We start from the raw sequence: 56,912 nt of genomic DNA on the forward strand, positions 1-56,912 counted from the left end.
GGGGCGGGACGATTTGCGCTGCAGACGCTCCATCTTGTCCTTGGCCTTGAGCTTCAAGGCCGGCAACGCCACGGGCTGCAAGCCCACCTCGGCCGCCAGGATGTCGATTTCACCCTGGGTCATTTCCCGCCAGCGGCCCATGGGCAAATCCGAGTTGAGGAACACCGGGCCAAAGCGCACACGCTTCAGGCGGCTGACCACCATGCCCTGCGACTCCCACAGGCGACGCACCTCACGGTTGCGGCCTTCCATCACCACGCAGTGGTACCAGTGGTTGAAGCCTTCGCCGCCTGGTGCCTTCTGGATGTCGGTGAACTTGGCGGGGCCGTCTTCGAGCATGACACCCGCCTTCAGGCGCTCGATCATCTCGTCATCCACTTCCCCACGTACGCGCACGGCATATTCGCGGTCCATTTCGTAGGACGGGTGCATCAGGCGGTTGGCCAGTTCACCGTCGGTGGTGAACAGCAGCAAGCCGGTGGTGTTGATGTCCAGACGGCCGATGTTGATCCAGCGACCTTCCTTGGGACGCGGCAGGCGATCGAACACGGTTGGGCGACCTTCCGGGTCATCGCGGGTGCAGATCTCGCCATCGGGCTTGTTGTACATGATCACCCGGCGCGTCGCCTCGGCCGCTTCTTCACGCTTGATCAGCTTGCCGTCGACGGCAATGGCGTCATGCAGGTCGACTCGCTGGCCAAGGGTGGCTGCAACGCCGTTGACCTTGATGCGGCCCTGGCTGATCCAGGCCTCGACGTCACGGCGCGAGCCCACGCCAATACGCGCGAGGACTTTCTGCAGCTTCTCGCCAACAGGTGGGGTGATCTGGGTATCTTGCAGGTCTTGCTCACTCATCTGGGCACCTCCCGGTGTAGGAATGAAAACAGGTTTCTGGCAACGAACGCGCCAAAAGGCCGCGCATCATACGTGGTTCGCCGCCTGAATGCATGGGAGGGTAGAAGCTTTTCCACCCTCTGCCACGACTTTCTGCCAGGCGGGCCCTGCTCGACGGCCTGGGCCATGGCCACAGCAGATCGAGTTGAGGCGATCAGGCCTGCTCGCTCGGCTCCCCCTCCAACGGCGTTTCGGCATCAGGGTCGTGCTGGAGCACATCGTCGAAATCGGTCTTGAGGCCCTGCTCCATGGCGTCGAGCTCCACGAGCAGGCTGCGAAAGCTGGTCTCGTCCTTGACCGGCTCAGCCTCCTCGTCCTCGCCCAGGCTGGCGTCGGCCAGGGCCTGCAGGTGCGCCGGTACCGGGGCATCGTCCGGGTCGAGCAAGGGCTCGGGTTCCATCTCGCGCAATTCGGCCAGCGCTGGCAGCTCATCCAGGCTGCGAAGGTTGAAATGGTCCAGGAATGCCTTGGTCGTGGCAAACAGAGCCGGCCGTCCGGGCACTTCCCGGTGGCCCACTACACGGATCCACTCGCGCTCGACCAACGTCTTGACGATGTTGCTATTGACCGCGACGCCACGCACGTCCTCGATTTCGCCACGGGTGATGGGCTGGCGGTAGGCAATCAGCGCCAGGGTCTCGAGCAGCGCCCGAGAATAGCGCTGCGGGCGCTCTTCCCACAGCCGGCCGACCCAAGGCGCGTAATCCTCGCGAATCTGCAGCCGATAACCGTTGGCCACCTCCTTGAGCTCGAACGCCCGACCGGCGCACGATTTGCCTAGCACTTCGAGTGCTCGCTTGAACGTCTTCGGCTCGGGCCGCTCGGGCTCCTCGAACAGCTCGTACAAGCGCTCAAGCGATTGAGGCTTGCCAGAGGCCAGCAGGAAGGCTTCGATCAACGGGGCCAGGTCGCGGGGGTCATTCAGGTTCATGGGCGTCTTCGGCAGGAGCAGGGCGTAACCGCACATGGATGGCGGCAAAGGCTTCATTTTGCACCAGTTCGACGAGGGTTTCCTTCACCAGCTCCAACACAGCCATGAACGTGACCACCACCCCCAGCTTGCCTTCATCGGGCGCGAACAGATCGATGAAGGGCACGAAACCACCGTCTTTCAAGCGTTCCAGCACCTGCCCCATGCGTTCCCGGGCCGACAGGGTCTCTCGGCTGATCTGGTGGCTTTCGAACAGGTCGTTGCGGCGCATCACTTCGGCCATGGACGCCAGCAGCTCCGGCAGGCTGACCTGCGGCAACAGCTTGCGTACCTTTGCCTGGGGCGCCTCCAGGCACGGCACGACCAGGTCACGACCGACCCTGGGCAACCCGTCCAGGCCTTCGGCGGCCGCCTTGAAGCGTTCATACTCCTGCAGACGTCGGATCAGCTCGGCGCGTGGGTCGCCCTCCTCCTCCTCGACCGTGACGCTGCGCGGCAGCAACATGCGCGACTTGATTTCGGCCAGCATGGCGGCCATCACCAAGTATTCGGCAGCCAGCTCAAGGCGCACGGTTTTCATCAACTCGACGTAGCCCATGTACTGGCGAGTGATTTCTGCCACCGGGATATCGAGGATATCGATGTTCTGCTTGCGAATCAGGTACAGCAGCAGGTCCAAAGGCCCTTCGAACGCTTCGAGAATGACCTCCAGGGCATCGGGGGGTATGTACAAGTCCAGCGGCAGCTCGGTCACGGCCTCGCCGTAGACCAGCGCGAGCTGCAACTGGCCTGGCAGCTCGGCCGGCTCGGCCGCTGCCTGGGCGAACGGCTCGGCGGTCACGCGTTGACCATGAACGGAGCAGGGTCGCCGCAGCCTTCGCGAATCAGTTCGGGTTCATCGCCTGACAGGTCGATGATGGTCGACGCCTTGAGGTCACCGTAGCCGCCATCGATGACCAGGTCGACATGGTGCTCCAGACGCTGGCGAATTTCGTAGGGGTCGGTCATGGGTTCGGCGTCGCCGGGCAGGATCAGGCTCACGCTCATCAAGGGCTCACCCAGCTCGGCAAGCAGTGCCAGGGTAATGGCATGGTCCGGCACGCGCAGGCCGATGGTGCGGCGTTTTTCATGCAACAACAGGCGCGGCACTTCGCGCGTGCCGTTGAGAATGAAGGTGTAGGGCCCCGGCACATGGGCCTTGAGCAGGCGGAAGGTGCCCGTATCGACCTTGGCGTACAAGCCCAACTGGGACATGTCGCAGCACATCAGGGTGAAATTGTGGGTCTTGTCCAGCCCGCGCAAACGGCGCACCCGCTCGATGGCCGACTTGTCACCGATCTGGCAACCCAGCGCATAGGCCGAGTCGGTGGGGTAGACCACTACCCCACCCTTGCGGATGATCTCGACCGCCTGGCGTATCAGTCGCGGCTGTGGGTTTTCCGGGTGAATCTGGAAAAATTGGCTCACGTCGTCGTCCTGTTCAAACCGGCAATGGCTGTTCATGGCTGAAACGGTGCCACACAGGTGGCAGGTCCTCGGGCAAAGGCCGATAGGCACCGATTTCGCCCCAGGTGCCGGGGCCGTGGAAGTCACTGCCGGCACTTGCCAGCAGCCCGAACTCACGGGTGAGGATGGACAGGGTGCCCACCTGCTCGGCCGGCATCATCCCATTGACCACTTCAAGCGCCTGCCCGCCTGCCTGAATATAGTCGGCAATCAGCCGCCTGCGCTTGCTGCGCGTCAGCTCGTAATGCATGGGATGCGCCAGGCTCACCCATGCGTTGGACTGGCGCAGGGTGGCAACGGTTTCCTCCAACGATGGCCAATGTTGCTTGACGTCACCGAGCTTGCCGGCACCGAGCCATTTGCGGAAGGCCTCGCCCCGGTCTTTGACGTGGCCGGCATGCACCAGGTAGTCGGCAAAATGTGGCCGGGCCGGGGCATTGCCACTGTCACCGAGCGCCTGCTGGATTTGCCGGGCACCTGCCAGCGTTCCTGGCATGCCCTTGGCTGCCAGGCGCTTGTCGATTTCCTCGGCACGCAACCAGCGGCCACGGTGCAGGGCCTCGATCGCCGCCAGCAAGGGCGGTGCATCTACGGGGAAGTTGTAACCGAGTATGTGGATGGTTGCGCCGCCCCAGGTACAGGACAGCTCGACGCCGCTGACCCATTGCATGCCGTGCTCGCGGCAGGCCTGGCGGGCTTCGGCCAGGCCTTCTAGGGTATCGTGGTCGGTGAGCGCCAGCGTACGCACCCCATGCTCGAAGGCCCGGGCGACCAGGACCGAAGGCGACAGGGCGCCGTCGGAGGCCGTGCTGTGACAGTGCAGATCAACATTCATGGAGTAGCGCTTTCGCTGGATTCGATGTTTGTTATTATGCCGTCACATCCCGGTTCTGGCTGCCATTGTGAAACAATTCATCGATTTCATCCCGCTGCTGCTGTTCTTCATCGTCTACAAACTGGACCCACGGCCCGTCGAGCTGGCCGGGCACAGCTTCGAATTCGGTGGTATCTACAGTGCCACTGCCATGCTGATCATCAGCTCGCTGGTGGTGTACGGCGCGTTGTTCCTGCGCCAGTGCAAGCTCGAGAAAGGCCAGTGGCTGACGCTGGTCGCCTGCCTGGTGTTTGGCGGCCTGACCCTGGCCTTTCACAGCGAAACCTTCCTCAAGTGGAAGGCGCCGGTGGTGAACTGGCTGTTCGCCCTGGCATTCGCCGGTAGCCACTTCATCGGCGACCGGGTACTGATCAAGCGCATCATGGGCCATGCGCTGACCTTGCCCGATGCCATCTGGGCCCGCCTGAACCTCGCCTGGATCGCGTTCTTTCTGTTCTGCGGCGCCGCCAACCTGTTCGTCGCCTTCACCTTCCCAGCGTTCTGGGTCGACTTCAAGGTGTTCGGCAGCCTGGGCATGACCGTGCTGTTCCTGGTGTCACAAGGGCTGTACCTGTCGCGCCACCTGCAAGATACCTCCTCTGCCTCCAAACCCAAGGACTGACATGCTCTACGCCATCATTGCCAGCGACGTCGCTAACTCCCTGGAAAAACGCCTGGCTGCGCGCCCGGCCCACATCGAGCGCCTTCAGCAGCTCAAGGCAGAAGGCCGGGTGGTACTGGCCGGCCCGCACCCGGCCATCGACAGCAACGACCCAGGCGAGGCAGGCTTCAGCGGCAGCCTGATCGTGGCCGAGTTCGATTCCCTGACCGCCGCCCAAGCCTGGGCCGATGCCGATCCCTACATCGCTGCCGGCGTCTACGACCAGGTCGTGGTCAAGCCCTTCAAGCAAGTGCTGCCTTGAAACACCTCGCCTAGAAGGCGTGCTTGGCATCGCCAGTTGGCAGCTGACCTCAAGACTGGGGTATCTTTCCGGCTGGCGGACCAACGCGGCGCCGTCAATGGTTGAATTGAGTGAGTCATGAGCGAGCTGTTACTGATTGATGACGACCAGGAGCTGTGCGAGCTGCTCAGCAGCTGGCTGACCCAGGAAGGGTTCACTGTGCGGGCCTGCCACGATGGCCAGGCTGCACGCCAGGCGTTGGCCGAACGTGCGCCAGCGGCCGTGGTACTGGATGTGATGCTGCCCGACGGTAGCGGTCTTGAACTGCTCAAGCGCCTGCGCAGCGAGCATGCCGACCTGCCCGTGGTGATGCTGTCGGCCCGCGGCGAGCCGCTGGACCGCATCCTGGGCCTTGAACTGGGCGCCGACGACTACCTGGCAAAGCCGTGCGACCCACGCGAGCTGACTGCGCGGCTGCGCGCCGTGTTGCGCCGCAGCCATCCAGCCCCGGCCACCAGCCAGCTGGAATTGGGCGACCTGGTCTACAGCCCTGCCCGCGGGGTGGCCAGCATCGACGGTCGCGAGCTGACCCTGACCCTGTCCGAGAGCCGCATTCTTGAAGCATTGCTGCGCCAACCGGGCGAGCCTCTGGAAAAACAGGCGCTGGCGCAGATCGGCCTTGGTCGCCGGCTGACGCTCTACGACCGCAGCCTGGACATGCACGTGAGCAACCTGCGCAAGAAGATCGGCCCGCACGCCGACGGCCGCCCCCGCATCATCGCCTTGCGCAGCCGCGGCTACTACTACTGCCTGTAGTACTTTCGTCAGTCTGATGCCAGGAAAGGGAACTGGCCTTTACGTTCCCTTTACCGTGCCCTGACCGCGCTTGACGATCATCTCCCTAGACTGTGCTCATCCGGTGATCGCCGGCCCATGACAGGAGAGACACCATGCGCAAGACCCTTACCGCCCTGCTGTTCGCCGCCGCACTGCCCACCGTTGCCATGGCCATGCCCGACGGCGGCCCGCGCCATGATGGCCCGCATCATCGCGGCGGCCCGGCCTTCCACGAACTGGACCTGAGCCGCGAACAGCGCGACCAGATCGGCAAGCTGATGGGCGATCAGATGAAGCAGCGCCACGACATCACCGAGCGTTACCTTGGCAAGCTGCCGGCGGCCGATCAGAAAGCCATGAAAGAAGAGATGCAGGCCAGCCGCGACAAGACCGACGCTGCGGTACGCAACCTGCTCAAGCCAGACCAGCAAAAGAAGTTCGACGAACTGCAAAAGGAACGCGCCGCCAAGAAAGCGGAGTGGCAGGAGTTCCAGGCCTGGAAAGCTGAAAAAGCCGGCAAGTCCCAGTAAGCTCCACTGTCAGCGCCCGCTGTGCGCCAGGTTCGCCTGGTGCACGGCGGGCTTTCATCGTTTGGGGAGGTCTACGTGCGTTCACTGTTCTGGCGCATCCTGGCCAGCTTCTGGCTCGCCATCGCTCTGGTAGCTGGGCTGTCGATATTGCTGGCGCACACGCTCAACCAGGACGCCTGGATTCTAAGCCGTCACCCGGGGCTGAACACGTTGGCCAGCCAATGGGCCAGGCACTACGAACAGGAAGGCCCGGACGCAGCGCAGCATTTTCTCGAAAGGCGCAAGGCGCGCTACAAGATCGACGTGCAAGTACTGGACGACAGCGGCGACGCTGTGGTGCCAGGCACCTTTCCCCGGCGCGCGGCTGCACTCGAAGCCAGGCAGCATAACGATGAGCGGCGCCTGCCGTGGCGCCGCCTGACCGAGGAATACACCAGCCCCGAGAGCAAGGCGTCCTACCTGCTGATCTACCGCATCCCTCACCCTGCCCTCGATGCCTGGCACCGCGAGAGCCTGCTCTGGCCGCTGAGCGCACTGGGCATCGCCCTGGTGGTGCTGACCCTGTTCAGCCTGTTCGTCACACTGTCCATTACCCGCCCCCTGAGCCGCTTGCGTGGCGCGGTGCACGACCTGGGGCAGAGTACCTACCAGCAGAACAGCCTGGCGCAACTGGCCGGCAGGCGCGACGAATTCGGCGTCCTGGCCAAGGATTTCAACAAGATGGGTGCTCGCTTGCAGAGCACCATCGCCAGCCAGCGCCAGTTGCTGCGCGATGTGTCCCACGAGCTGCGCTCTCCGCTGGCCCGTCTGCGCATCGCCCTGGCCCTGGCCGAACGTGCCGAGCCGCAGCAACGCCAGGCCTTGTGGCCGCGCCTGACCCGCGAATGCGATCGGCTGGAAGACCTGATCAGTGAGATTTTGACCCTGGCGCGCGTGGATGCCGACCAGGCCCATGCTGAAACGGTCGATCTCAACGCGCTACTGGGCAGCGTGCGCAAGGACGCGCAACTGACGGCACCCGAGCATGACGTGCGCCTCGAAGCGCAACCCGGGTTGACCTTGCAAGGTTGGCCGACCCTGATCGAGCGTGCGGTGGACAACCTGCTGCGCAATGCACTGCGCTTTACCCCCGCGGGTCAACCCGTGGAGCTGAGCGCCTGGCGCGAGGACGACGTGCTCAGGGTCTGCGTACGTGACCGAGGCCCCGGCGTGGCAGCTGAGCACCTGGCCCAGCTGGGCGAGCCGTTTTTCCGGGCGCCGGGGCAAAAAGCCCCTGGACACGGCCTTGGGCTGGCGATTGCCCGCAAGGCGGCAGAGCGCCACGGCGGCCGACTGATACTGGCAAACCATCCACAAGGCGGTTTTGTCGCAACCCTGGAGCTGCCGGTGGCAGAAGCACCTGGCAGCTAGCGCCACCACGCAGGTCTGCGCCAAGGCCAGCGGCTTGGGTCAAACGCGGCGGGCTGGGCGGTCAGTCGCCCCAGGCGCTGACGAAGTCGGCAGTGGCGAGCACAGGCGCCGTGCGAGGCTCGGTCATGGGCGTACCCACATACAGGAAGCCAAGCAGCTCCTCGTTTTCTGCCAAGCCCAGGCCTTCATGAACATGGGCATCGAAGGCCAGGTCTCCGGTACGCCATACGGCACCCACGCCCTGGGCGTGCGCGGCAATCAGTATGCCGTGGGCGGCGCACCCTGCTGCCAGTTGCTGCTCGAGCACTGGGACCTTGGGGTGCTGCTTGTGCAAATGGGCAATGACCACGATCAGCAAGGGCGCGCGTAGCGGCATGGCGCGGGCCTTGCTCAATGCCGCCTCACTGGCATCACCGCGCTTCTGAACCGCGCTGGCGAACAGTTCACCCAACCGCTCGCGTGCTTGGCCTTCGATGGTCAGAAAGCGCCACGGGCGTAGCTGACCGTGGTCCGGGGCCCGCAGCGCAGCCTGAAACAAGGCCTCACGCTGGGCATCGTTGGGCGCAGGGTCGGTCAGGCGCGGGACCGAAACCCGGTTGAGCAATGCGTCGAGAGCCTCCATCGGCTACCCTCCTGGAACATGAATGTGCGGCCATTCTCAAGGGCCCGGCCCCAGGCTGCAAGCCCGACCTCGTCCGAGACCTGCAGCATGAAGATGCAGCTTGGCCTTGAGCCTTTGCGCCCCACAGGTAGAATGGCGCCCTTCCGTTTCGAGCCCGAGCAGAACACATGGCGTTGCCGACCTTAAGGATCATTGGTTTCATCATCGGCATCTTCCTCATCACCCTCGCCGTGGGCATGGCTGTCCCCATGGCTACCTTGGTGATTTTCGAACGCACCAGCGACCTGCCGTCCTTTCTCTGGTCGAGCCTGATCACCTTCGTGGCGGGCCTGCTGCTGGTAGTGCCCGGCAGGCCGGAGCACGTGCATTTGCGTCCGCGTGACATGTACCTGCTGACGGTGTGTTCCTGGGTGGTGGTGTGCGTATTCGCTGCCCTGCCCTTTCTGCTTACGCAGCACATCAGCTACACCGATGCGTTTTTCGAAAGCATGTCGGGCATCACCGCCACTGGCGCTACCGTACTCAGCGGCCTGGACAGCATGTCGCCCGGCATCCTGATGTGGCGCTCGATGCTGCACTGGCTGGGCGGCATCGGCTTCATCGCCATGGCGGTGGCCATTCTTCCCCTGTTGCGCATCGGCGGCATGAGGCTGTTCCAGACCGAATCCTCGGACCGCTCCGAGAAGGTGATGCCGCGCTCGCACATGGTCGCCAAGTCCATCGTCGGGGTCTATGTCGGGTTTTCCATTTTCGGTGCCCTGGCGTTCTGGTGGGCCGGCATGAGCCCGTTCGATGCGATCAACCACGCCATGTCGGCGATCTCCACCGGCGGGTTCTCAACGTCCGACCAGTCCCTGGCCAAATGGGACATGCCCGCCGTGCACTGGGTGGCCGTGGTGGTGATGATCCTCGGCAGCCTGCCGTTCACCTTGTACGTGGCCACGTTGCGCGGCAACCGCGGGGCCCTGATACGTGATCAACAGGTGCAAGGCTTGCTGGGCATGCTGGTCGCGACCTGGGTGATACTGGGCACCTGGTACTGGTACACCACCAACCTGCACTGGCTCGATGCCTTGCGTCACGTCGCACTGAACGTGACCTCGGTCGTGACCACCACAGGGTTTGCGTTGGGTGACTACAGCCTGTGGGGCAATTTTTCGTTGATGCTGTTCTTCTACCTGGGATTCGTGGGCGGGTGCTCCGGCTCGACGGCCGGCGGCATCAAGATATTCCGGTTCCAGGTGGCCTACATCCTGCTCAAGGCCAACCTCAACCAGTTGATCCACCCCCGGGCGGTGATCAAGCAGAAGTACAACGGGCATCGCCTCGACGAAGAAATCGTACGCTCCATCCTCACGTTTTCCTTCTTCTTCGCCATCACCATCTGCGTGATGGCATTGCTGCTGTCATTGCTGGGGGTCGACTGGATGACCGCCCTTACCGGCGCGGCCGGGACGGTGTCCGGTGTGGGCCCCGGCCTTGGCGAAGTGATCGGGCCGTCCGGCAACTACGCCAAACTGCCCGACGCTGCAAAGTGGATCCTGGCCGGCGGCATGCTGCTGGGCCGGCTGGAAATCATCACCGTGCTGGTGTTGTGCATGCCGGCTTTCTGGCGTCACTGACGGCGTCGAGATCGGTGCCCAGGCGAGCCCGGTACTCGCTGGGTGTGACGCCAAACCAACGGCGAAAGGCCCGGTAGAAGTTGCTGGGGTCGGCGAAGCCAAGCAGGTAGGCGGTTTCCAGCAAGGTCATGTTGGGCTGGGCCAGGTACTGTTCGGCCAATTCGCGCCGGGTATCGTCAAGTAACGCCTGGAAGCTGGTGCCCTCATCCTGCAGCCGGCGCTGCAAGGTGCGCTGGGACAGGTGCAGTGCCTGTGCCAGGGTTTCACGCTTGGGCTCGCCCTGGGGCAGGATGCGGCACAGCACCTGACGCACCCGATGGGTCACCCGGCTCTCCGAGAAACGTGCCAGGTACTCACCGGCGAACCGATCGTGCAACACGGCCATGGCTTCGTTGGCCGTGGGCAGGGGTGCCTCCATGTCAGCCCGCTCGAACACCAGAGCATCGTGGGGGGCATTGAAGATCAACGGGGAATGAAAGGCTACCTTGTAGGGTTCCAGGTGCTTGGGCGGTGGCCCCTGTATCAGTACCCGCCGCGGCTGCACTGGCCGGCCGCTAAGCCATTTGCACAAGGACAGCGCACAGGCCAGCGACGCCTCGGCACTGTGCCGGGTGGGCGGCAAGTGGTCGCCGTGCACGGTCAGGATCAGCGAATAGCCTTCAGGGGTGAGGATGAAGCTCAAGTCAGAACTCTCGGCAATGATGCGCTGATAGCGCACCAGCCGTGCGAAGCCTTCGGCCAGGGTACGGCTGGACATCAGCGCGTAGCCCACCACATGAAAGGATGCAGGCCTGACCACGCGCGCCATGTTCAGGCCTATTGCTTCATTGCCCGACAGCTCAACCGCCAGTTGCCAGAGCCGGGTCATGGCGTCTTGGGGGAAGCGCGCATCCGGATCATCGAGAGCAGCGAAGTCCAGCCCCAGCTGCTTGAACATGGCCTGGCAATCGAGCCCTTCGAGCTCCAGCGCCTTGACGATCCCAGATGCCCAGCTGGCGGAGGTGGTTCTTTCGCTCATGGCACGCTTCTTATGCTGACCGCTCCTGCGGTGAACCCCAAGGATACTCAATTGGCGCCTATTGTCACTGGTACGCCTCGTCAGTGACTCTAGACTCGAATCAGGCTCCACGCCGTGTCTATCATTCGCCAGTCAACCTTCCGGAGCAGTGTCATGGACCGCACAGCGCAATTCCGAACCTTCGCCGAGTTCTATCCCTACTACCTCAGTGAGCACAGCAATCCCACGTGCCGCCGTCTGCACTTCGTGGGCACCAGCCTGGTCATTGCCCTGCTGGCCTATGCCATTGGTAGCGGCAAGTGGATGCTGCTGCTCGCCGTGCCCGTGGTCGGCTACGGCCTGGCCTGGGTCGGTCATTTCTTTTTCGAGAAGAATCGGCCAGCGACCTTTACCTATCCCTTCTACAGCCTGCTGGGGGATTTTGCGATGTTCAGGGACGTGCTACTGGGCAAGGTGCGCCTCTGACGCCAAAGGGCCAGACTGCCCGCGGTATCGACACGGCCAGGGCGGTCAGCGATCGTTGTGACCCAGGTCGCGCTGTGGATCGATCTGATCGCGTATGCGCTGCTTGAGCACCTTCGCTTCGGGGAAGCCGCCATCGGCCTTGCGCTCCCACACCTGCACGCCATCGCACGTGATGCGAAAGACGCCGCCGCTGCCCGGCTGCAAGGCCACCTGCCCCAGGTCCTGGCCAAACGTACTGAGTAGCTCCTGGGCCAGCCAGCCGGCACGCAACAGCCACTGGCACTGGGTGCAATAGGTGATGATGATTTCAGGCTTTGGCTCGGTCATGTGATACCCCTTGCAATCGATGGATCAGGGCTTTTCGAGGTTGCCCAGAATCTTGGCATGGACCCGCATGCAGACCTCAAGGTCTGCTTCGTCGACACCTGTGAAAAGCTCGATGCGTAGCTGATTGGCGATGGTCTCGATCTGCTCGATCAGGGGCTTGGCCGGGGGGCACAGCACGATCTTCTTGGCCCGCCGGTCTTCGACAACGGCCTGGCGGCGCACCAGCCCCTGCCCTTCGAGGCTGTCGAGCAACCGCGCCAGGGTCGGGCCCTCGACGCCGACGCTCTGGGCCAGTTCGCGCTGGGTGGGCGCCTCCTCGAACCGCGCCAGGTGCAGCAGCACCAGCCACCGCGCCTGCGACAGATTGAGGCCGGCCAGGCGGCGATCAAGCTCGGCACGCCAACCACGGGACATCTGGGCAAGCTGCATGCCGAAGCGGTGTTGATTGTCGGTCAGGGGCATAAAGCGACTCGTTGAACAGTTCTAATTGTTAGGCAGCTAATCATGCGCGGCGCGACGAGGCAAGCCGTCCGGTCGCGCTGCTGCAGGGGAAACATGCGCTGGCATGACACGGATCAGCAAACCGCTTGGGGCAAGGCAGCGTGCATCGTTACAGCTCGAACTCTGCCGCCAAGGCGGCACGCACGCAGTGCAAGACGACGTCTGGCACACGTGATCCGAACAACGGCGCAATGGTGGAAACGGGTGGCAATTCGCCTTCGCCGTCGAGGAAGGCATCCTGGATCTCCGACAGAAGATCTTCCGGCAGGTCCAGCGCCTGTTCGAGGTTAAGCTCCTGACGCCCCAACGCCTCGGCCAGCAGGCTGTAGACATTCTTTTCCGTGCAGTCGAGCTGGCCGGCGATCTGCGCCGGCGTCATGCCGGCGCGGGCCAGGCTGACCAACTCATGACGCAAGTCCAGTACCACCTTCGGCGCCTCAGGGGTACCGCCACTGCCATTGAGCACTTCCAGGAAAGCCTGCCCGTAGCGTTCCAGCTTGCGGGCGCCAACACCGCTGACCTGCGCCATGTCGCTTAGGGTCACCGGCTGGCTGCGCAGCATCTCGAGCAAGGTGGAGTCCGGGAAGATGACGTAAGGCGGGACGCGGTGCTCTTCGGCAAGCTTGCGGCGCAAGGTGCGCAGCGCTTCCCACAATTCGCGTTCTTCTGCGCGCACCAACTGGCTGGCCGGGCTGCCGCCGCCAGAAGACGATGCCTTGGCCACGGTCTGCGGCTTCAGATCACGGCGCAGTTGCAACGTGACCTCGCCCCGCAACAGCGGCCGGCAGCTGTCCGATAGGCGCAGGCCGCCGTAGCCTTCCAGGTCGATATCCACCAGGCCACGGGCCACCAGTTGGCGGAACAGGGAGCGCCAATCGGCCTCGGCCAGCGCCTTGCCGACGCCGAACACCGACAGTTTGTCATGTCCGAAATTGGTCACTTTCTCGGTCTGCTTGCCTAGCAGCACGTCCACCAAATGCCCCACGCCATAACGCTGGCCGGTACGAAATACCGCTGACAACGCCTGACGGGCAGGCTCGGTGGCATCCCACGTCTGCACATTGTCGACACAGTTGTCGCAGTGCCCGCAGGGCTGTTCCAGCGTCTCATCGAAGTACGCCAGCAAGGTCTGGCGTCGGCAACGTGTCTCCTCGCACAAGGCAAGCATCGCGTCGAGCTTGTGCTGCTCGATGCGCTTGTGGCGCTCGTCACCTTCGGAGTTCTGCAGCATCTGCTTTAGCATGACCATGTCCTGCAAGCCGTACGCCATCCAGGCGTCCGAAGGCAGGCCGTCACGACCGGCGCGACCGGTTTCCTGATAGTAGGCTTCCAGCGACTTTGGCAGGTCCAAGTGCGCGACGAAACGCACGTTGGGTTTGTCGATGCCCATGCCAAAGGCGATGGTCGCGACCATGATCAGCCCTTCTTCGTTGAGGAACCGATGCTGGTTGGCCGAGCGCGTTTCAGCCGGCAGACCGGCGTGGTATGGCAGCGCCGGGAAGCCCTGGTCGCAGAGAAAGGCAGCGGTTTCGTCGACTTTCTTGCGCGACAGGCAATAGACGATACCTGCGTTTCCACGGCGTTCGCCGAGAAACGCCATGAGCTGCTTGCGGGGCGCTTCCTTGGGGACGATGCGGTAGAAGATGTTCGGCCGGTCGAAGCTCGAGAGAAAGCGCTCGGCCCCCTGCAGGTGCAGGCGCTGGACGATTTCTTCCCGGGTACGCATGTCCGCTGTGGCGGTGAGCGCGATGCGGGGTACATGGGGGAACAGCTCGGCCAGTTGGCCCAGTTGCAAGTATTCGGGACGAAAATCGTGGCCCCACTGAGATACGCAGTGGGCTTCGTCGATGGCGAACAGCGAAATGTCCAGGTCGCGCAGAAAATCGAGCATGCGCGGTTGCACCAGGCGCTCTGGCGCCAGGTAGAGCATCTTCACCTCGCCGCGGCGCAGGCGCCCGGCCAGCTCACGTTGCTGCTCGGCGTTGAGCGTGGAGTTCAGCGCAGCGGCCGACACCCCCAGTTCATCGAGCGTGGCGACCTGGTCGTCCATCAGTGCGATCAACGGCGACACCACCACGGTCAAGCCTGGGCGCAGCAACCCCGGCACCTGGAAACACAGCGACTTGCCGCCACCTGTGGGCATCAGCACCAGGGCATCGCCACCATTGGCTACGCATTCGATGATCGCTGCCTGGCGCCCTCGGAAGCTGTCGTAGCCGAAGATGTCCTTGAGAACGCGCTGAGCCTGTTCGAGCATGTGCAACTCCAAAAACGCCGTACCACCCCGCTACAGGCTGGACGAAAAACCCGCGCCGCACACGCCGAATGCGTAAGCGGTTTTTGCCAAGGGCCCGACAACGGTGGGCCTTTGGCTGGAAACCGCCAAGTATACCGCACCCACCCCCTGCACTGGCACCGTTGCGATGGGCGTGTCTTTGCCCCGCTGACGCTGCAAGGTGCTAGAATTCGGTATCGTTTATTCCCAAGGTAGCCCCGTAATGTCCTTCGCCGAGCAACTGACCCGCCTGCAAGCCTTCCTCGACGCCGATGAGCTGCACGAAGAAGCGCTGGACTATGTCGCCGCCCACGGCTACCTCACTGCCTTGTCGATCAACGCCGAGGAGGTGCCCGAGCGCGAATGGATCGACGCCTTGTTCGCCGAAGAACCGCACTACGCCAGCGAGGCCCAGCGCGAGGAGATCGAAGTCACCCTGGTTGCCCTCAAAGGCCATATCGCGCGCCAGTTGGCCAGCGATGACGAGTTCGAACTGCCGTGCGACCTGGATCTGGGCGATGACCCAGACGACTCCGACCTGCGCGGCTGGTGCATCGGCTTCATGGAAGGGGTTTTCCTGCGTGAGGAAGCCTGGTTCGAGAACGCCGAGGAAGAAGTGAGCGAGATGCTGCTACCGATCATGGTCGGTTCTGGCCTGTTCGACGAGCAGCCTGAATTTGCCGACATCGCCAGTAATGCCAGCCTCCAGGACGACATGATCGTGCAGATTCCCGAGGCCCTGACCGCGCTGTTCCTGCTGCTGCATGCTCCGGAAGAGAAACCGGCACTGCTCAAGCCCCGTCACCACTAAGCTGGCATGCGCTACCTGTTGCTGGCCATCGGCTGGCTGAGCGTGGCGCTGGGCGTGGTCGGCATCTTCCTGCCGGTACTGCCGACCACGCCGTTTCTCCTGCTGGCAGCGGCGTGTTTTGCCCGCAGCTCGCCGCGCTTTCACAACTGGTTGGTCAACCACCCTCGCCTGGGGCCCTGGATCAGGGGCTATCTCGGGGGCGAGGGGATGCCGCTCAAAGCCAAGGCTTACGCCCTAGGCCTGATGTGGTTGAGTATCGCCGTTTCCTGCTACCTGGTTGCGTTTCCTTGGGCACGGCTGTTCATGCTGGCCAGTGCGGTGGGCGTCACTGTCTACATTCTTCGACAAAAAACCTATACACCGCGTAAGTGACAATAATTTGTCGCCAAATATCAATTTGGCCTTCCGTGCTGGTTTTTTATCTAAATCCGTTCTGGAACTGCCTGTAGCCCATGTCCAGCGCCATCTGGACGGCGCCGAGTGGCGCCTGACTCAGCAGCAACCCTACTAATCGTTAGACAATTAATGTCGAACATGGCACGTTGATATGAATAAATCTTCTTACTCATTCCAGTGAATGTACTTAGCTGTGGGCTTAAAAACCTGCAACACTATACGGCATCAAAATATAGTCATTTTTTTGGCGATCTGCAGGAAAAACCAGGATCAGGGAGAGGTACCCATGCGTCTTTTGAACCCCATCACCAGCGCGTTGCTGTTGGCTCTGGCAAGTGCCCACGTGCAGGCGATGTCGATCACCGAAGCTGTCCAAAGCGCCGTGGACTACCACCCCCAGGTCAGCTCGAACCGCAACAGCAAGTTGTCTGCTGATGAAGATGTGAAGTTCGCCCGTGGCGGCTACTACCCCTCCGTCGACTTGGTGGCGGGCTACGGCCGTCAGCGCTCTGACAACGCCAATACGCGCGCAGAAGGTCGTCATAACAAAGAAACCCTCAACTACTCCCAGGCCGACCTGCGCCTGCGGCAGATGATCTTCGATGGGTTCAACACCTCCAGCGAGGTGGGCCGCACCCAAGCGGTCTCCACTTCCCGTGCGTACTACACCCAGGCGGTGGCTCAGGACGTTGCCTTGCGCGCCATCGAGGTCTACCTGGAAGTGCTCAAGCGCCGCGAACTGGTGAGCCTTGCCAAGAACAACCTGCAAGCCCACCTGCGAGTGAACGACCAGATCGGCCTGCGCAACGAACGGGGCGTAGGCAGCACGGCTGACCTAGACCAGTCCCGTGCCCGTCGCGCCCTGGCGGAAAACAACCTGGATACCGCAGAGGTCGACCTGGCCGATGCCGAGGCCAACTTCTTCAGCGTCGTAGGCCGTGTGCCGGATGAGCTGGAAGACCCGCAAGCGGTTGCCGTGCAGATGCCTGCAACGCTGGAAGAAGCACGCGAAGGCATGCGCCAGAACAACCCCTACATCAAGTCGGCACAGGCAGACGTGAACGCTGCCGAAGAGCAGTACAAGGTTGCCAAGTCGACCTTCTACCCGCGCTTTGATGCCATTCTGGCCACCGGTGCCAACAACAACACCGGCGGTGAAAAAGGCCACAGCAACAACGACTGGCAGGCAGGCGTAGAGATGAACTACAACCTGTTCCGCGGTGGCAGCGACAAGGCACGCCTGAACTCCGATGCGCACAAGATCAACCAGGCTATGGACATTCGCAACAATGCACTGCGCGAGCTGACCGAAAACCTGAGCCTGGCCTGGAACGCCTTGAACAACGCCAGCAAGCAGTTGCCTACCGCGCGCGAATACGCCGACACCACCAAACGGGTACGTGCTGCCTACCAGGACCAGTTTGGCCTTGGCCAGCGCACCCTGCTTGACGTGCTCGACAGTGAGAACGAGCTGTACAACGCCGACCGTCGTTACACCGAGGTACGTTACACCGAGGCCTATTCCCGCTACCGGGTACTGGCCACCATGGGCGAGCTGTTGAGCAAGCAGCGCATCTCGCTGCCGCCTGACGCCTATGCTGCCACCGAGGTGCGCACCGAAGCCCATCTGCCCGAGATGCGCTGATTGCACCGGGGCGCCGTTCAGGGCGCCCCTGTGTCCTTGCGATGATTACGCTGGTAGGTGCCTGCCCCCATGGCTTGGATCTGCCCTTCGATCAGGCCTTCGAACGGCGCCAGCACGGCGTCGAAGCTGACCGGTTGCTCGAGCACGTTCAAGGCCTGCACCACCGCCTCGATGGTCGATAGCGCGCCTGCCTCCGGGGCCTTGCGCAGTCGGTAGCGTGACGGCGTCACATTCCCTAGGGTTACTTTCGGCAGAGCCGCCAGCAGCGGGTTGAGGTACATCAACTTGCGCGCCTTGCGCCAGGTGCCGTCCGGCACGACCAGCAACAACGGCATGCCGTCGGTCTGCGTGTAAGGCCCGAGCGCTTGTGAGTCCGCGCCCGGGAACAACACCACTGGCCGATAACCTGGCATTGCCAGCCATTGATCCAGGTCCTTGAATACCTCACCTACGTGCAACTGGGCATTGACCAGGCCAAGCGCTGCCAGGCGAGCCGTGTTCAGCGCATGAGACGCCTCGCTTGGGTGCTGCAGCAGCAACACGCGGGTCCTGCTGCTGATCGCAGGTATCAAGGCGCAGAGGCAATGGTCGAGGGGGCGCAGGCAGCGCTCGCAGCGGGGTCTGGACATGGGATCTCCTTGGCCGCGCAGTGTGCCACACAATCGCAGATCAACTGGCACGCCTTCAGGCCAAAGCGCGCCCAACGCAGGCATTGGCGATCAGCGATTGAAGCGCTCGGCCAAGCCATAGAGGTAGTCGGCCATGCGTTCGAGGTCCTGGCTGATTTGCGCGCCTTGCCGTGCCTGCCCGGCGCTTTGATCGCACAACTGGGCAATGCGCGTGATCTGCTGGTTGATGTCCTCGGCCACATGGCTTTGCTGTTCGGAAGCGGCAGCCATCTGCTGGCTCATGCCTGTGATCCTGCTGACCGCCTGGGCGATGCCGACCAGCGCGTTCTGCACGGCCTCGACGCTTTGCCTGCTGTCGCGCGCGATGCGTTCACCGTGGCCGGCGGAACTCACCGCCCGCTCGGCACCGGCGCGCAGGGTGGCGATGATCTGGTGAATTTCCTCGGTCGAGGTGCGGGTACGCTGGGCCAGCGAACGGACCTCGTCGGCCACCACGGCAAACCCCCGCCCTTGCTCTCCCGCACGGGCTGCTTCGATAGCAGCGTTGAGTGCCAGCAGGTTGGTCTGCTCGGCAATGGCAGTGATCACATCGACCACGCTGCCGATGGACTGGGTCTGCTGAGCGAGCGCATTGACGGCCTGGCCAATGTCACTGACCGCCTCGCTCATGCTGTCCATGGCGTGCAGGCTCTGCTGGGCCAGCTCGCTGCCGCGCTGAGCGAGCTGATCGGCGTCACCGGCAGCATGGGCCGTGTTCTGAACGTTCTGCGTGACCTGCTGGATGGTGGCTGCCATCTCGGCGATGGCAGTGGCCGATTGATCCGTTTCACTGCGCTGACGGTCAAGCATCGCGGCCTGGGTGTCTGACAATTTCGAGGATTGTGACGCCCGGTCCTTGACCCCCACGCCTGCATCCTCAAGCCGGGTCAGGGCCGTTTGCAGGCGTGCTTCTTCACTCAGGATGGCCAGGTCCATTTGCCCATGCAGCCCGGGGCTGGCGCTATAGGTCAGCGCCACCAGCGGGCTGGTGAAAGCCTTGGGGTGTGCGGCCAGCGTGCGCTGGATGGCTTGGCTGTGCTGGCGTTCGATGATGTACCAGGCCAGCAGCAGACTGGTCATCAGTATCGCCAGCGCAGCGTAGGCCGGCAGGCTGGCATAGGCGAACGCCGATATCACCCCGGCGGCGGCAAGCGGCCAGCCAGTCCCCAGGCGCTGACGCACACGTGCCACCCAAGGCAACGCGGCGCGGTCACTGCGCAGGCGTGCGTACAGGCGCTCGGCACGTGCGATCTGCGCGCGGCTGGGCACTGAACGCACTGACTCGTAACCACTGACGCGGCCTTGTTCGTAGATGGGCGTGACATAGGCACTGACCCAGTAATAGTCACCGTTCTTTGCCCGGTTTTTGACGATTCCCATCCAGGGCTTGCCCTGCTTGATGGTGTCCCACATATGGCCAAACACCGCGGCGGGCATATCCGGGTGACGTACCAAATTGTGGGGCTGACCCACCAACTCGTCATAGGTGAAGCCACTGATGGCCACGAACGCTTCGTTGCAGTAGGTGATTCGGCTATCCAGATCGGTGGTCGAGATCAGGCGCTGATCGCCGGGGAAGGTTCTTTCGTGCTCGGTGACGGGCAGGTTCGTGCGCATCTTCGGCGATCCTTGCAGGATGAAAATGTGAGAAAAATAGGCGCAAGGTTGATATGTAGCAGAGCGCTTTCAAATAGGAGGCCGTAGCCGCAGGAAATTATTGCATCCTGACGAAATACATCAACGCAATGTTTAACCCAATGTCGCAGCTGGCTGAAACAGGTCGCAATGAACGGGGATGAGCGCATGAAGCGGGAGGCATGACAGGGGGCGGAGCGGGGTTGCATCAGGCGGCATTAAGCCGCCTGAACAGACGGAGCCTAGCAGCGGACGTGCCGGGAGCAGAAACGCTGATCGGAACAAAAAAGCCGCTCTACCCAAAAAGGGGAGAACGGCCTTCGCTCGCTCAGCGGCGTCGTGGCTGGCGAGGGCGCTGCTTTTCGTCAGTCGGTATGGGAACCGGCTGCAAGGGCGGCGGAATCAAACCCAAGGCAACCCCAAGGTCGTGGAGCCAGTTGTACAGTGCTTTATTCATAATGCCCCCTTTACGGGTAAGCCTAACGGCGAATCAGTTCGGCGCTGCCTTACACAGATCATAGCCGCATGTATCGGCTGACGCCTATATCTGATCTTACAGATGGGGGTGATTGTGACGCCGATCAAGCCGTTTGGGGGATTTCCTGGCACCGCCAATCGTTTCCCTATGTTACTGCTTGCCCCCTCATCCGACCCATTTGCGCAATTGCTGCCGTACCCAGGGCTCGGCACTTACCAGAACCACCCCCAAGAGCACCAGCACAGCGCCAAGTACGAAATTCACGGTCAGCGGCTCGCCCAGGATCAACACCCCGAAGGTGACGCCGAACAGGGGCGTGATGAATGAAAACACAGCCAGGTTCGATGCCAGGTATTTGCGCAACAGCCAGAACCAGGTCAGGTAGCTGATGAACGAGACGATTACGCCCTGAAACAACACGCTCCCAACCGCCAGCGGCGTCATGACCACATCGCCGGCCTGCCCCGTGATCAGCCCAATGAGCAGTAAACCGACGAAACCTACGGCTAGCTGATAGAACAGGGTAAGGGTTGCCGGCGCCTCGGAAAGCCGCGACCCCCTGACCACGACCGTGGTCGCGCCCCACGCCAAGCCGGCCAGTACCCCGAAGGCATCTCCCAGCAAGGTGCGTCCGTCCATGTTGGCCCATGACGTCCCACCCGCAAAGGCCATTGCAATGCCCACGAACGCCAGCAGTATACCCAGCCACTGCAACAACCTCAGCCGTTCGCTGGGCAGCATGAAATGCAGGCCAAGGGCGGTGAAGATTGGCGCTGTGTACAGGAACACTGACATGTGCGCGGCCGTGGTCAGCTTGAGCCCTTCGGCAATGAACAGAAACTCAAGCCCGAACAACCCACCCGCCAGTACACCCGCGCGCCAGGTCACCCCCATCTGCTTCCAGTCGCCGCGCCAAAGCACCATCAACCCGACCAGCACCGCAGCGATGCAATTGCGCAGGGTTGCCTGCATCACCGGGGCAATGTCCACGGCGGCCGTTTTTATCAGCACCTGCTGGCTGCCCCAGATCAGGCAGAGCACCACCATGACCTGGAACGCGAAGGCATCGGGGTTCTTGCGGGCCACGCTCATCGGCGGACCTCGAGACGGTACAAAGGCATGCGCAGTGATTCACCTGAAGAGAGGGACAGGAGATTATCGATTCACGCATGCCTCACTGGCCAGCCTTAAATGGCACCACCGGCAATCTGCGCCTTGGACGAGACGTGCTCGAAGGTGCGTTCATCCAACGCATCTTCCTGATCGTCCAGCACTTGCCGCGGGTGTTCAAAGCCTGGAATGCTGCTGTCGATCAGGCTCATCAGGCGCGACCCTCGCTCGGTCAGTACGAAGTTCTCGCCGTTACCACCCTCCTCTTCCGGGCGGCTTTGAATATAGCCTCGCTCCAGAAGCAGCTTCTCATAGTCGCAGGCCTGGGTTTTGAGGCGATCCAGGTCACCGACCGGCTCCCCCTTGGCCGCCAGATCAGCGGCATGCGCTTCGGCATAAGGGCGAGGCGTGAAGTTCTGCCCGCTACCGTTTTGTACTTCATGCAACAAGCGTTCGATCAGGTCCCAGTTATAGACAGTACGCATGCGATTACCTCCTGGTGTGCGTCGAGGATGTACACAGGCTTGGGACCTTCCGAATCTTCGCACGTTCCACGCAAATGGCCTGAAGGTCGCGTGCATTAGCTGCAAGAAACCACGCCAGCTTCTGCCCATTCATCCAAGGCTGTGAACCAATCGGTTCGCTGCACCTCAACCGTCCATCAACAACGCCGGAGGGCTAAAGGATGAAACCACTGCTGCGTATTACTTGCCTGGTTACCTTGTGCAGCGCGGTGCCCGCCTGGGCATGCACGCCGGAAGAAGCGACGCAAAAACGCGAGGAACTGGCTGGGCTGGTGGCTCAACTGACCGAACAGAACCCGGCGAAGGCCAAGGAAATCAACGAGGAACTGCAAGGCATGCAGCTGGGAACCGCCAGCAAGGACTTGCCGGACAAGTGTCAGTTGATCGACACGCGTATCAAGGAATTGAAAGCGGCCGAGAAAAAGGCAGGATGATACAGGGACGTTAGGCCAGAGCAGCGCTGAGCGCTGCCCTGGCCCAGACCCCTGGTATTACTCGGCTGAGGGCTTGCGCTTCTTCAACGGTGCGAGCCCATCGGAGCTGGTCAACGGTGCGTTGGCCTTGGGCGTGGCCGTAGGCTTGCGCTTGGCAGTGGCCTTCTTGTCACCACCTTTCTTGTCCGTCTTCTTCTTTTTGGTACTGGCAGCCTTGCCAGACGCCTTGACCTTCTTGGGCCCGCTATAGGTGCCCTTGACTTCCTTGATGACCCGGCGCTCGAACTGCTGCTTGAGGTAGCGCTCGATGCTGGACATCAGGTTCCAGTCGTTATGGGTGATCAGCGAGATCGCCAGGCCTTCGCCGCCGGCGCGCCCGGTACGGCCCACCCGGTGCACGTATTCATCGCCGCTGCGTGGCATGTCGAAGTTGATGACCAGGTCCAGCCCATCGATGTCCAGGCCCCGCGCGGCCACGTCGGTGGCGACCAACACCTTGGAGCTGCCCTGCTTGAAGCGCTCGATGGCCAGCTTGCGGTCTTTCTGGTCCTTCTCGCCATGCAGCACGAACGCCTTGACGTCCTTGGCGACCAGGTGACCGTAGATACGGTCGGCCATGGCGCGGGTATTGGAGAAGATGATCGCCTTGTCGAAGGTTTCGTTGGCCAGCAGCCATTGCACGATCTGCTCTTTGTGCTGGTCATGGTCGGCGGTGATGATCTGTTGGCGAGTGCCCTCGGCCAATTGTGACACGCTGTTGAGCATCAGGTGCTCAGGGTCCTTCAGGACCTTGCCGATCATGTCGCGCAAGGCCGCGCCGCCGGTAGTGGCCGAGAACAGCAGGGTCTGCTCGCGGTTTTCGCATTCCTTGCACAGGCGCTCCATGTCTTCGGCGAAGCCCATGTCGAGCATGCGGTCGGCTTCGTCCAGGATCAGCACCTGGACGTGGGACAGGTCGAGGTTGCCGGCGTTGAGCTGCTCAAGCAAACGGCCCGGTGTGCCGATCAGCACGTCCGGCACCTTGCGCAGCATGGCGGCCTGTTCCTTGAAGTCTTCGCCCCCTGTCACCAGGCCCGACTTGATGTAGGTGAACTGCGAGAACAGCTGCACCTGCTTGAGGGTCTGCTGTGCCAGCTCACGGGTAGGCAGCAGGATCAGCGCGCGAATCTCCACACGACGCTCGCGCAGATCGACCAGACGATTGAGCAGCGGCAGAACGAACGCTGCCGTCTTGCCACTGCCGGTCTGCGCGGTGACACGCAGGTCCCGCCCTTGCAGCGCCAGGGGAATGGCGGCGGCCTGCACCGGGGTAGGCTCGACGAATTTAAGCTCGGCCACGGCTTTGAGCAGGCGTTCGTGCAAGGCGAATTGGGAGAACACGGAGGTAACCTCAGGCAAGTACGGAAATCAGCTGCATAGGGTAACGTTTTCTAGCGATTTAGCCGAATTTCTTTTGGCATGGGCCTGCCCATCCGCGTTCTAATAACGCTTCGTTTGGCAACAAGACTGTAAGCAAGCCCATGGACATCCAACGCTTCTGGCGCGACTCCCTCGACCTGTGGGGCACACTCGACCAACACCCCATGCTGCACGCCGCCATCGGCCTGGCCGTATTGCTGGTGATATCGCTGATTCTAGGGCGCCTGGCGCGCTTTCTGGTGCTGCACGGCGCCCGCCTGCTGGCACGCCAGCCAGCCCTGAAATGGCTCGACGACTTGCGTCACAACAAGGTCTTCCACCGCCTGGCGCAGACCACACCGTCGCTGGTGCTGCAGTTCGGGCTCAAGCTGGTGCCGGAGCTGTCCGACACCGCCCAGCACTTTCTGGGCAACCTGGCGTTGGCCTTCACGTTGCTGTTCATGACCATGGCCCTGTCGTGCCTGCTCGATGCCCTGCTCGACATCTATGCCCGCACCGAGCACGCCCGCACTCGCTCCATCAAGGGGTATGTGCAACTGGCCAAGATGATGCTGTGGATCTTCGCGGCCATCGTCATCGTCGCTACCCTGATCGACCGTTCGCCGTTGCTGCTGCTGTCTGGCCTGGGCGCGATGTCGGCCGTGCTGCTGTTGGTGTACAAGGACACGCTCTTGTCGTTCGTGGCCAGCGTGCAGCTGACCAGCAACGACATGTTGCACGTCGGCGACTGGATCGAAATGCCGCAGGTCGGCGCCGATGGCGATGTGGTGGACATTACCCTGCACACGGTCAAGGTACAGAACTTCGACAAGACCATCGTTTCCATCCCCACCTGGCGCCTGATGAGCGAATCGTTCCGCAACTACCGTGGCATGCAGCAGTCAGGCGGCCGGCGCATCAAGCGCAGCCTGTTCATCGATGCCGCCGGGGTCCGTTTTCTGACCCGAGAAGAGGAACAGCGCCTGGGCCAGGTGCGCCTGCTGGGTGACTACCTGGCCGGCAAGCGTCAGGAGCTGCAAAGCTGGAACGAAGCCTTGGGGCCGGTGGCGGAACTCTCGGCCAACCGCCGCAAGCTGACCAACATCGGCACCTTCCGCGCCTTCGCTCTGGCCTACCTGAGAAACCATCCCGACGTGCACGCGAACATGACCTGCATGGTCCGCCAGATGCAGACCACGGCAGAAGGCGTGCCGCTGGAAATCTACTGCTTCACCACCACCACGGTGTGGGCCGAGTACGAGCGCATCCAAGGGGACATCTTCGATTACCTGTTGGCGGTGCTGCCGGAGTTCGGGTTGAGCTTGTATCAGCAGCCCAGTGGCAATGACATGCGCGTAGGCCTGGCCGGGCACAATGCGCCCGTGCAGGAGCCGATGCCGCGGCATCTGGAGGAAATGAGCGAGGCTTAAGCCAGGCGGCTGTGTTCAAGGCTCGCCAGCCTCTCGAACCAGCTCCCTGCTCTTCGGTCAGATGACCTTGATACTCCTCGTCATCAACGCGCACTCACACGGATGTACCCCATGACCGAGCAAATCATCTACCCGGCCGACGACAACAGCCCTGCCCTTCAAGCCGCCATCGCCAATGCACAGGCCACGTTCAAGTTCTTCTGGCGCGAGCTCTCCTGGGAGGCGCGCCGGATCATCAAGGGCCTGGAAATGGCCGCCGTGAAGATGGCTTTCCCGGTCCAGGGCGACGACCCGGAACTGCCAACCGTCGAGAACATGTGGCTCAGCGAAGTGGCGTTCGACGGCGTCTCGATCAGCGGCGTACTGCTCAACGAACCGGAATGGGCTACGGGCTTCGATGCAGCGCAGCGTGTGACGCTGCCGTTTTCGGCGCTCACTGACTGGATGTACGTGTCTGCCGGTGAGGTCTATGGAGGCTTCACCATCGATGCAATGCGCAGCGAGATGCCCGCAACCGAACGTGCTGAACACGATGCGGCGTGGGGCCTGGAATTTGGTGAGCCCGGTTTCGTGACGCTCGTACCGGCACCCAAAGGGCAACCTCAGGTATTGCTCTCGCGGGCCCTGGATACTCCCGCTGACGCCGAAGCGCTCAAGCGGCTGGAAGAGGCTGACCATCCCATGGCCGTGAACATGGTGGCGCAGGTGCACGATGCACTGGTGCAACATCCTGCCATGGTGACCGATCCCGATGAGGGCGGTTGGTTGCTGCTGCACCGCGAAACGCTGGCGGGCAACTACCCGGTGGTGAGCGCTCTGCTTGAGCACGGGGCCGACACCTCGGCGCTCAACCCGCTGGGTCAAACGCCGTTGCAACTGGCCGAGCAGGCAGGCTGGCCGCGACTGGTGCGATTGTTGCGCGGGGAGGAGGTGCCGCTTGCAGCGCCGCACGCCCCTGCCCCGCAGGCGCGACCCGCTGAACCTGACGAGGAGCAGACGCACACCCGGCCCCACGCCCAGGCGCAGCCACAGCAAAACAGCCGGCCGCGCTGGATGATCGTGGCTGGCGTGGTATTCGTGGTGGCCTTGATCTGGCTGCTGGTGCGCTAGCGACCTACCCGGCGGTCAAGCAGCCGTGTCGGTGAGGCGTTCTGGACCAGCGCCTCACCCTCAGTGTTCAGGTCCCGGCCAGCATGTCGCTGAACGCGATCGGAATCTCTGAGCGTTCGAACCGCTCATTCACTGCGCATACCCCAAAAGGTAAAGCAGCGCCGTCAAGGTCAGCAGTGAGACCACCGTTGACCAGAGAATGGTCCTGGAGATCAAGCCCGCATCCCGGTTGTAGTACTCCGCCAGCATGAACGGCCCAGTACCGGTGGGCAGTGCAGCCAGCAGCACGGCCGAGGCGGCCCACATGTCGGGCAGGTGAAACACCTTGTACGCCAGCACCCAGGTCAGTGCCGGCTGGCCGATCAATTTCAACGCCACCAGCGGCCAGGGGCTGGCCTGTGCGCGCGGCTGTTTCTCTGCCAGAAAGGCTCCGAGCGACACCAATGCACAGGGCGTGGTGGCCAATGCGAGCATGTCGAGCAAGTGCATCACCGGTTCGGTCAGCCCCAGCCCGGTCATGGCCCACGCTGCACCTGCCAGCGGCGCGACGACCAGCGGGTTTTTGGCCAACGCCTTGAGCACCAGACCCACGGCGCGGCCCACTTCGGGCTCATCCTGCAAGCCGATTTCGATCAGCATCAGCGACAGGGCAAATACCAGGCAGACCACAATCAACGATGAAATCAGCGCTGGTTGCAAGCCAGGCTGACCGAACAGCAGCAAGCACAAGGGAATGCCGATGTAGCCGGTGTTGGCGTAGCCGGCACTCAGCCCATCGATGCTCGACGCCACTAATCCATGGCCGCCGCGCAGCCGCCATAGCAGGGTAATCGCAAACATCGCCAGGGCCCCGGCGCCAAATGCGGCGATGAACCCAGGGTGCCAGATTTCAGCCCAGGTGGCCGTGGCGGTGACCTTGAACAGCAAGGCCGGCAGGCACAGCCAGACCACCATCTTGTTGATTTCGGCCGCTGCCTTGTCGCCCAGTTTATGGGTACGGCGGCACAGGTAGCCGACGATGATCAACGCAAAGATCGGTGCGACAATCACGAAAACGGTATGCATGTCAGGCTTTGCCGGGCATTGGGGCCTGTGCCCGTGCACTGAAACGACTCAACCATACTGATCCCAGAATGATGGCTCCGCCTGCCAGAAGCCGCCCAAGCGGTTCATGCTGGTTCCAGATCAGCAGGTTGAGCAGCAGCCCCACCGGCACGTGCAGGTTGTTCATCACGGCGAGCGTGCCACCCGATACCAGGCAAGCACCCTTATTCCACCAGTACAGGCCCAGCGCCGTGGGGCACAGCCCCAGAAACACCAACACGCCCCACTGCACCGACGTGCTGGGCAGGTGTGCGCTGTTGCCGAACAACACAAACGCAGGTAGGACCACCAACAGTGCCCCCAGGTAGAAATAGCCGAACCGCGCATAGTGCGGCAGGTCACTGGGAAAACGGGCAACCAGATGCCGATACAACACTTGGCCCGCGGCATACGTGAAGTTGGCCAGCTGCAGCAACAGGAAACCCATGAAGAATTCGCCACTGATGCTGTCGAAGCGAATCACCGCCGCGCCGGCTACGGCCACCAGCGCTGCCAGCAGCGCCCATGGGTTGAACCGCCGGTTCATGGCATCTTCGATCAGGGTCACGTGCAACGGCGTAAGAATGGTGAACAGCAATACCTCAGGTACGCTGAGCACGCGAAAGCTCAAGTAAAGGCACACGTAGGTGATGCCGTACTGCAAGGCACCTATCAGCAGCATCGAGCGGACAAAGCGCGGTTCTACCTGCCGCCATCGGGTCAACGGCAGAAAGACCAGGCCCGCCAGCACCACGCGTGCAAGCACGGCAAAATAGCTGTCGACGTGGCCGGCCAGGTACTCGCCTATCAAGCTGAAAGAGAACGCCTGGATAAGCGCAACGATGATCAGATAGCCCATGGTTGTCTCTCGAAAATCAAGGTCGGGACCTTAGCGGGTTGAGGCAAGCGAGTTCAACCACGAAAAACGTAGGGACACGCCCTAAACGAGGCGAAGATGACGCCCATAAAAAAGGGCGACCCGAGGGTCGCCCTTTTTACCGATCAAACAGAACTCAGTTCTGCTTGGCCATTGCTTCGCGCAGCAGCGCAGCCATGGTGGTATCGGCAGCCGCTTCCGGAGCGTTTTTCAGGCTCTGGATGGCTTCACGCTCTTCAGCGTCGTCCTTGGACTTGATCGACAGGCTGATGACACGCGATTTGCGGTCAACGCTGATGATCTTGGCTTCGATCTCTTCGCCTTCCTTCAGAACGTTACGCGCGTCTTCAACGCGGTCACGGCTGATTTCGGAAGCTTTCAGAGTGGCTTCGATGTCGTCGGCCAGGGTGACGATGGCACCTTTGGCGTCAACTTCTTTCACGATGCCCTTGACGATAGCGCCCTTGTCATTGACAGCAACGAAGTTGGAGAACGGATCGTCTTCCAGCTGCTTGATGCCCAGGGAGATGCGCTCGCGCTCTGGATCGACCGACAGGATGACGGTTTCCAGCTCGTCGCCCTTCTTGAAACGACGTACGGCTTCTTCGCCGGTTTCGTTCCAGGAGATGTCGGACAGGTGAACCAGGCCGTCGATGCCGCCGTCCAGACCAATGAAGATACCGAAGTCGGTGATCGACTTGATGGTACCGGTGATCTTGTCACCCTTGTTGAACTGGCCGGAGAAGTCTTCCCATGGGTTGGACTTGCACTGCTTGATGCCCAGGGAGATACGACGACGCTCTTCGTCGATGTCCAGAACCATGACTTCCACTTCGTCGCCAACCTGAACGACTTTCGACGGGTGGATGTTCTTGTTGGTCCAGTCCATTTCGGAAACGTGTACCAGACCTTCAACGCCTTCTTCCAGCTCAGCGAAGCAGCCGTAGTCGGTCAGGTTGGTTACGCGAGCCTGTACGCGAGTACCTTCTGGGTAACGGGCAGTGATAGCTACCCACGGATCTTCGCCCATCTGCTTCAGACCCAGCGAAACGCGGTTGCGCTCGCGGTCGAACTTCAGAACGCGTACGTCGACTTCGTCGCCAACGTTAACGATTTCCGATGGGTGCTTGATACGCTTCCAAGCCATGTCGGTGATGTGCAGCAGGCCGTCGATACCGCCCAGGTCCACGAATGCGCCGTAGTCGGTGAGGTTCTTGACGATACCTTTGACTTGCTGGCCTTCCTGCAGGGTTTCCAGCAGGGCTTCGCGCTCGGCGGAGTTCTCGGCTTCCAGCACGCTGCGACGGGAAACGACAACGTTGTTGCGCTTCTGGTCGAGCTTGATGACCTTGAATTCCAGCTCTTTGCCTTCCAGGTGGGTGGTGTCGCGCACTGGGCGGACATCAACCAGGGAGCCCGGCAGGAACGCACGGATGCCGTTAACGTCGACAGTGAAGCCGCCCTTAACCTTACCGTTGATAACGCCCTTGACCACTTCTTCGGCGGCGAAAGCTGCTTCCAGAACAATCCAGCACTCGGCGCGCTTGGCTTTTTCACGGGACAGCTTGGTTTCGCCAAAGCCGTCTTCGACCGCGTCCAGCGCAACGTGCACTTCGTCACCGACCTTGATGGTCAGCTCGCCAGCTTCGTTGTAGAACTGCTCGAGCGGGATGACGCCCTCGGACTTCAGGCCAGCGTGTACGGTAACCCAGTCGCCGTCGATGTCGACAACGATACCGGTGATGATCGCACCCGGCTGAAGATTGAGGGTTTTCAGGCTTTCTTCAAAGAGTTCTGCAAAGCTTTCGCTCATTTTAATTCCTGTAGATTCGGGCGAAACAGACGCCCATCGCCACATTCCAGACAATGTGGGTTTCGTTTAGATAAAGGAAAGCGGGCAGGACGTTGACTGGTGCCCCTGCCTGCCTTCCTGGTTATCAGAGGAGATCGCGCAAGGCGAGCTCGCTCCTGATACGTTGCAACACCTGCTCGATGGACAACTCGGTTGAGTCCAACTGAATGGCATCGGCCGCTGGTTTGAGCGGGGCCACTGCACGTTGGGTGTCGCGCTCGTCACGCGCACGAATCTCATCCAGCAGACTCGACAGACTAACATCTTCACCCTTGCCCTTCAACTGAAGGTAACGGCGGCGGGCACGTTCCTCGGCACTGGCGGTCAGAAATACCTTCAGCGGCGCGTCCGGAAACACCACCGTGCCCATGTCACGGCCATCGGCAATCAGGCCTGGGGCCTCGCGAAAGGCGCGCTGGCGCACCAGCAGCGCATCGCGCACCGCAGGCAGCGAAGCAACCATGGAAGCACCGGCACCGACGGTCTCGGTGCGAATCACGTTGCTGACATCCTCACCCTCGAGAATGATCTGCTGCAGTTTACCGGGCTCGGCGGCAATGAATTGCACATCCAGATGGGCGGCAAGCTGAGTCAGCAACTCCTCGTTGGTCAGGTCCACGCCATGGTTGCTGGCATTGAAGGCCAGCAGACGGTACAGCGCGCCCGAATCCAGCAGCCGCCAGCCCAGCTCGCGCGCCATCAGACCGGCCACGGTCCCCTTGCCGGAACCACTGGGCCCGTCGATAGTAATGACTGGCGTCAAGGCGCTCACGACTTGCCCTCTTCGGCCACGCGGATGCCAACCTCAGCGCACAGCGACAGGAAGTTGGGGAACGAAGTGGCGACGTTGGCGCAGTCATGGATACGAATCGGCGCGCTGGCGCGCAGCGATGCGACGCTGAAGGCCATCGCGATGCGGTGGTCACCGTGCCCATGCACCTCACCGCCGCCCAGTTGCCCGCCGTCGATGATGATGCCATCGGGGGTGGGCTCACACTGGATGCCCAAAGTGAGCAGGCCATCGGCCATCACCTGGATGCGGTCGGACTCTTTCACGCGCAGTTCTTCGGCACCGCGCAGCACGGTACGCCCTTCGGCGCAGGCAGCGGCGACGAACAGCACGGGGAATTCGTCAATGGCCAGTGGCACGAGCGCCTCCGGGATCTCGATACCCTTGAGCTTGGCACCGCGCACACGCAGGTCCGCCACCGGCTCACCGCCCACCTCACGCTGGTTCTCCAGGGTGATGTCGCCGCCCATCAGGCGCAGGATGTCGATGACGCCGGTGCGGGTCGGGTTGATGCCGACATGTTCGAGCACCAGTTCCGACCCCTCGGCAATGGATGCCGCCACCAGGAAGAACGCTGCAGACGAGATATCGGCCGGCACCTCGATGCGGGTGGCGGTGAGTTTGCCGCCGGACTGCAACGAGGCGACCGGGCCATCGGACTGCACGTGGTATCCGAAACCGCGCAGCATGCGCTCAGTGTGGTCGCGCGTTGGCGCCGGCTCGGTGACGGTGGTGCGCCCCTCGGCGTACAGGCCGGCCAGCAGTAGGCAGGATTTGACCTGGGCGCTGGCCATCGGCAGCGTGTAGGTCAGGCCCTTGAGCGGCTTGCCGCCGCGAATGGTCAGCGGCGGACGGCCTTCGGGGCCGGTCTCGACCACGGCGCCCATTTCGCGCAGCGGGTTGGCCACCCGGTTCATCGGGCGCTTGGAAAGCGAGGCGTCGCCGGTCATGGTGACGTCGAACGACTGGCCGGCCAGCAGGCCCGACAGCAGGCGCATCGAGGTGCCGGAGTTACCCACGTACAGTGGACCCGGCGGCGGCTTCAGGCCGTGCAGACCGACACCATGGATGGTCACGCGGCCCTGATGGGGGCCTTCGATGACGACGCCCATGTCGCGAAATGCCTGCAAGGTCGCCAGGGCATCTTCACCTTCGAGGAAACCCTCGACCTCGGTGGTGCCTTCGGCCAGCGAGCCGAGCATGATCGAGCGATGGGAAATCGACTTGTCGCCCGGTACGCGGATTCGCCCGTTCAGGCGGCCACCGGGTTGGGCCAGGAAAATCAGATCGTTGGCGTTCATAGCGTCCACATAGGCCCGGCGGGCCAGGATTTTACTGAAATGCTCGCGGGCAAACCGAGCGCGGGTGAAAACACCCAGCAGCTGGTGCCCGTCCCCTTCAGCGATCGCGTCGCGCAAGGCGTCGAGATCACTGCGATATGTATCGAGTGTGCGCAGGACAGCGTCGCGGTTGGCGAGAAAGATGTCATGCCACATGGTCGGGTCGCTACCGGCGATTCTTGTGAAATCGCGAAAGCCTCCCGCAGCGTACCGGAAGATGTCCAGGTTTTCATTGCGCTTGGCCAGCGAATCGACCAGCCCGAAGGCCAGCAGGTGTGGCAAGTGGCTGGTCGCAGCCAGCACTTCGTCGTGGCGCTCGACGGGCATATGCTCAACGTCAGCCTCCAGCGTACGCCACAGGCGATCGACCAGGGCCAACGCAGCAGGGTCGGTTTCGGCCAGCGGCGTGAGGATGACCTTATGCCGACGAAACAGGCTGGCGTTGGACGCCTCCACCCCGCTCTGCTCGGAGCCGGCGATGGGGTGGCCAGGCACGAAGCGCGACAAGCGCTCGCCAAGGACCGAACGCGCTTCGCGCACGACGTTACCCTTGGCGCTGCCGACGTCAGTGATCACGGCCTCACCCAGATCGAGCCGGGCCAGGCGCGCCAGGACTTTCTTCATGGCCAGGATCGGCACGGCCAGCTGGATCACGTCGGCGCCAAGGCAGGCCGTGGCCAGGTCCTCTTCGCAGCGATCGACCACGCCCAGGGCAACGGCCTGCTTGCGCGAAGGCGCATCGAGGTCGACGCCGACCACTTCGCGGCACAGGCCACTTTCACGCAGGCCTTTGGCGAACGAGCCACCGATCAGACCGAGACCGACCACCACCAGGCGGTCGATGATCGGGGCGGGTTTGGTTTTTGCTGCTTTTACCACTGGTATGAACCCTGTACGAAAATCGAGGCAGTCCTTGAGGACTTACGGGGCCATGCATCGGCCCGGAAGGTTGCGCTTCAAAGCACCGCCTTCGGATAAGACCCCAGCACTTTCAGCGCCACCGCCTCCTGGCTGATCTGTTCGAGCACTGCCTTGATCAACGGATCGCGGTGATGACCGACGAAGTCGATGAAGAAGACATACGTCCACTTGCCACTGCGCGAAGGCCGGGTCTCGATGCGGGTCAGGTCGATGCCGTTCTGGTGGAACGGCACCAACAGCTCGTGCAGGGCACCGGGCTTGTTGCTCATCGAGACGATGATCGAGGTCTTGTCGTCCCCAGTGGGCGGCACTTCCTGGCTGCCAATCATCAGGAACCGCGTGGCGTTGTCCGGGCGGTCCTCGATTTTCTCGGCAAGGCGGGTCAGCCCGTACAGGTTGGCCGCCATGTCGCCGGCGATGGCCGCCGAGTTCCACTCACCCTTGACCCGCTTGGCAGCCTCGGCGTTGCTCGACACCGCTACCCGCTCGACATTGGGGTAGTGGGCATCGAGCCACTTACGGCACTGGGCCAATGACTGGGCATGGGAGTAGATGCGGCTGATACTGTCGGTCTTGGTGTTCTCGCCCACCAGCAGATGGTGGTGAATACGCAGCTCCACTTCGCCACAGATCACCATGTCGTGCTCGAGGAAGCTGTCCAGGGTGTGGCTCACTGCGCCTTCGGTGGAGTTTTCCACCGGCACCACGCCGAAGTTCACGGCCCCGGCCGCCACTTCGCGGAACACCTCGTCGATGGCCGCCATCGGGCGGCTGACTACCGCATGACCGAAATGCTTCATGGCGGCGGCCTGGGTAAAGGTGCCTTCAGGGCCCAGGTAGGCGATCTTGAGCGGCTCTTCCAATGCCAGGCACGAGGACATGATCTCGCGGAACAGCCGCGCCATCTCCTCGTTGTCCAGCGGGCCCTTGTTGCGCTCCATCACGCGCTTGAGCACGGCAGCCTCGCGCTCGGGACGATAGAACACCGGCGCCTCGCCCTCGGCCAACGACGCCGTCTTGACCTTGGCCACTTCCTGGGCGCAGCGGGCACGCTCGCTGATCAGCTCGAGAATCTTTTCGTCGAGGCTGTCGATGCGCACACGCAGCGCCTGCAGTTCATGCTCGGACATCAACCGTGCTCCTTCTCGAATTCAGCCATGTAGGCCACCAGGGCTTCGACCGCATCCAGACCCAAGGCATTGTAGATGGATGCACGCATGCCTCCGACTGACCGGTGTCCCTTGAGGTTGAGCAGGCCACGGGCGTCGGCACCGGCCAGGAAGGCCTTGTCCAGACGCTCGTCGGCCAGGCGGAACGGCACGTTCATCCACGACCGGGCATTGACGCTGATCGGGTTGCTGTAGAACGCGCTGGCATCGATGAACCCGTACAGCAGGTCTTTCTTGGCACGGTTGCGCTGCTCCATGGCGTCCACGCCGCCCTGCTCCTTCAACCACTCGAAGACCAGGCCCGAGAGGTACCAGGCATAAGTCGCAGGCGTGTTGTACATCGAGCCATTGTCTGCCGAAACCTTGTAGTCGAGCATGGTCGGGCAGCTGCTGCGGGCATGGCCCAGCAGGTCTTCACGCACGATGACCACCACCAGCCCGCTGGGGCCGATGTTCTTCTGGGCACCTGCGTAGATCAGGCCGAACTGCGACACGTCGATGGGGCGCGAGAGAATGTCGGAGGACATGTCGACCACCAGCGGCACATCGCCGGTCTGTGGCACCCAGTCGAACTGCAGGCCACCGATGGTCTCGTTGGAGGCATAGTGCACGTAGGCTGCGTTGGCGGTCAGGTTCCATTCGTTCTGGCCAGGGATGGCCAGGTAGTCGTAGGGCTTGGCGCTGGCAGCCACGTTGACGTTGCCGAAGCGGCGCGCTTCCTCGATGGCTTTCTTCGACCAGATACCGGTCTCGATGTAGTCGGCGGTGCCGTCTTCAGGCAACAGGTTGAGCGGGATTTCGGCAAATTGCTGGCTGGCGCCGCCCTGCAGGAACAGCACCTTGTAATTGGAGGGGATGGACAGCAGGTCACGCAGGTCCTGCTCGGCCTTCTCGGCGATGGCCACGTAGTCGTCGCTGCGATGGCTCATCTCCATGACCGACAGGCCCTTGCCGTGCCAGTCCAGCATCTCGGCCTGGGCGCGCTGCAGCACGGCATCAGGAAGCGCGGCAGGGCCTGCGCAGAAGTTAAAGGCTCGTTTGCTCACATCCACTCTCGCTCTGCCAAATAGAACAACATCGTAATTCGGTGGCCCAGGCCTGCCTGGGGCCCTTGCAGGCCAAATGCCTGGCTTGATCAGTCAAACGGGGCGACCTTGGTCGCCCCGTTCGGGTTCAGCGCACTTACTCTTGCGGGGCTTCTTCGGCGCCCGCTGCATCTTGCTCGTCAGGGGCCTGGGCCTCCACGCCCTCCTCGTCAAGCTCGATGAGCGCATCGAGCTCTTCCTCGGACGGCTCCTGGATGCGCTCAAGGCCCACCAGCGTCTCGTCGGAGGCCAGCTTGATCAGCGTCACGCCCTGGGTGTTACGGCTCAGGCTGGACACCTCGCCGACCCGGGTACGCACCAGTGTGCCCTGATCGGAAATCAGCATGATTTCCTCACCTTCCTGCACCTGGATGGCGCCGATCAGCAACCCATTGCGCCCCTTGGTACCCATGGCGATCACGCCCTGGCCGCCACGGCCGCGACGAGGGAACTTGGACAGCGGGGTACGCTTGCCATAGCCACGCTCGGACGCGGTGAGGATCTGCGCACCGGACTCCGGGATCAGCATCGAGATGATCTGCTGCCCCTTGCCCAGCTTCATGCCGCGCACGCCGCGGGCGGTACGGCCCATTTCGCGCACCACGCTTTCGGCAAAGCGGATGACTTTGCCAGCGTCGGAGAACATCATCACTTCCTTGGCGCCATCGGTGATGGCCGCAGCGATCAGGGTGTCACCTTCCTTGAGCTTCAGGGCGATCAGGCCGTTGGAGCGAGGACGAGCAAACTGGACCAACGGCGTCTTCTTGACAGTGCCGGAAGCGGTGGCCATGAAGATGTAGGCGCCAGTAGGCTCTGCCGCCCACTCGGGGGTGTCGCCTTCTTCCTCGTCCACTTCCTCGACTTCGACCAGCTCGCCTTCGAGCACGGCGTCATCGGCGTCTTCGAGTTCTTCTTCAAGGTCGGCGTTCTGCTGCAAGGCCTCAAGATCGACCTGCAGCATGGCGGTGATGCGCTCACCCTCTTCCAGCGGCAGCAGGTTGACCAGCGGGCGACCACGGGCAGCGCGAGATGCCTCGGGGATTTCGTAGGTCTTTTTCCAGTACACCTTGCCCTTGCTGGAGAACAGCAGCAGGGTGGCGTGACTGTTGGCGACCAACAGGTGCTCGATGTAGTCCTCGTCCTTCACGCCGGTGGCCGACTTGCCCTTGCCGCCACGGCGCTGGGCCTGGTAGGCGGACAATGGTTGGGTCTTGGCATACCCACCATGGGAAATGGTCACTACGCGCTCTTCTTCGGGGATCATGTCGCCGTAGTTGAGGTCGTGGCTGGCATTGAGGATCTCGGTGCGGCGGGCATCGCCGTACTCGGCGCGAATCGCCTCGAGCTCTTCGCGGATCACTTCCATCAGGCGCTCGGCGCTGTTGAGAATGCGGATCAGCTCACCGATCTGCTCCAGGATTTCCTGGTACTCGGCCAGCAGCTTCTCGTGCTCCAGGCCAGTCAGGCGGTGCAGGCGCAGATCAAGGATCGCCTGGGCCTGTTCCGGCGACAGGTAGTACTTGCCGTCGCGCAGGCCGTACTGTTCAGGCAGGTCGGCCGGGCGGCACGAATCGGCACCGGCACGTTCGACCATGACCTGCACGGCACTCGATTCCCAGGCGGTGGACACCAGGGCTTCCTTGGCCTCCGACGGGGTGGGCGAGGCCTTGATCATCGCGATGACCGGGTCGATGTTGGACAGCGCAACCGCCTGGCCTTCAAGGATGTGGCCGCGCTCACGCGCCTTGCGCAGTTCGAACACGGTGCGCCGGGTGACCACTTCGCGGCGGTGGCGCACGAAGGCTTCGAGCAGGTCCTTGAGGTTGAGCAGGCGCGGACGGCCATCGACCAGGGCCACGACGTTGATGCCGAACACGCTTTGCAGCTGGGTCTGCGAGTACAGGTTGTTGAGCACCACCTCCGGCACCTCGCCGCGACGCAGCTCGATGACGATGCGCATGCCGTCCTTGTCGGACTCGTCGCGCAGCTCGGTGATGCCCTCGATCTTCTTCTCTTTGACCAGCTCGGCGATCTTCTCGATCAGGCGCGCCTTGTTCAACTGGTACGGCAGCTCGGTCACCACGATCTGCTGACGACCGCCCACCTTGTCGATGTCTTCGATCTGGGAGCGGGCCCGCATGTAGATGCGGCCACGGCCGGTGCGATAGGCCTCGATGATGCCCTGGCGGCCGTTGATCAGGCCTGCGGTAGGGAAATCGGGACCGGGGATGTGCTGCATCAGCTCATCGATGGTGACGTCCGGGTTGTCGATCAGCGCCAGGCAGCCATCGATGACTTCGCCCAGGTTGTGCGGCGGAATGTTGGTGGCCATGCCCACGGCGATGCCGCTGGAACCATTGACCAGCAGGTTGGGAATACGCGTCGGCATGACCGCCGGGATCTGCTCGGTGCCGTCGTAGTTGGGCACCCAGTCGACGGTTTCCTTGTGCAGGTCGGCCAGCAGCTCATGAGCCAGCTTGGCCATGCGCACTTCGGTGTATCGCATGGCCGCGGCGTTGTCGCCGTCCACCGAACCGAAGTTGCCCTGGCCGTCGACCAGCAGGTAGCGCAGCGAGAAAGGCTGGGCCATACGCACGATGGTGTCGTAGACCGCAGTGTCGCCGTGCGGGTGGTACTTACCGATCACGTCACCGACCACACGGGCGGATTTCTTGTACGGCTTGTTCCAGTCGTTGCCCAGTTCGCTCATCGCAAAGAGAACGCGGCGATGCACGGGCTTCAAGCCGTCACGCGCATCGGGCAGCGCTCGCCCGACAATCACGCTCATCGCGTAGTCGAGGTAAGACTGTCTCAGTTCGTCTTCGATATTGACCGGGAGGATTTCTTTGGCCAGTTCGCCCATGAGAAGCCTGATTCCTTTTTCTGGTGAAACTTCGCAGCGCCATCAAGGGCCGAACGAAGCTCGCCGCCGCAGTGCACTCGCCTGCGACGACTTACGACAAATCAATGAGTTGTGCCATGGATCTGCGCAATGAAGACCGCCGCACAGCGGGGTCTTGGAAACTGCCGGATATTACCACAACGGCAGGGGTAGTGGGAGATGCGGCAAGTGGCCAGCCGGGCCGCGAATTCATGCCCTGGCCGAGCGGTGCACGCCGGGGTGAACGGTAGCCGCGAGCCCCACAGGCCCGCGCTCGACAGCGCGCCGGGCAGGTGCGCCTGGGCGCGCGTGAACACCTGCTAGGTCGGCGGCAGGCTATGGCGCACGAAGGGTCTGCTGCGCCGCCCTTCAGTGAAGGCGCTTGCGGCACATCATCTGCGCCAGCTTGGCGGTATCCGGGCGTTCGATGATGCCGCGCTCGGTCACGATCACATCAATCAGGTCCGCCGGGGTCACGTCGAAGACCGGATTGAATACCTCCACCTCCGGTGCCACCCGCGTGCCGGCATAGTCGAGCAGTTCATCCGGCTCGCGCTCTTCAAGCGGGATGTCGTCCCCCGTCTCCAGGTTCAGGTCGATACTGCTGCTCGGGGCTACCACCATGAAGCGCACACCATGGTGCATGGCGCTGACCGCCAGTTGATAAGTGCCGATCTTGCTGGCCACATCCCCATTGGCAGCGATGCAATCAGCGCCGACCACGACCCAGGTGATGCCCTTGGACTTCATCAAGTGCGCCAGGGCCGAATCGGCGCACAGGGTGACCGGCAGGCCTTCGTTGGCCAGCTCCCAGGCCGTGAGCCGCGATCCCTGGAGCCACGGGCGAGTTTCCCCGGCGTACACCCGCTCCACCATGCCTTCCAGAAAGCCTGCGCGAATCACCCCCAGCGCGGTTCCGAAACCGCCGCTGGCCAAGGCGCCGGCATTGCCGTAGGTCAGCAGCGTCTGGGCATTGCCCTGGTGTCGGCGGATCAGTTCGGTGCCGTGCTGAGCCATGGTCAGGTTGGCCTCGCGATCGCTTTCGTGAATGGCCAGCGCCTCGGCTTCCAGTGCGCCCAGCACGTTCTCGTCGGGACGCAGGCGTTGCAGGCGCTCGCGCATCCGGTTCAAGGCCCAGAACAGGTTGGCTGCGGTAGGGCGCGCCTCGGCCAGGAGCATGAAATCCTCTTCGAGGTCCATCTCCCAGTCGCCACCTTCGGCCAGACGCTCCTCGGCGGCCAGTACCAGCCCATACGCGGCCACGATACCGATGGCCGATGCGCCGCGCACGGCCATGTCGCGAATGGCGGTGGCCACCTGGGCGACAGTGTCGCAGGCCAACCAGTGCTCCTGGGACGGCAGCAGGCGCTGGTCGAGCAGATGCAGAACGCCGCCCTGCCAGCGGATTCCGGTCACCTTCTCGGCCGCCAAAAGTTGCTCGCGCATCACCTCTCCCCGTCGTTCGCGTATCAAAAGCCGGCGATTATAGCGACCCGGCGCCCCGAGCGCTCGGGTATACTTCGGCCTTTTCCAGCGCAAGCTGCGCGCCGCAGACATCCGGCAGCACAAGCAAGGTTGGGCACAGCGTCGCTGGCCGAGGCGCCATCGCCGCCCGCCCTCTGGCATGGGCCTTTACGGCCACGCACAGAAAGCCGCCGCACTGCCCGACAGGCAAAAGGCCCACGGGGTGTGCACGAGCCCGGCCTGAACGCCGTGCGAACGCTTGGGCCAACGCCACCGTCTGTATGTCATGTACCTTGCAGCTTGCCACGTGAAGCTGATTCCCACGTTTCTGAGGACTGTTCAATGAGCAACGTCGACCGCGCTGAAATCGCCAAATTCGAAGCGCTGGCCCACCGCTGGTGGGACCGCGAGAGCGAGTTCAAGCCGCTGCACGATATCAACCCGCTGCGCGTCAACTGGATCGACGAGCGCGCCCATCTGGCTGGCAAGAAAGTGCTGGACGTGGGTTGCGGCGGCGGCATCCTCAGCGAAGCCATGGCCCTGCGCGGCGCCTCGGTGACCGGCATCGACATGGGCGAGGCGCCCCTGGCCGTCGCCCGCCTGCATCAACTGGAGTCGGGCGTGGAGGTCGAATACCGTCAGGTCACGGCCGAGGCCCTGGCCGAAGAAATGCCCGGTGCCTTCGACGTGGTCACCTGCCTTGAGATGCTCGAGCACGTACCTGACCCGTCATCGGTAATCCGCGCTTGCTACCGCATGGTCAAGCCAGGCGGCCAGGTGTTCTTCTCCACCATCAACCGCAACCCCAAGGCCTACCTGCTGGCCATCGTCGGCGCCGAGTACATCCTCAAGATGCTGCCGCGCGGGACCCATGACTTCAAGAAGTTCATCCGCCCTTCCGAGCTGGGTGCCTGGAGCCGCGTCGCCGGCCTTGAGGTCAAGGATATCATCGGCCTGACCTACAACCCGCTGACCAAGCACTACAAGCTCAGCAGCGACGTGGATGTCAACTACATGATCCAGACCCTACGCGAGGAATGAGCATGCGCCTGCGAGCGGTACTCTTCGACATGGACGGCACCTTGCTGGACACGGCGCCCGATTTCATCGCTATCTGCCAGGCCATGCTCGCCGATCGAGGCCTGCCGGCCGTCGACGACGAGCTGATCCGGGGTGTGATCTCCGGTGGTGCTCGCGCCATGGTGGCCGCCACCTTCGCCATGGACCCGCAGGCCGAGGGTTTCGAAGCCCTGCGCCTGGAGTTCTTGGAGCGCTACCAGCGCGACTGCGCCGTGCATACCCGCCTGTTCGATGGCATGAGCGAGCTGCTGGAGGACATCGAGCGAGGCAAGCTGCTGTGGGGCGTGGTCACCAACAAGCCGGTGCGCTTCGCCGAGCCGATCATGCAGCGCCTGGGCCTGGCCGAGCGTTCGGCCTTGCTGATCTGCCCGGATCATGTAAAGAACAGCAAACCCGACCCGGAGCCGCTCATCCTGGCCTGCAAGACCCTGGCGCTGGACCCTGCCAGTGTGCTGTTCGTCGGTGACGACCTGCGCGATATCGAATCCGGCCGAGATGCTGGCACCCGCACCGCCGCGGTACGCTTCGGCTACATCCATCCCGAGGACAACCCCAACAACTGGGGTGCTGACGTGGTGGTGGACAGCCCGCAGGACCTGCGTAAAGTCATCGACAGCGCCCTGTGTGGTTGCTGATCACCGCTAACGCCAAAGGATCTGACATGTTCGAATACACTGCCCGCCCCGACCTGCTCAAAGGCCGGGTCATCCTGGTCACCGGTGCCGGGCGCGGCATCGGTGCTGCCGCGGCCAAAGCCTACGCCGCCCTGGGCGCCACGGTGCTGTTGCTCGGCAAGACCGAAGCGAACCTCAATGCGCTCTATGACGAGATCGAAGCGGCCGGGCATCCCCAGCCTGTGGTGATCCCGTTCAACCTGGAAACCGCCCTGGCCCATCAGTACGACGAGCTGGCGGTCATGATCGAGGAACAGTTCGGGCGCCTGGACGGGTTGCTCAACAACGCCTCGATCATCGGTCCACGCACGCCCATGGAACAGTTGTCGGGCGACAACTTCATGCGCGTCATGCACATCAACGTCAATGCCACCTTCATGCTCACCAGCACCCTGCTGCCGCTGCTCAAGCAGTCCGAAGACGCTTCGGTGGTGTTCACCAGCAGCAGTGTCGGGCGCAAGGGCCGCGCCTATTGGGGCGCCTACGGCATCTCCAAGTTCGCCACCGAAGGCATGATGCAGACCCTGGCCGACGAACTCGAAGGGGTGGCGCCGGTGCGCTCCAACAGCATCAACCCGGGCGCGACGCGTACGGCCATGCGCGCGCAGGCCTACCCGAGCGAGAACCCCCAGGACAACCCGCTGCCCGAGCAAATCATGCCGGTCTACCTCTACCTGATGGGGCCTGACAGCAAGGATGTGAACGGGCAGGCATTCAACGCCCAGTGAACGGCTCGTCTACCTGAGACCGCCTTGCGCGTTCTCGGCCGTTTCGCAGCCCATCGCCGGCGTATCGGCGATGGGCTGAGCCTGCGTCACGACAGGCGCGCAATCACCCCGCCGCCAACGCCGGGCTCGCCCGCTCGTGCTGGGTGGCTTCAAGTTGCATGCACCGCTCCAGGAACAGGTACATGCAGTCATAGCTCTTGCAGATCGCCCGGCGCAATTCGGTGCGCAAGGCCGTGCTCGGGTTCTCGCCTACCAGCGTACAGATGATCTCCAGCGCCTCCCACGGGTGGGTGTCGTCATACTGCGCGTGCATCTTGAGCCACTTCATGGCCCGCTTGCGCTGCTCTTCCGGGAAGCCCATCGCGTAGGTGTCGGTGGAACACACCACCGCCGACCACTCCCCGGTGGCTCCTTCGATGGCATAGTTGGTGGCGGCCATGGCAATGGCCAGGTTTTCCGTGGCACACACACGCCAGCACCAATCGTTGAGGCCATTGAGCTCAGGCGGCACATCCTGAGCCTGCAGGTCGTGCAGGTGAATGCCGTGGGCGTGGGCCCAGTTCACCCAGTAATCGGCATGGTTAAGCTCCACGCGGATATTGCGCATCAACCAGCGCCGCGCCATGTCCTCGCCTGGGTGCCGGCCATAACGGGTCTTGGTGAGGTTATGGGCCATGTACAACGAGAACTGCTCGACCACCGGCCAGCCGCCGATCAGGTACTGGCGAATGGTCGCTTGCTTCAATTTGCCGTCACGCAGACGTCGATACACCTCATGGTCAACCACTCGCTGCTTGCTCTCATGGCAATCGGCAAGCAGTTGCTGGGCCCATTTGGGGTAACTGGCCGGGTCCATCAATGGCCCGATACGAACGAATGCATCAATCACTGTCTACTCCTTGTTCCTTGTGATTTCCAGCTAACGAAAGGTGCCAGGCGCCCGCTGCAACAGAGGCCGGGCGGCAATCCGTTGGCGATGCAGACTGTCACATGTGAATACCTGGGGCCGCTCGATCAGATAGCCCTGGGCGTAATCGACACCAATTTCCTGTAGCGCTTGTTCGATCATGGGTGTTTCCACGAATTCTGCAATGGTGCGCTTGCCCATGACATGGCCAATATGGTTGATGACCTCCACCATGGCCCGATTGACCGGATCGTCCAGCATGTCCTTGACGAAGCTGCCGTCGATCTTGAGGAAGTCGACGGGCAGATGCTTGAGGTAGGCGAACGATGACATGCCTGCACAGAAATCATCCAGTGAAAAACGACAACCCAGGCCTTTTAGCTCGTTGATGAAGCGAATGGCGCTGCCCAGGTTGGCAATGGCGCTGGTTTCGGTGATTTCGAAGCAGATCATGCGCGGAGGAATGGCATATTCGGCGAACAGGCGCTGCAGGTATTCGAGGAACTTGTCATCGCCGATGCTGGCACCGGACAGGTTGATGGCGCAGGTCGACAGCGGCCCCTGGTGGCCTGCATCCAGGCATTGGCGGATGATGATGAAGACGTTGCGCACTACCCAGCGATCGAGCGCGGTAATCAGCCCGTAGCGTTCGGCAGCCGGGATGAAGCTGTTGGGGAGTATGGTGCGCCCGCTTTCATCGTGTAGGCGCAACAGGATTTCGATGTGGCCGGGCCCCTCGAAAGCCTTCAACGGCGCGATCTCCTGGGCGTACAGGCAAAATCGGTTCTCTTCCAGGGCCACGTGCAAGCGCTGAATCCAGGCCATCTCGCCAAACCGAATGGACAGCTCGCTGTCATCGGCGTGGTACACCTGAACCCGGTTGCGCCCCTTTTCCTTGGCCATGTAGCAGGCCATGTCAGCAGCCCGCAGTGATGCCTCGAGGGTGCCGGGGGCCTGAGCGATATGCACCAGCCCGATGCTGACCGTGGTCACGAACGGCCGGCCTTTCCACACGAAATGCAGGCTCTGGACGGTCTGGCGTAACTGCTCGGCAATCCGCTCGGCCTGCTCGGACGGGCAATTCTCCAGCAACACGCCAAACTCATCGCCCCCCAGCCGCGCCAGCGTGTCACCTTCTCGCAGGCCCGATTGCAGCACGGCGCAAATGTGCCGAAGCAGCTCGTCCCCGGCGGCATGCCCGCACGTATCATTGACCAGCTTGAACTGATCCAGGTCCAGGAACATCAGTGAATGCCGCCCAGGCTGGCGCGCCAGCGCATTGAGCGCCTGCTCCAGCCGGTATTCGAACTCGCGACGGTTGGCCAGGCCTGTCAGCGCATCGTGCGTGGCCTGCCAGGAGAGGTTGGCGATGTACTGGCGCTCCTGGGTCATGTCGTGCAGCACCAGCACGATGCCATTGACCTGTCCGTCATTGACAATGGACGAGCCCACCAGGTTGATCGACACCGTGCTGCCGTCCAGGCGCTGAATCAGCCGGGCATGTTCGGCGCCCCCTTTCAAACTGCCACTGAGCACCTGCTCCACCAGGCTGCGGCCCTCGTCCACGTCGTGCTCATCCACCAGGGTGAACAGGGCCGACAACGGCAGGCCCAGGGCCTGGGCGGCCTTCCAGTGGGTCAGCTGCTCGGCCGCCGGGTTCATGTAGCCGATCAAGCCCTCCACATCCGTGGTGATTACCGCATCACCGATAGCCTGCAAAGTGATCTGCGCCCGCTCCTTTTCTTCCTGCAGCGCGTTGGCAAACGCCTGGCGCTGGGCCAGCAGTTTGCTGGAGCGCCGCCAGGCGATGGTGATCAGGATCATCGCAGTCAGCAGGTTGGTGATCAGCAGCACCCGCAGCAGGACGCGCGACCCCTCGCCCAGGGCATCGCTGAACGCCTTGGCAGCCGGCGTCACCCCCTCGTTGATGGTGGCAATGCGGCTTTTCCAGGCACGAATCACCTGCTCATCGACCGGCCCGCTGGCGAAGCGCTGGTGCATCTCGCCTGCCAGCACGTTCAGCTTGGCCAGGTAGTCGTCGCCGATGTCCCAATAATTGATGGCTGTCTGCAGGTAGCTGACAGTACGAAAGTGGCGGTAGAACCAGATGATGCGTTCCACGTCGTCGGGGTGGTTGCCACCTTGCAGGACGGCCTGGCGCACCGCCTCCAGGTCCAGATTCGACTGATCCATGAGCTTGCGCGCGCGGTGATCGCCCTGGGGCACCACGATGGCCTGCTGGTAGCGGCCATAGGTGGCTTCGTCGCGCGTGGTGGCGTACAGATTGAGGTAGTAGATGGCGTCTTTTTGCGCCTTTGACCACAAGCTTTCGCCCGCCACGTAGGCACGCACGGCAGAAAGCGTGTAGAGGCTGAGACTGCCAAGGGCGACCTGGAAAACCACCACGGCGATGAATGGCCAGGTGAGCCCGAGGAGCTTGGGCGCTTCTTGAGTGCGATGTCCCTTCATGGAGTCCCTGTCACAGAGCAGATAAGGCGCGAATCAACCCAGACAAAGCACAGCGTAGGCCATCTGCCATTAACGCGATGAAAATTTAGGGGCCCGATTTCAGTCAATGATAGCCGCCGCGCCTGCTGCCTGCAGGGCGCAGAGTCTGGCTCGCCGGTTTGAGCGTGGCGCGGTGCTGGACCCATTGTCGCAGACACCGCACGGACCCCGTCAATCACGTCATGCCAGCCTGGTTTTTGGCCCACTCAAGTGCGCACCGCAGGGGCCGGGCTTGACCCGTGCGCACGGCGCGGGCCGACCGCTTGTCAGAGTTCGAGATCCAGCAGCGCCGCCCCCAGCGTCTTGCCATGGGCATCCAAGGCCAGCGATCGGGTCACACCGCCACGCAGGATGCCGGGCAGCACGAAGTTCAACGCCCCGAGCTGCGCCAGCTCGTACCGGCGAACGGGGGGGCCTGCCGGGTCCAGCAACTCGGCAAAGTGGGCCGTGACGCGCTCTACCGTCAGCCACTGGGCCAGGCGCGGGTAGTCAGCCGAATCAAAGGCGATTACCGAGATGTTCGACGTGTCGCCCTTGTCGCCAGTACGACTGTGGGCTATATCGCGCAATTTCGTGTGGGTACTCATGCCACCTCCTCCAGATGCACCTGCAAGGCGACCGCGTCCCTGGGCAGCAACAGCGAAGCCACCGCCACCACCTGACGCACCGACTTGCTCGCTCCACCGCCGCCATAGGGGCCGTTGGTGTAGAGGGTTTCCACCTCGTTGCCGATGCGCACCGCATCATTTTTGGTGGCGCAGCGCGCCGCCACACGCAGCCGCACCTCCCAGGGCTCGCCCTGGGCGCGCTGGGCCAGGTCGTCACCGTGCAAGGCGCTGACGCCTATCAGCTCGCTGCGTATATCGTCGCAGGCCACACCGGTCAGTTGCAGGCGCTTGCGTACGATCGCTTCGGCCAGGCGCCCGCGGGCCACCGCACCAGGGCCGCCATAGGACATCTGCCCTTCGCCGATCCAACCGTCGAGAAAACCCACCGACACCTTCAACGCCTCCGGGCGCGCGCGCCCACTGGCGCCTCGCACCTGGACCTCATCTTGATCCAGGGCCTGAAACGTCACCTGACTGAAATCAGCCGTCACATCGGGCGTAAGGTAAGCGGCCGGATCATGCACTTCGTACAACAGTTGCTCGGTGCAGGTAGCGGTATCGATGCGCCCGCCGGAACCGGCCACCTTGCTGATCACCGCATGGCCCATGGCATCGATTTCGGCCAGCGGGAAGCCGAGGCGGTCGAGTTCGGGCACTTCCTTCACCCCGGGGTCGGCGAAGTAGCCGCCGCTGATTTGCCCTGCGCATTCGAGCAGGTGCCCGACCAGGGTGCCGCGCCCCAGTAGCGTCCAGTCGTCGACGCGCCAGCCGAACTCGAACAGCTGCGGTGCGAGAAACAGCGACGGATCGGCCACACGGCCGGTGACCACGATATCTGCATCGGCCTGCAATGCCTGCACGATACCCTCTGCGCCCACATAAGCGTTGGCTGAAATCAATCGATCGCCCAGTTCAGAGAGGGTGGCACCGTTGTCGAGGGTCTGCTCGGGCCATTGCTGCAAGGTGGCGAGCACATCGTCGCCGGTCAGCGCCGCCACTTTGATACCAGGCAAGCCCAGCTCAGCCGCGATGCGGCGGATTTCAGAGGCCGCGCCCAGTGGGTTGGCCGCACCCATGTTGGTGATGATGCGCAGGCGCCGCCGCGTGCCGTCGGCCCCTATACCTACGTAGGGCAGCACGCGGCGCATGCGCTCGCCCAGCAAGGGGTCGAAACCACCGTGCGGGTCCAGCAACCGCGCTTGCTGCGCCAGGGCGATGGTGCGCTCGGCCAGGCATTCGAACACCAGGTAGTCCAGTTCACCCTGTTGCGCCAACTCGATGGCCGGCTCGATGCGGTCGCCCGAATAACCGGCGCCAGCGCCGATGCGTATGGTCTTCATCTAGAAAACTCCAATGACCAGGGCGGTCAAGGTCATCAGAACCGAGGCCGCGAACAGGAAAGGGATGGTGAAGCGCTGGTGATCGGCCAGTTCGATCTTGCACAGGCCAACCAGCAGGAAGGTCGCGGGAGTCAGTGGACTGACCGGAAAACCCGTGGTGTGCACGCCCAGAAGCGAAGCCTGGGCTACTTGCATCGGGTCCACGCCCAGGGCTCTGCCAACCTCGGCGACCACCGGCATGATGCCGAAGTAGAACGAATCCGGGTCGAACAGCAGGCTCAGGGGCATGGAAAGAAAACCGACTACCGCAGGAATCAGTTGGCCATGCCCTGCAGGAATCTGCCCCACCGCCACCTCGGCCATCGCTTTGAGCATGCCGGTGCCTTGCATGATGCCGGTGAAGACGCCCGCAGCCAGAAGAATGCTGGCCATGGTCAGCGCGGTCTTGGCATGGGCGTCGATGCGCGCCCGCTGCGCGTCCACGTTGGGGTAGTTCAGGCACAAGGCGAGCACGGTACCGACCATGAACATCACCACCGGGTCCACCACCCCTGCGATCATTACGCCCATCACCACCAGGGTCAGCAGCAAATTGGGCCAGAACAGGCGCGGCTTGCGCAGCTCGCGTTCGGCGTCAGTCAGCACACGCTGGTGAGGGGTGACGTCGAGCGCGTCCCGGCCCAGACCCAGGCGCCGTTCTTCGCGTCGCCCAAGCCAGTAGGCACAGGCGAAGACGAAGATCAGCCCGACGATCTGCACCGGAATCAGCGGCTGAAACAGGTCAGCCACCGGCACGTGCAGCGCTGCCGATGACCGCAGCACCGGGCCGGTCCAGGGCAGGAAGTTGACCCCGGCCGCCATGGCCGTGACGCAGGCCAGGATGCGCTTGTCCATGCCCAGGCGGGTGTACAGCGGCAGCATCGCGGGGATGGTCACCAGGAAGGTCACTGCGCCCGAACCGTCCAGGTGCACCAGCAGGGCCAGCAGGGCCGTGCCCATGACGATGCGCGTCGGGCGTGTGCCGACGCGCTTGAGGATGCGGTCGATGATCGGGTCGAGCATGCCGGCGTCGGTCATGATGCCGAAGAACAGGATGGCAAAGACGAACATGCCCACGACCGGGGCGACGTTCTTGATGCCGGTGATGATGAAGCCGCTGGTTTGCAGGCCGAAGCCACCGAGCAACGCCGCGATGATGGGCAGGGCGATCAGGGCGACCAGGGGGGAGATGCGTTTGCTCATGATGCTCACGAGCATGCACAGGACAGTAGCGACACCGAGGGTGGCGAGCATGGGGTTTCCTCTTCGGGCTCAGGTCCGCGGTTGCGAGAGAAGGCCCTGTTGTTGTTTTGCAAGAGTAATAACAACGGCGTTAGGCTCTGTGAATTGAAATATTCGGCAGGCCACGTTCGGAAAAACAAAATGAAGAATGCGATCCAGCTCATCCGCGCGTTCCTGGCGGTGGCGCGAACCGGTAACTTTTCCAAGGCCGCCCTGACCCTGAACCTGTCGCCCTCGGCGCTCACCGTGCAGATTCGCCAACTCGAAGACTGGCTTGGGGTGACCTTGCTCGAACGCAGCCCGCGTCACGTAGGCCTCACCGCTGCCGGTCAGCATGCGTTGCTACCGATGGAAAAGTTGCTGCTCGATCTGGACAACATCGTCGAGGCGGCCCGTGACCATGCCACCTCCCGCCGTGGTGTACTGACCATCGCGGCCCTGCCCTCGCTGTGCTCGGGGTTGCTGCCAGGCGTGGTGCAGCGCTTTCGCGAACGCTTCCCCGGCATCGAGGTCCGGCTGCGTGACGTGGTAGCCCAGCGCATCGATACGCTAGTGCTGGAGCAGGAAGTGGATTTCGGCCTGGGTGTGCAGGCCCGGCCTACCCAAGGGCTGGCGTTCAAGGCCGTGCTCGAAGATCGCCTGTGCCTGTACGTACCGCACGACCACCCCTTGGCCAGGCATACGGCGGTGACGCTGGCCGAAGCGGCGGCATACCCCATGCTGCTGACCGGACGGGACAGCAGCGTGCGCAACCTGGTCGAGCGGCTGTTCGCCGACGCGCGCTTGCCCCTAGCGGCAGGGCTTGAAGCCAACTACATGTCGACGGTGCTGGCACTGGTGCGTCAGGGCCAGGGCGTGGCGTTGTTGCCCGAGTCAGCCGACGAGGGCCGTCACGAAGTGAGCAAGGTGGCGGTGGATCATCCGGGAGTGGTACGCGAGATCGGCGTGATCACGCGGGCTGAACAGGTGATGGCGCCGGCCGGTGTCGAATTCCTGCGATTGCTCAGGCCCTAGCCTGGGTGTGAAACGCTCGAATACGCGGTGAGACTGTGTTGCAAGCAGCCCCGTCTGACCGTCGCCCCAAGGCACTTCACACAGCGCTCAGAGCTGCTGCAGGTGCCCGTACAGTTTGGCGTACAACCCGCCCTCGGCAATCAACTGCTGATGGTCGCCGTCCTCGGCCACATGACCGCCGTCGAACACCAGCACCCGGTCCGCCTGTTTCACCGCCGACAAGCGGTGGGCAATGATCAGCGTGGTGCGGCCCTTGAGAAAACGCGCCAGCGCCTGATGCAGGTTGTATTCGGTGGCAGCGTCCAGCGCCGAGGTGGCTTCGTCCAGAATGACCACCTTGGGTTCGGCCAGTACCATGCGTGCAATGGCCAACCGTTGACGCTGACCGCCGGACAAGCGAACACCCGAACGTCCCACCACGCTGTCCAGGCCGTGAGGCAGCGCGGCGATGGTGCCGTCGAGCTGAGCGATCCGCAGTGCCTGCCAGCAGGCATCATCGGTGCAGTCCCGGCCCATGGTCAGGTTGGCCCGCACACTGTCGTTGAACAGCGACGGGTGCTGCAAGACCACGGCCACCTGCTCACGCAGGGTTTCCAGGCCGATTTCCTGCAGGGTGGCACCGCCGAAGCGAATGGTGCCTGCATCCGCGCTGTACAGCCCGAGCAGCAGTTGCACGAGCGTGCTCTTGCCACCCCCGCTGGCGCCGACAATGGCAACCTTCTCACCGGGTGCGATGGCCAGGTTCAGGTTATCCAGCACCGGCTCGTCGGCGTAGGCAAAGGACAGGTCCCGTACCTCGATGCCCACCGTGGCGTGCCCGGCGAAAGGGTCACTGGCTGCCGGGTACTGGGGCTCGTCGGCGCGTGCCAGCAGCTCATTGAGGCGGTTGAGCGCACCGCCAGCGGCATAGTAGGCATATTGCAGGTTCAGCAACTGCTCGACCGGGCCGATCATGAACCAGAGGTAGCTGAAGACGGCAAGCATCTGGCCGATCGACAAGTCCGAGAACAACACCGTCAACATGGCCGCTGCGCGGAAGATGTCGATGCCGAACTGGAACAACAGTCCGCTGGCGCGGCCGCTGGCGTCGCTCTTCCACTGCGATTCCACGGCGTAGTCGCGCACCTCGCGCGCCTTGACGCCCAATCGACCGAGGAAATAGCCCTGGCGATTACTGGCGCGGACCTCCTGGATGGCATCGAGCGTTTCGGCTAACGCCTGGGTGAAGCGGGCCGTGCTGTCGTTCTCGAGCTTTTTCAGGTGCTTGACCCGCTTGCCCAACTGCACCGTGAAGTAGATGACCAGCGGGTTGAACAGCAGGATCAGCAGCGCCAGTTGCCAGTGCATCCACAGCAGGATGGCGGCCGTGCCGGTGAGGGTGAGCATGGCGACCAGAAAGCGGCTGAGGGTCTCGCCCACGAACTTGTCGAGGGTGTCCAGGTCCGTGACCAGGTGCGTGGTGACCGTGCCGCTGCCCAGGTTCTCGTACTCTTTCAGGGAAATACGCTTGAGCCGTTCGATCAGGCGAATGCGTAGCCGGTAGACGATGTCCTTGGCCAATCCGGCGAACAGCCTGGCCTGGATGACGTTGAACGCCAGTGCCGCCAGGCGCAGGCACAAGGTCAGGCACAACATCAGGCCGATATAGCCTGCTGCGACCTGCCAGCCAGACGGCAGCAGCTGGTTCATCCACTTGAGCGCGGCATCGCCGTGCCCGAGCAGCACTTCATCCACCAGCAGCGGCAGCAATAATGGGATCGGGACACTGCAGCAGGCTGCCAGCACGGCAATCAGGTTCGCCGTCCACAGCTGCTTTTTGTGGTGCAGGGCAAGCCGGCGGATTTCCGACCAGCTCAACCGGTCGGCCGAGCCCGCCGGCTTGGACGGCGCCGGGTCGGGCGACCCGGGCACATCAAGCATTGGCAGCCTGCTGCAGCCAGCGGCCAAGCAACGGTTGCAGACGCTCAAGCGGCTGATAACCGTTGGTCAGCAAGGCCAGTTGGCCGTTGCGCTCAGCGAGCAAGGTCGGGAAGCCCGCGATGCCCAAGCCTTGCGCCCAGGCGAAATCCGCGGCGGTGGCAGCGCGGGTTTCGGCGCGGGTGAACGCCTCGGCGAACGGCCCGCGCTCAAAACCCGCCTGCTCGGCCAGCTCCACCAGGTGCGGGGCGGTGGTCACGTCATGAGCCCCTTCATAGAACGCAGACTGTATGGCTGCCAGCAGAGGCCAGAGGCGCTCGCCATCCAACTCGCGGGCAGCAACCAGTGCTCGGCAGGCCGGTTCGGTGTCGTAGACAAAGCCGTCGGGCATGGCGCCCTCGAAATTGAAAGGCTGCCCCGTTGTCTGGGCCACGGCCTGCCAATGCTCGAGAATGTACTTGCGGGTGGCGCCGTCCAGCGCGGCACTGCCGCTGCGCAGCCCGCCGACCACCAGATGGGTAGGCACGCCCGCCTGACTGGCCTGATCGATCAGCGCACTGGCCACCGGTGCGAAGCCCCAGCACCAGGAACACATCGGGTCCATCACGTAGATCAGGCGCGCAGACATCAATCAGGCCTCGGCTTTGTAGTTGTGGCCAATCGGGTGTGGCAGGTTGCGGGCCTTGGCCAGCTCGATCTGCTTCTGCCGGTCGATGGCGCTGCGGCGGGTCTTTTCGCTCAGCGAATCCCAGCAGTGCGGGCAGCTTACACCTGGCGAGTAGTGCTCCGAGGCACGCTCCTGGGCATTGATCGGGTGACGGCAGGCGTGGCACTGGTCATATTCACCCTCGCTCAGGTCATGGCGAACAGTGACGCGGTTATCGAACACGAAGCAGTCGCCCTCCCACAGGCTTTGTTCCTGTGGCACTTCCTCGAAGTACTTCAGGATGCCACCTTTCAGATGATAGACCTCCTCGAAGCCTTCACCGAGCATATAGCTGGACGCTTTTTCGCAACGGATGCCGCCAGTGCAGAACATGGCGACCTTCTTGTGGCGGGCCGGGTCGAAGTTGGCCTTGATGTAGTCGGGAAATTCGCGGAACGTTTCGGTCTTGGGGTCGATGGCACCCTTGAACGTGCCGATGGCCACTTCGTAGTCGTTGCGCGTGTCGACCAGCAGCACCTCGGGGTCGCTGATCAGCGCGTTCCAGTCCTTGGGCTCGACGTAGGTGCCCACCGCCTGATTGGGGTCGACCCCAGGCACGCCCAGGGTGACGATCTCTTTCTTGAGCTTGACCTTGGTACGGTAGAAGGGCTGCTCGTCGCAGTACGACTCCTTGTGGTCGATGTCCACCAGGCGCGGGTCGCTGCGCAGCCAGGCCAGCAGGCCGTCGATGCCTTCGCGGGTGGCCGACACGGTGCCGTTGATGCCCTCATGGGCCAACAGCAAGGTGCCTTTGACATGGTTGTCGAGCATGGCCTTGAGCAGCGGCTCGCGTAGCTCGACGTAGTCTTGCAAGGTGACGAACTTGTACAGCGCCGCGACGACGATGGGGTGTGACATGAATCAGGTTCTCCAGGTGGCTGCCCTCGTAAGGGGCGGACCGGGTTACACAATGAACAAAGGGCCGCCGCACGCCCATCGCAGGCACGCCTGCCGCTTCAGGTGCCCGGTGCGTCAACGCAGTGGGGTTACCTGAAGCAGCTGGCGTACCAGCGATGGGCTGTGCAGCAGCCCCTTTTTGGGATGAAGCGGATTCTACCAGAACAACAGCAAGCTTTCAGTGCCCGCCGCCGGCGCAGACAGGCGATGCCGGCGCACTGCCGACCTGTGCCCATTCATCGCCGGTATAGGTGTGAATCGCCAGCGCATGAATCTGGCCCATCAGCTCGCCCATGGTCGCATACACCTTCTGGTGCCGCTTGACGCTGTTCAAGCCTTCGAACACCTCGCTCACGATCACGGCCTTGTAGTGGGTCTGCTGACCACGGCTGTGCATGTGGCTTTCATCGAGCACCTGCAGGTGCTGAGGCGCCAGGCTCGCCAGTTGCTGTTCGATACGCTGTTGCATGTTCATGGCCGTGCTCACTTCTTGGCTGGCGCGGCTGCCTTGCCGTAGTTGGGGTCCAGCTCCTTGGTCATGTCTTCAAGCAGCTTGTTGACCACCGGCACCGCCGGTTCGAGGGTCTGCTGGGTCAGCTGAGCCGATTGCTGGGTGACCTTGGGCATCTCGCGCAGCACCTTGCGGCCAAGGGGCGACTCGTAGAACTTGACCAGGTCCTTGAGCTCTTGCTCGGTAAAGGTCTGGGTGTAGAGGTCGACCATCTTGGGCTTGAGCTTCTTCCAGCCGATGGCGTTGTCCAGCGCGGCGTTGGCCTTGGCCTGGTAGCTTTCCAGCACAGGCTGCTTGGAGGCAGGCGCCTTGGTCTGGGCAAAGCGCTGGGCGAACATCTGCTGCACTTGCATGTACACCGGCGTGCCCAGTTTGTCGGCATTGGCCAAGGTCAGGAATTTCTCGGCAGCGGCGTTGTGGCTGGGGGTGGCGGCCAGGACCTGGCCACTGGCGCAAGCCAGGGCGACAGCAGCACAGAGGACACGAAGACGGGTCATTGCATTTCCTTCAGGAGGGGGAGGCGGTACCTCAGAGCGAGCATTCTGCGCCCGCCAGGGCGAGCTGCTCAAGTGGCACGACAGGCGATTGAACCGCCAGGTCGCATGAGGGCCTAAACTGCTGATTCTGACTGACAGGGAGTGAATGCAGCATGAGCCGTATCGAAACAGACAGCCTTGGGCCGGTCGAAGTTCCTGAGCACGCCTACTGGGGCGCGCAGACTCAGCGCTCGTTGATCAACTTCGCCATCGGCCAGCAACGCATGCCGCTCGCCGTCCTGCATGCCCTGGCCCTGATCAAGAAGGCCGCTGCCCGCGTCAACGACCGCAACGGTGCACTGCCCGCCGACATTGCCCGGCTGATTGAGCAGGCCGCCGATGAGGTCCTGGACGGCAAGCACGACGATCAGTTCCCGCTGGTGGTCTGGCAGACCGGCAGTGGCACGCAGAGCAACATGAACGTCAACGAGGTGATCGCAGGTCGCGCCAACGAACTGGCCGGCCAGGTGCGCGGCGGCAAGTCGCCGGTGCACCCCAACGATCACGTCAACCGCTCCCAGAGCTCCAACGACTGCTTCCCCACCGCCATGCACATCGCAGCCGCCCAGGCCGTGCACGCGCAACTGCTGCCGGCTATCGCCGAGCTGTCCTCGGGCCTGGCCGAGCTGTCGGCACGGCACCATCGCCTGGTCAAAACCGGACGCACCCACATGATGGATGCCACGCCGATTACCTTCGGCCAGGAAGTCTCGGCGTTCGTGGCGCAACTCGATTATGCCCAGCGCGCCATCCGCGCCAGCCTGCCGGCGGTGTATGAGCTGGCCCAGGGCGGCACGGCGGTGGGCACGGGCCTCAATGCGCCCCAGGGGTTCGCCGAAGCCATTGCTGCCGAGCTGGCCGCTCTGTCCGGGCTGCCCTTCGTGACCGCACCCAACAAGTTTGCAGCGCTGGCCGGGCACGAGCCGCTGACCAGCCTAGCTGGGGGGCTGAAAACCTTGGCGGTGGCCTTGATGAAGATCGCCAACGACCTGCGCCTGCTCGGATCAGGGCCCCGTGCGGGGTTGGCCGAGGTACGCTTGCCCGCCAACGAGCCCGGCAGTTCGATCATGCCGGGCAAGGTCAACCCGACACAGTGCGAGGCGCTGTCGATGCTGGCCTGCCAGGTGCTTGGCAACGATACCACCATCGGTTTTGCCGCCAGCCAGGGGCATCTGCAGTTGAACGTGTTCAAGCCGGTGATCATCCACAACCTGCTGCAGTCCATCGAGCTGTTGGCAGACGGTTGCCGCAACTTCCAGCAGCATTGCGTAGCGGGCATCGAGCCAGATACCGAGCAGATGGCCGCACACCTGGAGCGAGGGCTGATGCTGGTAACGGCACTCAACCCGCATATCGGTTACGACAAGGCTGCCGAGATTGCCAAGAAAGCCTATGGCGAGGGCAAGACCCTGCGTGAGGCGGCGCTTGAGCTGGACTACCTCACCAACGAGCAGTTCGATGAGTGGGTAAGGCCGGAGAACATGCTGGCGCCGGGTGGCAAGGGTTGAAGTCTGTGGGGGCGGCTTGCGTTGCCCCCTTTTATTCGGCAGCGCCAAGAAGGCTCGCGCATTGGGTGTGGGAGCGACTGTCTTGCACCGCATCCGGGCCAGCGAGTCCCCGTGTGAGCGGCAGCGATAGGCTGCCGAGCGGCCGCAACCATTCCTGCTGCTCCTGCTGCCCAACCGGCGTCTGATCAGAGGCGCCACACTCCCCCAACACCTAGGACACCTGCGCAAGCCGCGCGCGACGTGCCCGCCATCCCGCCACCAGTGAAGGCCCGAGCGCAACCAGCGCCGAGCCTGCCACCACGACCACAGCCCCTACATACCCGAGCAGGTTGATCTGCTCCGCCTGCACATACTCAGGCCACACCAGCGCAGCCAGTGCCACCGCCACGAACGTCACCAAGGGGGTCAATGCCAACGTCGCACTGACCCGGGAAGCCTCCCAATGCGCCAGGGCTTCGGCAAAGGCGCCATAGGCCACCAGCGTGTTCAGGCAGCACGCCAGCAGCAGCCAGCCCTGTACGGGGCTCAGTTGCAAGACTTCCAGCGGCTGCACCCAAGGCGTCAGCAGCGCCGCGCAGCACAGGTAGATCACCATCATCACCTGCTGCGAGTTCCACACCGTCAGCAACTGCTTCTGGCTCAAGGCGTAGAACACCCAGATACTGGTGGCCAGCACAATGGTGAGCACACCCGTGGTATAGGCGCCAAGCGAAGTCAACAGTTCTTCCAGGCGCTGGTTGAAGAACAGCCCGAAACCTGCCAGCAGGATCAACAGCCCCACCCCCTGCCCTACGCTGAATCGCTCGCGAAACACGAATACGCTGGCCACCAGCAACAGCACCGGCCCCAGCTGCACCACCAGCTGCGCCGTACCAGGGCTGA

54 protein-coding genes (1 of these 54 running past the window's edge) are annotated in these 56,912 nt (G+C 62.9%); 18 read left to right on the plus strand and 36 right to left on the minus strand.

Features of this window, described 5'->3' with window-relative positions:
- The 5 genes from rluB to B2S33_RS10790 all read right to left on the minus strand — a co-directional run.
- Positions 1–855: 23S rRNA pseudouridine(2605) synthase RluB (gene rluB / locus B2S33_RS10770; protein WP_288650255.1), on the minus strand; the 855-nt coding region annotated here is incomplete at its 3' end.
- 193 nt (positions 856–1,048) lie between these two features.
- A complete protein-coding gene (gene scpB, locus B2S33_RS10775) occupies positions 1,049–1,825 on the minus strand; it encodes an SMC-Scp complex subunit ScpB (RefSeq protein WP_027915905.1) in 777 nt (258 codons plus the stop codon).
- Positions 1,812–2,537 carry a segregation and condensation protein A gene (locus B2S33_RS10780; protein ID WP_288650277.1) on the minus strand — a complete coding sequence of 242 codons (726 nt, stop codon included), beginning with the start codon at positions 2,535–2,537 and terminating at the stop codon, positions 1,812–1,814. Before B2S33_RS10780 ends, scpB begins: the two co-directional genes overlap by 14 nt.
- Positions 2,538–2,662: 125 nt before the next feature.
- Positions 2,663–3,292, minus strand: coding sequence for an L-threonylcarbamoyladenylate synthase (locus tag B2S33_RS10785; RefSeq protein ID WP_104926725.1), 630 nt, complete (start codon positions 3,290–3,292; stop codon positions 2,663–2,665).
- Between the two features lie 13 nt (positions 3,293–3,305).
- Positions 3,306–4,166, minus strand: coding sequence for a PHP domain-containing protein (locus B2S33_RS10790; protein ID WP_288650258.1), 861 nt, complete (start codon positions 4,164–4,166; stop codon positions 3,306–3,308).
- Positions 4,167–4,233: 67 nt separating this feature from the next.
- On the opposite strand from B2S33_RS10790, the gene B2S33_RS10795 reads away from it, so the two are divergent.
- From B2S33_RS10795 to B2S33_RS10815, 5 genes are all read left to right on the plus strand, one after another.
- Complete coding sequence (locus tag B2S33_RS10795) at positions 4,234–4,827, plus strand: septation protein A (RefSeq protein ID WP_288650259.1); 594 nt, start codon at positions 4,234–4,236, stop codon at positions 4,825–4,827.
- Position 4,828: 1 nt separating this feature from the next.
- On the plus strand, positions 4,829–5,128 hold the full coding sequence (locus B2S33_RS10800) for a YciI family protein (protein ID WP_027915900.1): 300 nt from the start codon (positions 4,829–4,831) through the stop codon (positions 5,126–5,128).
- 117 nt (positions 5,129–5,245) lie between these two features.
- The gene (locus B2S33_RS10805) at positions 5,246–5,923 is read left to right on the plus strand and encodes a response regulator transcription factor (protein ID WP_288650261.1); all 678 of its coding nucleotides are present in this window, start codon (positions 5,246–5,248) and stop codon (positions 5,921–5,923) included.
- Between the two features lie 134 nt (positions 5,924–6,057).
- Entirely contained in the window at positions 6,058–6,474 is a 417-nt protein-coding gene (locus B2S33_RS10810; protein WP_027915898.1) for a Spy/CpxP family protein refolding chaperone, read from the plus strand.
- 75 nt (positions 6,475–6,549) lie between these two features.
- Entirely contained in the window at positions 6,550–7,884 is a 1,335-nt protein-coding gene (locus tag B2S33_RS10815) for a sensor histidine kinase (RefSeq protein ID WP_088523390.1), read from the plus strand.
- A 61-nt stretch (positions 7,885–7,945) separates the two neighbouring features.
- Here the strand turns inward: B2S33_RS10815 and B2S33_RS10820 are convergent, their stop codons facing one another.
- A complete protein-coding gene (locus B2S33_RS10820) occupies positions 7,946–8,506 on the minus strand; it encodes a nitroreductase family protein (RefSeq protein WP_027915896.1) in 561 nt (186 codons plus the stop codon).
- 167 nt (positions 8,507–8,673) lie between these two features.
- Here B2S33_RS10820 and B2S33_RS10825 point away from each other — a divergent pair, with 167 nt between their 5' ends.
- On the plus strand, positions 8,674–10,128 hold the full coding sequence (locus B2S33_RS10825) for a TrkH family potassium uptake protein (protein WP_027915895.1): 1,455 nt from the start codon (positions 8,674–8,676) through the stop codon (positions 10,126–10,128).
- Here the strand turns inward: B2S33_RS10825 and B2S33_RS10830 are convergent.
- A complete protein-coding gene (locus B2S33_RS10830; protein WP_104926434.1) occupies positions 10,085–11,146 on the minus strand; it encodes an AraC family transcriptional regulator in 1,062 nt (353 codons plus the stop codon). The genes B2S33_RS10825 and B2S33_RS10830 overlap by 44 nt on opposite strands.
- A 153-nt stretch (positions 11,147–11,299) precedes the next feature.
- Between B2S33_RS10830 and B2S33_RS10835 the strand changes: the two genes are divergently transcribed.
- Complete coding sequence (locus B2S33_RS10835) at positions 11,300–11,611, plus strand: DUF962 domain-containing protein (protein ID WP_028688034.1); 312 nt, start codon at positions 11,300–11,302, stop codon at positions 11,609–11,611.
- A 45-nt stretch (positions 11,612–11,656) separates the two neighbouring features.
- Here the strand turns inward: B2S33_RS10835 and B2S33_RS10840 are convergent, their stop codons facing one another.
- From B2S33_RS10840 to recQ, 3 genes are all read right to left on the minus strand, one after another.
- Entirely contained in the window at positions 11,657–11,938 is a 282-nt protein-coding gene (locus tag B2S33_RS10840) for a SelT/SelW/SelH family protein (RefSeq protein ID WP_104926435.1), read from the minus strand.
- Positions 11,939–11,962: 24 nt separating this feature from the next.
- Positions 11,963–12,400 (minus strand): MarR family transcriptional regulator, encoded by a 438-nt coding sequence (locus B2S33_RS10845; RefSeq protein ID WP_023533772.1) that lies wholly within the window; start codon positions 12,398–12,400, stop codon positions 11,963–11,965.
- A gap of 148 nt (positions 12,401–12,548) precedes the next feature.
- Complete coding sequence (gene recQ / locus B2S33_RS10850; RefSeq protein WP_288650263.1) at positions 12,549–14,696, minus strand: DNA helicase RecQ; 2,148 nt, start codon at positions 14,694–14,696, stop codon at positions 12,549–12,551.
- A gap of 241 nt (positions 14,697–14,937) precedes the next feature.
- On the opposite strand from recQ, the gene B2S33_RS10855 reads away from it, so the two are divergent.
- From B2S33_RS10855 to B2S33_RS10865, 3 genes are all read left to right on the plus strand, one after another.
- Positions 14,938–15,525 carry a UPF0149 family protein gene (locus B2S33_RS10855; RefSeq protein ID WP_059183734.1) on the plus strand — a complete coding sequence of 196 codons (588 nt, stop codon included), beginning with the start codon at positions 14,938–14,940 and terminating at the stop codon, positions 15,523–15,525.
- Positions 15,526–15,531: 6 nt separating this feature from the next.
- On the plus strand, positions 15,532–15,897 hold the full coding sequence (locus B2S33_RS10860) for a YbaN family protein (protein WP_028688035.1): 366 nt from the start codon (positions 15,532–15,534) through the stop codon (positions 15,895–15,897).
- Between the two features lie 310 nt (positions 15,898–16,207).
- A complete protein-coding gene (locus B2S33_RS10865) occupies positions 16,208–17,566 on the plus strand; it encodes a TolC family outer membrane protein (protein WP_023533803.1) in 1,359 nt (452 codons plus the stop codon).
- 17 nt (positions 17,567–17,583) lie between these two features.
- Here B2S33_RS10865 and B2S33_RS10870 read toward each other — a convergent pair whose 3' ends face one another.
- The 5 genes from B2S33_RS10870 to B2S33_RS10890 form a co-directional block, all read right to left on the minus strand.
- Positions 17,584–18,195: a tRNA-uridine aminocarboxypropyltransferase gene (locus tag B2S33_RS10870; RefSeq protein WP_027915887.1), complete on the minus strand. Its 612-nt coding sequence runs from the start codon at positions 18,193–18,195 to the stop codon at positions 17,584–17,586.
- 90 nt (positions 18,196–18,285) lie between these two features.
- Entirely contained in the window at positions 18,286–19,851 is a 1,566-nt protein-coding gene (locus B2S33_RS10875) for a methyl-accepting chemotaxis protein (RefSeq protein ID WP_197874276.1), read from the minus strand.
- Positions 19,852–20,197: 346 nt separating this feature from the next.
- Entirely contained in the window at positions 20,198–20,326 is a 129-nt protein-coding gene (locus B2S33_RS10880; RefSeq protein ID WP_023533827.1) for a PA1414 family protein, read from the minus strand.
- A gap of 186 nt (positions 20,327–20,512) precedes the next feature.
- The gene (locus B2S33_RS10885) at positions 20,513–21,439 is read right to left on the minus strand and encodes a DMT family transporter (protein WP_027915885.1); all 927 of its coding nucleotides are present in this window, start codon (positions 21,437–21,439) and stop codon (positions 20,513–20,515) included.
- 95 nt (positions 21,440–21,534) lie between these two features.
- Positions 21,535–21,942 carry a hypothetical protein gene (locus B2S33_RS10890; RefSeq protein ID WP_027915884.1) on the minus strand — a complete coding sequence of 136 codons (408 nt, stop codon included), beginning with the start codon at positions 21,940–21,942 and terminating at the stop codon, positions 21,535–21,537.
- 200 nt (positions 21,943–22,142) lie between these two features.
- Between B2S33_RS10890 and B2S33_RS10895 the strand changes: the two genes are divergently transcribed.
- Positions 22,143–22,415 (plus strand): hypothetical protein, encoded by a 273-nt coding sequence (locus B2S33_RS10895; protein WP_023533746.1) that lies wholly within the window; start codon positions 22,143–22,145, stop codon positions 22,413–22,415.
- Between the two features lie 57 nt (positions 22,416–22,472).
- On the opposite strand, the gene B2S33_RS10900 is transcribed toward B2S33_RS10895, so the two are convergent.
- Positions 22,473–23,795, minus strand: coding sequence for a DEAD/DEAH box helicase (locus tag B2S33_RS10900; protein WP_288650264.1), 1,323 nt, complete (start codon positions 23,793–23,795; stop codon positions 22,473–22,475).
- A gap of 140 nt (positions 23,796–23,935) precedes the next feature.
- On the opposite strand from B2S33_RS10900, the gene B2S33_RS10905 reads away from it, so the two are divergent.
- Both B2S33_RS10905 and B2S33_RS10910 read left to right on the plus strand, forming a co-directional pair.
- A complete protein-coding gene (locus tag B2S33_RS10905; RefSeq protein WP_132578678.1) occupies positions 23,936–25,243 on the plus strand; it encodes a mechanosensitive ion channel family protein in 1,308 nt (435 codons plus the stop codon).
- Between the two features lie 111 nt (positions 25,244–25,354).
- The gene (locus tag B2S33_RS10910; protein WP_280076749.1) at positions 25,355–26,353 is read left to right on the plus strand and encodes a DUF2314 domain-containing protein; all 999 of its coding nucleotides are present in this window, start codon (positions 25,355–25,357) and stop codon (positions 26,351–26,353) included.
- Between the two features lie 129 nt (positions 26,354–26,482).
- Here the strand turns inward: B2S33_RS10910 and B2S33_RS10915 are convergent, their stop codons facing one another.
- The 9 genes from B2S33_RS10915 to mtnA all read right to left on the minus strand — a co-directional run bounded on the left by B2S33_RS10915 (position 26,483) and on the right by mtnA (position 39,797).
- Positions 26,483–27,418 carry an AEC family transporter gene (locus B2S33_RS10915; protein WP_280076748.1) on the minus strand — a complete coding sequence of 312 codons (936 nt, stop codon included), beginning with the start codon at positions 27,416–27,418 and terminating at the stop codon, positions 26,483–26,485.
- 1 nt (position 27,419) lies between these two features.
- Entirely contained in the window at positions 27,420–28,295 is an 876-nt protein-coding gene (locus B2S33_RS10920) for a carboxylate/amino acid/amine transporter (protein ID WP_111475164.1), read from the minus strand.
- Positions 28,296–28,449: 154 nt separating this feature from the next.
- Positions 28,450–30,126, minus strand: a complete 1,677-nt coding sequence (gene rpsA, locus B2S33_RS10925; protein WP_003252673.1) for a 30S ribosomal protein S1 — start codon at positions 30,124–30,126, stop codon at positions 28,450–28,452.
- Between the two features lie 124 nt (positions 30,127–30,250).
- A complete protein-coding gene (cmk, locus tag B2S33_RS10930) occupies positions 30,251–30,937 on the minus strand; it encodes a (d)CMP kinase (RefSeq protein ID WP_023533778.1) in 687 nt (228 codons plus the stop codon).
- Positions 30,934–33,141, minus strand: coding sequence for a bifunctional prephenate dehydrogenase/3-phosphoshikimate 1-carboxyvinyltransferase (locus tag B2S33_RS10935; RefSeq protein ID WP_288650278.1), 2,208 nt, complete (start codon positions 33,139–33,141; stop codon positions 30,934–30,936). Before B2S33_RS10935 ends, cmk begins: the two co-directional genes overlap by 4 nt.
- Positions 33,142–33,251: 110 nt before the next feature.
- Positions 33,252–34,346 carry a prephenate dehydratase gene (gene pheA, locus B2S33_RS10940; protein ID WP_023533762.1) on the minus strand — a complete coding sequence of 365 codons (1,095 nt, stop codon included), beginning with the start codon at positions 34,344–34,346 and terminating at the stop codon, positions 33,252–33,254.
- The gene (serC, locus tag B2S33_RS10945) at positions 34,346–35,431 is read right to left on the minus strand and encodes a 3-phosphoserine/phosphohydroxythreonine transaminase (protein ID WP_023533733.1); all 1,086 of its coding nucleotides are present in this window, start codon (positions 35,429–35,431) and stop codon (positions 34,346–34,348) included. Before serC ends, pheA begins: the two co-directional genes overlap by 1 nt.
- A 136-nt stretch (positions 35,432–35,567) precedes the next feature.
- Positions 35,568–38,333 (minus strand): DNA gyrase subunit A, encoded by a 2,766-nt coding sequence (gene gyrA / locus B2S33_RS10950; protein ID WP_027915875.1) that lies wholly within the window; start codon positions 38,331–38,333, stop codon positions 35,568–35,570.
- A gap of 387 nt (positions 38,334–38,720) precedes the next feature.
- Entirely contained in the window at positions 38,721–39,797 is a 1,077-nt protein-coding gene (mtnA, locus tag B2S33_RS10955; RefSeq protein WP_288650270.1) for an S-methyl-5-thioribose-1-phosphate isomerase, read from the minus strand.
- A 360-nt stretch (positions 39,798–40,157) separates the two neighbouring features.
- Here mtnA and ubiG point away from each other — a divergent pair, with 360 nt between their 5' ends.
- From ubiG to B2S33_RS10970, 3 genes are read left to right on the plus strand one after another with little or no spacing between them, the layout of a single operon-like run.
- On the plus strand, positions 40,158–40,856 hold the full coding sequence (gene ubiG / locus B2S33_RS10960) for a bifunctional 2-polyprenyl-6-hydroxyphenol methylase/3-demethylubiquinol 3-O-methyltransferase UbiG (RefSeq protein WP_023533768.1): 699 nt from the start codon (positions 40,158–40,160) through the stop codon (positions 40,854–40,856).
- A gap of 2 nt (positions 40,857–40,858) precedes the next feature.
- Positions 40,859–41,530: an N-acetylmuramic acid 6-phosphate phosphatase MupP gene (gene mupP, locus B2S33_RS10965; RefSeq protein WP_027915873.1), complete on the plus strand. Its 672-nt coding sequence runs from the start codon at positions 40,859–40,861 to the stop codon at positions 41,528–41,530.
- Between the two features lie 26 nt (positions 41,531–41,556).
- A complete protein-coding gene (locus B2S33_RS10970; RefSeq protein ID WP_023533782.1) occupies positions 41,557–42,297 on the plus strand; it encodes a YciK family oxidoreductase in 741 nt (246 codons plus the stop codon).
- A 103-nt stretch (positions 42,298–42,400) separates the two neighbouring features.
- On the opposite strand, the gene B2S33_RS10975 is transcribed toward B2S33_RS10970, so the two are convergent.
- The 5 genes from B2S33_RS10975 to B2S33_RS10995 form a co-directional block, all read right to left on the minus strand.
- The gene (locus tag B2S33_RS10975; protein ID WP_028688044.1) at positions 42,401–43,186 is read right to left on the minus strand and encodes a TenA family transcriptional regulator; all 786 of its coding nucleotides are present in this window, start codon (positions 43,184–43,186) and stop codon (positions 42,401–42,403) included.
- Positions 43,187–43,216: 30 nt separating this feature from the next.
- Positions 43,217–45,673 (minus strand): EAL domain-containing protein, encoded by a 2,457-nt coding sequence (locus tag B2S33_RS10980; protein WP_088523382.1) that lies wholly within the window; start codon positions 45,671–45,673, stop codon positions 43,217–43,219.
- Positions 45,674–45,978: 305 nt separating this feature from the next.
- Positions 45,979–46,299 (minus strand): AtuA-related protein, encoded by a 321-nt coding sequence (locus B2S33_RS10985; protein WP_027915869.1) that lies wholly within the window; start codon positions 46,297–46,299, stop codon positions 45,979–45,981.
- Positions 46,296–47,660, minus strand: a complete 1,365-nt coding sequence (locus tag B2S33_RS10990) for an acyclic terpene utilization AtuA family protein (protein WP_027915868.1) — start codon at positions 47,658–47,660, stop codon at positions 46,296–46,298. The genes B2S33_RS10985 and B2S33_RS10990 overlap by 4 nt, the downstream gene beginning before the upstream one ends.
- On the minus strand, positions 47,661–48,953 hold the full coding sequence (locus B2S33_RS10995; protein WP_104926446.1) for a CitMHS family transporter: 1,293 nt from the start codon (positions 48,951–48,953) through the stop codon (positions 47,661–47,663).
- 129 nt (positions 48,954–49,082) lie between these two features.
- Here B2S33_RS10995 and B2S33_RS11000 point away from each other — a divergent pair, with 129 nt between their 5' ends.
- Positions 49,083–49,955: a LysR family transcriptional regulator gene (locus B2S33_RS11000; protein WP_027915866.1), complete on the plus strand. Its 873-nt coding sequence runs from the start codon at positions 49,083–49,085 to the stop codon at positions 49,953–49,955.
- A gap of 87 nt (positions 49,956–50,042) precedes the next feature.
- Here the strand turns inward: B2S33_RS11000 and B2S33_RS11005 are convergent, their stop codons facing one another.
- From B2S33_RS11005 to B2S33_RS11025, 5 genes are all read right to left on the minus strand, one after another.
- The gene (locus B2S33_RS11005; protein WP_027915865.1) at positions 50,043–51,875 is read right to left on the minus strand and encodes an ABC transporter ATP-binding protein; all 1,833 of its coding nucleotides are present in this window, start codon (positions 51,873–51,875) and stop codon (positions 50,043–50,045) included.
- Entirely contained in the window at positions 51,868–52,500 is a 633-nt protein-coding gene (locus B2S33_RS11010; protein WP_027915864.1) for a DsbA family protein, read from the minus strand. Before B2S33_RS11010 ends, B2S33_RS11005 begins: the two co-directional genes overlap by 8 nt.
- Before the next feature lie 3 nt (positions 52,501–52,503).
- Positions 52,504–53,436, minus strand: coding sequence for a rhodanese-related sulfurtransferase (locus B2S33_RS11015; RefSeq protein WP_027915863.1), 933 nt, complete (start codon positions 53,434–53,436; stop codon positions 52,504–52,506).
- A gap of 217 nt (positions 53,437–53,653) precedes the next feature.
- A complete protein-coding gene (locus tag B2S33_RS11020; RefSeq protein ID WP_027915862.1) occupies positions 53,654–53,950 on the minus strand; it encodes a BolA family protein in 297 nt (98 codons plus the stop codon).
- Positions 53,951–53,958: 8 nt separating this feature from the next.
- Entirely contained in the window at positions 53,959–54,483 is a 525-nt protein-coding gene (locus tag B2S33_RS11025) for a DUF2059 domain-containing protein (protein ID WP_027915861.1), read from the minus strand.
- Positions 54,484–54,635: 152 nt separating this feature from the next.
- On the opposite strand from B2S33_RS11025, the gene B2S33_RS11030 reads away from it, so the two are divergent.
- The gene (locus tag B2S33_RS11030) at positions 54,636–56,030 is read left to right on the plus strand and encodes a class II fumarate hydratase (RefSeq protein ID WP_027915860.1); all 1,395 of its coding nucleotides are present in this window, start codon (positions 54,636–54,638) and stop codon (positions 56,028–56,030) included.
- 211 nt (positions 56,031–56,241) lie between these two features.
- On the opposite strand, the gene B2S33_RS11035 is transcribed toward B2S33_RS11030, so the two are convergent.
- Positions 56,242–56,912 carry the 3' portion of a DMT family transporter gene (locus B2S33_RS11035; protein WP_104926448.1) on the minus strand. It continues 292 nt past the right edge of the window, so only the last 671 of its 963 coding nucleotides appear in the window; the start codon falls outside the window, past its right edge; the stop codon is at positions 56,242–56,244.

This window comes from Pseudomonas sp. UBA5568, assembly GCF_002425525.1.
Classification (GTDB): Bacteria; Pseudomonadota; Gammaproteobacteria; order Pseudomonadales; family Pseudomonadaceae; genus Aquipseudomonas; species Aquipseudomonas fulva.

Coding starts and splice junctions, on each gene's coding strand:
- B2S33_RS10970 (WP_023533782.1), top strand. CDS start 41,557: ATGTTCGAATACACTGCCCGCCCCGACCTGCTCAAAGGCCGGGTCATC.
- B2S33_RS10895 (WP_023533746.1), top strand. CDS start 22,143: ATGAAACCACTGCTGCGTATTACTTGCCTGGTTACCTTGTGCAGCGCG.
- B2S33_RS10835 (WP_028688034.1), top strand. CDS start 11,300: ATGGACCGCACAGCGCAATTCCGAACCTTCGCCGAGTTCTATCCCTAC.
- B2S33_RS10910 (WP_280076749.1), top strand. CDS start 25,355: ATGACCGAGCAAATCATCTACCCGGCCGACGACAACAGCCCTGCCCTT.
- B2S33_RS11020 (WP_027915862.1), bottom strand. CDS start 53,950: ATGAACATGCAACAGCGTATCGAACAGCAACTGGCGAGCCTGGCGCCT.
- B2S33_RS11005 (WP_027915865.1), bottom strand. CDS start 51,875: ATGCTTGATGTGCCCGGGTCGCCCGACCCGGCGCCGTCCAAGCCGGCG.
- B2S33_RS10920 (WP_111475164.1), bottom strand. CDS start 28,295: ATGGGCTATCTGATCATCGTTGCGCTTATCCAGGCGTTCTCTTTCAGC.
- B2S33_RS10905 (WP_132578678.1), top strand. CDS start 23,936: ATGGACATCCAACGCTTCTGGCGCGACTCCCTCGACCTGTGGGGCACA.
- B2S33_RS10980 (WP_088523382.1), bottom strand. CDS start 45,673: ATGAAGGGACATCGCACTCAAGAAGCGCCCAAGCTCCTCGGGCTCACC.
- mtnA (WP_288650270.1), bottom strand. CDS start 39,797: ATGCGCGAGCAACTTTTGGCGGCCGAGAAGGTGACCGGAATCCGCTGG.
- B2S33_RS11010 (WP_027915864.1), bottom strand. CDS start 52,500: ATGTCTGCGCGCCTGATCTACGTGATGGACCCGATGTGTTCCTGGTGC.
- B2S33_RS10890 (WP_027915884.1), bottom strand. CDS start 21,942: ATGCGTACTGTCTATAACTGGGACCTGATCGAACGCTTGTTGCATGAA.
- B2S33_RS10865 (WP_023533803.1), top strand. CDS start 16,208: ATGCGTCTTTTGAACCCCATCACCAGCGCGTTGCTGTTGGCTCTGGCA.
- B2S33_RS11030 (WP_027915860.1), top strand. CDS start 54,636: ATGAGCCGTATCGAAACAGACAGCCTTGGGCCGGTCGAAGTTCCTGAG.
- B2S33_RS10985 (WP_027915869.1), bottom strand. CDS start 46,299: ATGAGTACCCACACGAAATTGCGCGATATAGCCCACAGTCGTACTGGC.
- B2S33_RS10800 (WP_027915900.1), top strand. CDS start 4,829: ATGCTCTACGCCATCATTGCCAGCGACGTCGCTAACTCCCTGGAAAAA.
- B2S33_RS10845 (WP_023533772.1), bottom strand. CDS start 12,400: ATGCCCCTGACCGACAATCAACACCGCTTCGGCATGCAGCTTGCCCAG.
- B2S33_RS10915 (WP_280076748.1), bottom strand. CDS start 27,418: ATGCATACCGTTTTCGTGATTGTCGCACCGATCTTTGCGTTGATCATC.
- mupP (WP_027915873.1), top strand. CDS start 40,859: ATGCGCCTGCGAGCGGTACTCTTCGACATGGACGGCACCTTGCTGGAC.
- B2S33_RS10840 (WP_104926435.1), bottom strand. CDS start 11,938: ATGACCGAGCCAAAGCCTGAAATCATCATCACCTATTGCACCCAGTGC.
- ubiG (WP_023533768.1), top strand. CDS start 40,158: ATGAGCAACGTCGACCGCGCTGAAATCGCCAAATTCGAAGCGCTGGCC.
- B2S33_RS10880 (WP_023533827.1), bottom strand. CDS start 20,326: ATGAATAAAGCACTGTACAACTGGCTCCACGACCTTGGGGTTGCCTTG.
- B2S33_RS10790 (WP_288650258.1), bottom strand. CDS start 4,166: ATGAATGTTGATCTGCACTGTCACAGCACGGCCTCCGACGGCGCCCTG.
- B2S33_RS10875 (WP_197874276.1), bottom strand. CDS start 19,851: ATGCGCACGAACCTGCCCGTCACCGAGCACGAAAGAACCTTCCCCGGC.
- B2S33_RS10870 (WP_027915887.1), bottom strand. CDS start 18,195: ATGTCCAGACCCCGCTGCGAGCGCTGCCTGCGCCCCCTCGACCATTGC.
- B2S33_RS10990 (WP_027915868.1), bottom strand. CDS start 47,660: ATGAAGACCATACGCATCGGCGCTGGCGCCGGTTATTCGGGCGACCGC.
- scpB (WP_027915905.1), bottom strand. CDS start 1,825: ATGAACCTGAATGACCCCCGCGACCTGGCCCCGTTGATCGAAGCCTTC.
- B2S33_RS10885 (WP_027915885.1), bottom strand. CDS start 21,439: ATGAGCGTGGCCCGCAAGAACCCCGATGCCTTCGCGTTCCAGGTCATG.
- B2S33_RS10810 (WP_027915898.1), top strand. CDS start 6,058: ATGCGCAAGACCCTTACCGCCCTGCTGTTCGCCGCCGCACTGCCCACC.
- B2S33_RS10825 (WP_027915895.1), top strand. CDS start 8,674: ATGGCGTTGCCGACCTTAAGGATCATTGGTTTCATCATCGGCATCTTC.
- rpsA (WP_003252673.1), bottom strand. CDS start 30,126: ATGAGCGAAAGCTTTGCAGAACTCTTTGAAGAAAGCCTGAAAACCCTC.
- B2S33_RS10855 (WP_059183734.1), top strand. CDS start 14,938: ATGTCCTTCGCCGAGCAACTGACCCGCCTGCAAGCCTTCCTCGACGCC.
- B2S33_RS10830 (WP_104926434.1), bottom strand. CDS start 11,146: ATGAGCGAAAGAACCACCTCCGCCAGCTGGGCATCTGGGATCGTCAAG.
- B2S33_RS10860 (WP_028688035.1), top strand. CDS start 15,532: ATGCGCTACCTGTTGCTGGCCATCGGCTGGCTGAGCGTGGCGCTGGGC.
- B2S33_RS11015 (WP_027915863.1), bottom strand. CDS start 53,436: ATGTCACACCCCATCGTCGTCGCGGCGCTGTACAAGTTCGTCACCTTG.
- B2S33_RS11000 (WP_027915866.1), top strand. CDS start 49,083: ATGAAGAATGCGATCCAGCTCATCCGCGCGTTCCTGGCGGTGGCGCGA.
- B2S33_RS10805 (WP_288650261.1), top strand. CDS start 5,246: ATGAGCGAGCTGTTACTGATTGATGACGACCAGGAGCTGTGCGAGCTG.
- B2S33_RS11025 (WP_027915861.1), bottom strand. CDS start 54,483: ATGACCCGTCTTCGTGTCCTCTGTGCTGCTGTCGCCCTGGCTTGCGCC.
- B2S33_RS10820 (WP_027915896.1), bottom strand. CDS start 8,506: ATGGAGGCTCTCGACGCATTGCTCAACCGGGTTTCGGTCCCGCGCCTG.
- B2S33_RS10995 (WP_104926446.1), bottom strand. CDS start 48,953: ATGCTCGCCACCCTCGGTGTCGCTACTGTCCTGTGCATGCTCGTGAGC.
- gyrA (WP_027915875.1), bottom strand. CDS start 38,333: ATGGGCGAACTGGCCAAAGAAATCCTCCCGGTCAATATCGAAGACGAA.
- recQ (WP_288650263.1), bottom strand. CDS start 14,696: ATGCTCGAACAGGCTCAGCGCGTTCTCAAGGACATCTTCGGCTACGAC.
- pheA (WP_023533762.1), bottom strand. CDS start 34,346: ATGTCCGAGCATGAACTGCAGGCGCTGCGTGTGCGCATCGACAGCCTC.